Below are 55,279 nucleotides of genomic sequence, written 5' to 3'. Positions count from 1 at the left end.
ATGCTTCCGATCTTTTTATCCATGGCCGGACGGGTAAAGCGCAAGGCAGGGTTGGCAGCAGCGGAGGCGCTTGTGGCGCGTGCGGAGGTGCCGCTCGCCTGCGCGCTGTGCGATCGCCCGATCGGCACGCAGGTCGAATGGCACCACCGCGTGCCCAGAAGCGAGGGCGGGCGCGAAACCGTGCCCGTTCACCCGATCTGCCACCGCACGATCCATGCGAGTGCCACCAACGCCGAACTGGCCGGCCCGCTCGCCGACTTCGATGCCCTGCGTGCGGTTCCGGCGATGGCGAAGTTCGTGACGTGGGTGGCGGACAAGCCGGCGGATTTCCGGGTTCCGGTGCGGCGGGGGCGGTAGGGCTTGTCGCTCCGGGCGAAAGCGGGAATTTCCTGCGGCGAGTGCGGGCTTCGACCAACGGCCGTCGTCCCCGCGAAGGCGGGGACCCGTACACGCCACGCCGGCTACTCCAGCGCGAACGTCAGCGTCTATCGATTCCCACCTTCGCGGGAATGACCGGAGGGGAAGGGTCCTACGAGGGCAGAGACAGCGGTATTTCGCGCTGTCCTACACGTTCGCGCGTCGTCATCATGCTGCCGGGCCATCGCAGCCCCTGCTCTTTTACAGGTCGAACCCGAAGGTCACGCAAACAGCGTGCGAGTGTGAACTTTGTGAACTTTGAGCGGCGGGCATGGGCAAAGCCCATGCCGTCGGCCGGCGCTTTGGGCGCCGCCGGCCGGCCGCGCCTTGAGGCTCGGGGTAGCTTTCGCTACCCCTTGCCCGGCGCGGCTTATTCCGCCGCCACGCCCCCGAACATGTCGCCCATGCCGGTCGCTTCCTCGTTCGCCGGGGCGGTAACCTTGGCCTTCTGGCGCTTGTCGAAGCCGTCCCAGACTTCGTTCCAGTTGCCGCGCGTCGCCGCCTTCGAATATTCGGTCGCCCGCTGTTCGAAGAAGTTGGCGTGCTCGACGCCGTTCAGCAGCGGCGCCAGCCACGGCAGGGGATGTTCGTCGATCAGGTAGATCGGCTTCATGCCCAGCTGCCCCAGCCGCCAGTCGGCGATGTAGCGGATATATTTCTTGATCTCCTTGGCGGTCATCCCGTGGACCGGCCCCATTTCGAAGGCGAGATCGATGAAATTGTCCTCCAGCCTAACCGTCGTCTGGCACATGTCGGCAATGTCGTCGCGCACGGCGCGCGTCATGCAGTCGCGTTCCTTGCAGAAGGCGTGGAACAGCTTGATGATGCCTTCGCAGTGCAGGCTCTCGTCCCGGACCGACCACGACACGATCTGCCCCATGCCCTTCATCTTGTTGAAGCGCGGGAAGTTCATCAGCATCGCGAACGATGCGAATAGCTGCAATCCTTCGGTAAAGCCGCCGAACATTGCCAGCGTCTTGGCAATGTCTTCATCGGTGTCGACGCCGAAATTTTGCAGATAGTCGTGCTTGTCCTTCATCTCGCTATATTCGAGGAAGGCGCCATATTCGCTCTCGGGCATTCCGATCGTGTCGAGCAGGTGGCTGTAGGCCGCGATATGCACCGTCTCCATGTTGGAGAAGGCGGCGAGCATCATCTTCACCTCGGTCGGCTTGAAGATGCGGCCATATTTCTCGTGATAGCAGTCCTGCACCTCGACGTCCGCCTGGGTGAAGAAGCGGAAAATTTGCGTCAGCAGATTGCGTTCGTGCGGGGTCAGCTTCTGCGCCCAGTCGCGGCAATCCTCGCCCAGCGGCACCTCTTCGGGCATCCAGTGGATCTGCTGCTGGCGCTTCCAGAAATCGAACGCCCAGGGGTATTCGAACGGCTTGTACTGCTTGCGGGCTTCGGTGAGCGACATGGGGTTACTCCGGGGAAACTGACATAGGGAAACTGAAAACTCGAACGTCATCCCGGCGCAGGCCGGGATCCATGGATGGGGAAACGGTCGCGTCTCGATCGAGAACGCCCGTGTCCATGGATTCCGGCCTTCGCCGGAATGACGATGTGGGTGAGGGGGTCACGCCGACCCCCACGACCATTGCGCCACGCCGAAGATCGTCAGGATGATCCCCAGCGCCAGTGCCATCATCCCCGTCATGCCATGCGCATAGCGGCTCTGCGGCGTGGCACGCGACCTGAGGCGCAGCAGCAGCCACAGCCCGACGCCGCCCGCCACCATCGCGACGCACAACATGATGAGGACGTTCGCGGTCATGCGACCAACGCGGGGGCCGTGCGTTTCACCGCCGCCCCCACAGGAGAACTACCATGGCCGATCTCAGCAACATCAACGAACATGCCGAAGTCATCGGCGCCGATGGCGTGCATGTCGGCACCGTCGACCGCGTCGAGGGCGACCGCATCAAGCTGACCAAGAAGGACAGCGGCGCGGAAGTCGAAGGTGCCGAAAGCAGCCATGCCGGTCATCACCATTATATCGACGGCGGTCTCGTCGCCGAGGTCGAGGGCGACACCGTCCGCCTGAGCGCCAATGCCGATGTCGCGGTGACGTTCGAAACCGAAGAAGATGGCGCCGCCATCTGATCGATCGCGAACATCGCGACGGGGAAGGGGGCTGCGTGCCCCCTTTTTCTTGGCCGCAGTTTGCACGACCACGCCGTCAGACGACGACGCTACGCGCCCCCGCTGCCCGCCGTGGTCTGTCCCTGCCTTGCTTGAGCAAGGCAGGGCGACCCGCTTACTGACAAGCCAAGCACTCATCATAATCCGTCGTCTCGCCCAGATCGAACTTGGCCAGCTCGGACGTATTGTCCGCCTCGACGCCACCGGCGAATCCGGCGCGCTGCACCGACTTCGACCGCAGGTAATAGAGCGATTTGATGCCCAGCTCCCACGCGCGATAGTGGAGCATCAGCAGGTCCCACTTCTCGACATCGGCCGGGATGAACAGGTTCAGCGACTGCGCCTGATCGATGAATGGCGCACGGTCGCCGGCCAGTTCGAGCAGCCAGCGCTGGTCGATCTCGAAGCTGGTCTTGAACGTATCCTTTTCCTCGACCGACAGGAAATCGAGATGCTGAACCGACCCGCCACGCTCGAGGATCGTGTTCCACACCGCGTCGCTGTTCTTCGACTTCGCGATCAGCAGCTTTTCGAGATACGGGTTCTTGACCGACCACGATCCGCTCAGCGTCTTGTGGGTATAGATGTTGGCCGGGATCGGTTCGATGCACGCGCTGGTCCCGCCGCAGATGATGCTGATCGACGCGGTCGGCGCGATCGCCATCTTGCAGCTGAACCGCTCCATCACGCCCATGTCGGCGGCGTCGGGGCAGGGGCCACGTTCGTTGGCGAGGTGCATCGACGCCTCGTTCACCTGCGCGTTGACGTGGCGGAAGATCTTGAGGTTCCACGCCTTCGCCATCGCCCCTTCGAACGGCAGCGACCGCGCCTGCAGGAACGAGTGGAAGCCCATCACGCCCAGGCCGACCGAACGTTCGCGGCTGGCCGAATAACGGGCACGGGCCATTTCGTCGGGCGCACGCTCGATATAGTCGGTCAGCACATTGTCGAGGAAACGCATCACATCCTCGATGAACCGCTTGTCGCCGTTCCATTCGTCCCAGGTTTCGAGGTTCAGCGACGACAGGCAGCACACGGCGGTACGGTCGTTGCCAAGGTGGTCCTTGCCGGTCGGCAGCGTGATCTCGCTGCACAGGTTCGAGGTCGACACCTTCAGGCCCAGGTCGCGGTGATGCTTGGGCATCGTGTTGTTCACGTGATCGCTGAACACGATGTACGGTTCGCCGGTGGCGAGGCGGGTCTCGACCAGCTTCTGGAACAGCGACCGGGCGTCGACCGTGGCGCGGACCGACCCGTCCTTGGGGCTGGTCAGGTTCCATTCAGCGCCGTCGCGCACCGCTTCCATGAACGCGTCGGGGATGAGCACACCGTGGTGGAGGTTCAACGCCTTGCGGTTAAAATCGCCCGAGGGTTTGCGGATTTCGAGGAACTCCTCGATCTCCGGATGGCTGATGTCGAGATAGCAGGCGGCCGATCCGCGGCGCAGCGACCCCTGCGAAATGGCGAGGGTCAGCGAATCCATGACGCGGACGAACGGAATGATGCCGCTGGTCTTGCCGTTCAGCCCGACCGGCTCGCCGATGCCGCGCACGCTGCCCCAATAGGTACCGATGCCGCCGCCGCGCGATGCCAGCCATACATTCTCGTTCCACGTTTCGACGATGCCTTCGAGGCTGTCGGGGACCGAGTTGAGATAGCAACTGATCGGCAGGCCGCGTCCGGTGCCGCCGTTCGACAGCACCGGCGTCGCCGGCATGAACCACAGCTTCGAGATATAGTCGTACAGCCGCTGCGCATGGGCGGCGTCATCGGCATAGGCCGACGCGACGCGCACGAACAGGTCCTGGTACGATTCGCCCGGCAGCAGATAGCGGTCCTTCAGCGTATCCTTGCCGAAATCGGTCAGCAGCGCGTCGCGCGAATGATCGACTTCTACCGCATGGAGCAGGGCGTCGACCGTGTGGCTGGTGCGTTCGGGAGCCGGCGCGGCGGGGGCCGGATCGGCGAATTGCAGTTCGTTCATCTGGGCGTCCTGACTATCCTGAAAGCTCATCGTCCCGCTTTCCTGTGTTCGGCGGGGCGTCACATCCCCACGGACAAAAATCGGCTTGTCGCCGGTCCGAACGAGACCCGGCGACGCATAGGGAGCGTCACCGGCTTCGGTCGAGGTGAATACTATTTGTAGCGGGTGCGCCGCCATCGACACTACTAATTGTAGCAAATTTGCCATCGCGCAAGCGGCTAAATTTTGCGACCGGCGCGGAACGGATCGGCAGGCGAAGCCGGACATTCTGCGACGCGCGGACCTCTGCCGCTTCCCTGAAATGCAAGTGGCTAAATGGGCATCGCTACTATTTTTTCGGCGCGACAGGGGTTGCGTCGAACCACCGATCGGGGCGACGATGCCGCCATCAGCGTTCGCCGTACTACGGAGAAACGAGATGGGTGCTCGCGGGTTGTTGACCGCACCGGTGGGAAAGGGACGTCGCGCCGCGAATCGGCCGGCCGATGTGCGCACGGTCCAGCATTTGTTCAACGCCATCGACGACCGCGCCGCCCGGCCGGAAAACGGGCGGTCGGACGCCGCGCTGGTCGAACGGATCAACCGGTTCCAGCGCGAGGTGCTGCGCTATCCCCATCCCGATGGGCGGGTCGATCCGGAAGGGCGCACATTGCAGATGCTGCTGGCGCGGGCGGGGGAGCGGATGCGCGCTCGTCGTCCCGCACCGCCGGCCGATGCCGACGATTCCTGGACCAGTTGGGCGCAGGGGCAACTGGCGGAACTGCAACGGGCGATGGCGGGTGCGTGGAGTTCGCTGTTCGCCGATCGCAGCCGCGAACGCCGGGTCAGCGCGCCGTCGCCTGCCGGTCGCACCGCCGGAAAAAGTGCCACCCCGGCCGCGCCGGCGCCGGCCGCCAGCGGTGGCGCGGCGCGCAAGCTGACCGATCGCGACTATATCGACGCGGCGGCACGGCTGGGACGCGACATCGATCCGCTGTTGGTTCGGGCGCTCGCCACTGTCGAATCGGGCGGGCGATCCGGCTTCGGCGCGGATGGCCTGCCCAAGATCGCGTTTGAGGGGCATTGGTTCCGCAAGCTGACCAAGAAGCGATATGACGAGACGCATCCGCTGCTGTCCTATCCGTACAAGACGAAGGCCGGATGGCAGTGGCAGAAGAACAACAAGGACCATGCGACGGCATGGCGGACGCTGCGCGAGGCGATGGCGCTGGACGCCGATGCCGCGTTGCAATCGACGTCGTGGGGCATGTGCCAGGTGCTGGGCGCGAATTACTGGAAATGCGGCTACAAGGACGTCTTCGCATTCGTCGAGGCGATGAAGGCGGGCGAGCGCGGGCAATTGGAGGCGTTCGTCGGCTACTGCCTGAAGACACCGGGCATGGTGTCGGCGCTGCGCCGCAAGGATTTCACCGGCATGGCACGCGCCTATAACGGCGACGACTACGGCACCTACGACAAGCAGTTCGCGCGCGAATACAAGGCATTGGGAGGCAAGGTTTGAAGACGTCGTACACCGCCGCCGCGGCATTGCTCCTGATCGCCGGCTGTGCGGAGGCGCGCCCGCCCGCCGCGTCGTCGTTGCGTTCGGGGCTGTATGAAGGGTTGTCGCTGGCCGTCGCGCCCGATGGTCGCGTCGTCGGTCGTTTCCTGATGGAACAGGAAGGCGGAGGCAACCGGCGCTGCGATTTCGTCGTGACCGGCCGGTTGGACGCACGGGGCGCGACGGTCCGCGCGCTGGCCACGCCCTATGGGGCGAAGCAACCTCCGGTCGGGCGGATCGACCCGACCGGTGACGGCGTACGGCTGACGCTGCCGGGCAGCGGAAACCTTTCGGGCTGTGCGCAGGTCGCGGGGCCGTTCCTCGACGATCCCAAGGGGCTGGAGCTGTCGCGCACCGGTGCCGGCGGATGGACCGGCCTGGCGCGGGTCCGGGCGGTGAAGGTGCCGTTGCGCGCGCAACCGGGCGGCGCGGCGGGCAGGGCCTATGTCGTGCAGGGCGATGTGGTGGGTATCGCCGCGCGGTCGGGCGCGAATGTCCGGGTCATCTATCCCTCCGACCGGCAGGTGCGATCCGAAGGCTGGGTACCTGCCGCGGCGCTGGAACCCGTCGCCCGCTGACCGAAAGGGGGGCGGGGGTGTCGGACCCGCCGAAAGCCGGTTACGCCGACGGCACGCGACAGCGATGGGCGACGCGCGTCTGCCACGCCAGCAGCAGCGGCACGACGATCAGTTCGATGCACAGCCCGACCATATGACCGGTCGGCGGTACGCCGACCGTCGCCAGCGACAATAGCCGCGCAAATCCGCCGATGACGACCATCATGCCGAGCAGCCGGAAGCGGCCGCTCTTGCGTTCGATGCCGGGAATACAGCTGGCAAAGCCCAGGCCCAGCCCGAGGAACAGGCCGGAGAGATAGCGGAAATGGCTGTCCATCTCGGTCGTCGGTGTCGGTTGCAGCCATGCGGCGCCGTGCAGGATGCCGGCCAGCGAAGCGCCGAAGGGCACGATGCACACCAGCGCGATCACCGCCTGCAACAGCACGCGTTCGCGCCGCGGCGTCATGCGCGTTCGCGCTCCAGCAGTTCGGCGCGCACCCGGATCGCATGGACCGACAGCCGGACCTCGAACAGGAACCACACCAGTCCGCCGATCAGCAGCACCATCGACAGCACGAAGCTGATCGCGACCGCCTTGCCCAGCCCCAGGTCGAGCAGCTCGGCGATGAACAGCATCGCGACCACGGTACAGTTGGCGACCGCCGACAGCACGACCAGGAATACCGCATTGTTGATGATGCGGATGCGCCGGTCGAGCAGGCGCAGTTCGAACACATGCCGGGAATGTTCGGGGCCGGTGGAGCTGGGATGCAGTTTTTCGAGGTCGCGCGCCCGGTCGACGATCCGCGCCAGGCGGCCGACCATGACGTTCAGGATCGCCCCGATGCCGGCCAGCAGGAAGACCGGCGCGATGGCGGTCTGGATCGTCTTCGCGACGGTCGACAGGACAGGTTCGAATTCCACCGGATCGATATGCCTTGCGCACCGGGCAGGGGCAAGGCCGCGGGCCACCGCCGATGGTCCGCGCCGTGCGGTGATGGCGCTACCAGATCGTAAGAGGTTCGTGGCAATAGGCTGTCATGTTGTCTCCACCCGTCGCCATCGCTCCCATCGTTCGCGTCGTGGACGGCATCCCTGCATCCGTCGATGCGGTTGCTGCGGAGGCGCGGGAGACGCACCGCTTCCTGCGCCGGCAATGGTATGCGGCGGCGATCGACAGCTATGGCGGGAGCGCGCGGACGCTGGTCGTCGAGCGCGACGGACGGGCAGTCATCGCGCTGCCGTTGATCGGCCTGGGGCCGGCATGGCTGCGCATCGGACAGGTCCCGGGCTGCTACTGGCCGTTCCGCAGCGGCCCGGTCGCGGTGGATGCCGGTGCCGCCGACTTCGTCGCGTTGCTGGACGGTGCGAGGCGGGCGACGCGCGGGTTCCGGATCGGTCCGGTCTATGACGGCGACCCGCTGCTCGTCGGGTTGCAGGCCGCGGCCGACGCCAGGGGCTGGCGCGCCCTGCCGCGCTTCATCGCGGACAGCTATCTGCTCGACATGGCGGCGCTCCGGGCGGAGGGCGTCTGGCCGCGCAATTCGACGCTGCGCAAGAACCGGTTTCTCGAAAAGCATCTCGCCGGAATCGGCACGCCGGGCTGGTCGTTCGTCACCGGACACGATTGGACGGCGGAGGCGTTCGATTCACTCGCCGCGATCGAGAATGCCAGTTGGATCGCCGAGCGGACCGATGGCCGCGACGCCAAGTTCACCGCCGCCGGCCATGGCGGCTTCTGGCGCAAGGCAGCGACCGATCCGGTCATCGCCGACATGCTGTGGGCCGCGGTGCTGCGAATGGACGGACAGCCGGCGGCATTCTCGTTCGATCTGAATGCCGGCACGCTGAAATATGCGATCGCCAACAGCTATGACGTCCGGTTCGCGAAGCATTCGCCCGGCAGGGTGCTCTATTATCGCAACCTCGTCCGCGCATTGGACGACGGGATGACGCAGGTCGACTGGGGCGCAGGCGACAGCGGATACAAGCGTGTCATCGGTGCCGATCGGGGGCCGGCGATCCGCGACTGGCTGTTCCTGCCGCCCGGCCTGCCGGCGCTGGCCGGACGCTGGTTCGCCGGACGCTGGGCGGGTAGCGGCCATGCCGTAGCGTCGGACGACGATCCGGCCGCCGCGCAATAGCGGATCGTCTGCCGCCCCTATCCTGAGTAGCATTGCGTATGACCGGCGAATCAGGGACATCCGATGCCATGGCATCCCTGCATCAGCCATGGACGATGTCGTCCCTTCGCCGCCGTCCGCCGTTGCCGATGGCGGCGCTTGGCATCGGCTATGGGCTGCTGATCTATGTTCTCGCCGCGGTCATGCTGTGCGCCGACCGATGGCTGGACGGTGCGGGACTCCTCTGGCTGGCCAACCCGATCGCCATCGCCACGCTGATCCGGCGTCCCCGGTCGCAATGGCCGTGGCTGCTCTGCATCACCGGGATCGCGCTGGTCCTGGCGAACGGGTGGCGCCACGACGATTGGCGGTTGCTGATTGGCTATGGCCTGATCGACCTTATCAGCATCACCGCCGTCGCGTCGCTGATCCGGCTGGTTCATCCCGATCCACGACTGTTGCGCGGCTATGTGACCATCGTCCTGATCGCGCTGGCCGGGGCCGGGCTGATTACGGCATTGTTCATCCAGTTCCGGCTGGCGATGTTCGGCACCGTCACGTCACTCAGCGCGATCCAGTGGTTTGCCGCCAATGCGATGGGAATGATCGTGCTGCTGCCCGCGCTGAAGGCGACGCGGCGGGCATTGTCGGAGGAACTCGACGTCCTGTCGCCCTCGGTGATCGTCGTCGTGGCGCTGACCGCCGCGCTGGCCGGCGTTATCTTCACGATGAACAGCTATCTCGTGCTGTTCCTGCTGCTGCCCTGCGGCGTATTCTCGGCCCTGCTGTACCGTTTCGCCGGGGCGGCGGCATCGACCATCGCCGTGAGCGTCGTCGCGACGGTCTGCACCTTGCAGGGGGTCGGGCCGATCTACGACCTGATGATGTCGCGCGCCGACCGCATTCTGTACCTCCAGCTGTTCATCGGTGCGTTCACGCTGACCGTCTTTCCCGTGGCCGCGCTGGTGTACGAACAGTGGCTGGCATTGAAGGAAATCCGCGACAATGAACGCCATCTGCGGTTGCTGGCGGATCATTCGACCGACCTGATCGTCCGGCTGGGGCCGGACGGCCTGCGCCGCTATGCATCGTCGGGATCGGAACGGCTGCTCGGCTATCCCCCGGAACAGATGGTCGGGCACAGCCCGTTCCAGATGATCCATCCCGACGACCGCGACCGGGTGCAGCGTTGCCTCGCCGCGCTGACCCCGACCGGGGGGAGCCTGGTGGTTCGGTATCGGATGCGCCACCGCGATGGGCGTTACCTGTGGCTGGAAGGCGCGTTCCGGCTGGTCGGCGACGATCCCGCGTCCGCCGAGGTGATCGGATCGGTCCGCGACATCGCCGATCGTCGCGCGGCGGAGCGCGAGGCCGTCGCGTCCTTCGACGAACTGGAGGAGCAGCAGCGATTGCTGGCGATGGCGGAGAGCGCCGCGGGCATCGGCCATTGGCGGCTCAACCTGGCCGACTGGCGGCTGTTCTGGTCGCCCGAAGTCTTTCGTATCCACGGTGTCGAAGGGGACTGCGAACCCGGCATCGCCACCGCCATCCGCTATTACCATCCCGAGGACCGGACGAAGGTGCGCGACCGGATCGGCATGGCGATCGCCAATGGCGAGCCGTTCGAATTCGACGCCCGCATCGTGCGCCCGGATGGACAGATGCGCTGGGTCCGGTCGCGCGGGCAGGCGGAAACGGCGCCGGGGGCGGGGATCGTCGGCCTGTTCGGCGTGTTCCAGGACGTGACCGAACATGTCGCGGCGATGACCGATCTGCGCGCCGCCCGCGAAGAGGCCGAACGCGCGCTCGCGGCCAAGGCGACCTTCACCGCGACGATCAGCCATGAGATCCGCACCCCGCTGACCTCCATCCTCGCGGCGGTGCAGTTGCTGCGCGACACGCCGGACCGCGCCGAACGAATGCGGCATCTCGATTCGCTGGAAACCGCCGGGCGCACGCTGTCGGATATCGTCGACGACGTGCTGACCTTTTCCAAGCTGGAAGGCGGCCATGGCAGCCCGGAGGCGATCGCCTTCGAACCGCGGGAATTGTTGCAGACGGTGGCCGGGCTGTTCGCGGCGGAGGCGCGCAAACACGCGCTGTCCATAAAGCTCGACGCGCCCGCCGGTCGGGTCGTCGGCGATCCGGCGCGGTTGCAGCGGGTGCTGACCAATCTCGTCGGCAATGCCGTGAAGTTCACGCGAACCGGGTCGGTGAGCATCTGGGCATCGCGCGAAGACGGCGATCTGTGGCGGTTCCAGGTCACCGACACCGGCGTCGGCATTCGCGACGACCGGCTGGAGGCGATCTTCGAGCCCTTCGTCCAGGCGGACGCTTCGACCACGCGCAGCTATGGCGGCACCGGCCTCGGCCTCAGCATCAGCCGGATGCTGGTCGAATCGATGCGCGGTACGATCCAGGTCGTCAGCCGCCCCGGTGACGGCTCCCGCTTCTGGTTCGACATTCCGCTCCCTGCCGCCACGGTCGTCGACGATGCGGGGGGGCCGACGCTCGCCATGCCCCGTGCCGCGCAGGCACCGGACGGACGCCCGCCGATGACGGTACTGGTGGCCGAGGACAACGACACCAACCGCTATCTCCTGGCCGAGATCGTCCGGCGGCTGGGGCATCAGGTGGTGGCGGTCGAAAATGGCGCGCGGGCCGTCGAATATGTCACGGCGACGGCCGGCAATCCGGTCGATCTGGTACTGATGGACGTTCAGATGCCGGTGATGGACGGACTGGCCGCGACGCGCGCCATCCGGGCATGGAGCGGCGCGGGGGCCGCGGTTCCGATCCACGCGATCACCGCCGACCTGTCGAACGAGCGCCGCGCCGACATCACCCAGGCGGGGATGAACGGCGTGCTGACCAAGCCGGTCGACATGGCGCAGTTGAGCGCGTTGCTCGACAACGCGGCGACCGCGCCGCCGCGCTCACCGGTAGCGTCTCCGGTTTCTGACGTCATCGATCCGCTGCGGATACGCGCGCTCACCGATGCGCTGGGGCCTGAACAGCGCAACACGCTGCTCGCATTGTTCATCGAGGATGCGCGGCGGGTGCCGGGGCGGCTGCGGACGCTGCTGACCCATGGCCGCAACAACCTCGCCCGCCGCGAAGCCCATGCCTTTCACGGCGCGGCGGCCAGCATGGGGGCCGCCAATCTGATCGCGGCGCTGGCGGAGATCGAGGGGCTGGCCGACGACGCGACGATCGATCCGGGGGTGATCGACCGGCTGGATCGCTGCGCGCAGGACGTGATCGAGGCGGCACGCACCGCGATGCGCGGGGCCGCCTGAAGCGGATCAGCCTTCCGCGTCGAACGCCTGCAGCGCCAGCACCGCCTGCGTCCGGTTGCTGACGCCCAGCTTGCGGAAGATTGCTGACAGATGCGACTTCACCGTCGGCTCGGCGAGGTGCAGGTCGTACGCGATCTGCTTGTTCTGATGCCCGTTCACGATGGCGCGCAGCACGCGAAGCTGCGCGATCGACAAGGTGCCCATCCGCTCGGCCAGATCGACCCGGCGGTCTTCGTGGTTCGCATCGGCGATACCGGCGGGCAGCCAGTCCTGTCCGTCGAGCAGCGCGCGGATCGCGGCGATCATCTGATCGATCGTCGAGGATTTGGGGATGAACCCCTTTGCGCCCAGCGCGTGCGCCTGCGCGACGACGGCGGGTTCCTCCCGCCCGGAAACGATGGCGATGGTCGCGGTCGGACGGATGGCGCGCAGCATCGCCAATCCCGCAAATCCCTGCACGTCCGGCAACATGAGATCGAGCAGGATCAGGTCGTACGCGGTGCGACGGACCAGCGCTTCCGCTTCGGCCAGGGTCGTCACACAGTCCTTGGTGATGGCCGGATCGACCGCCCGCGCCGCCATCCCCAATGCGGTCGCGCACATCGGATGATCGTCGGCGACGAGAATCTGCGGCATTAACAATCCCTTGTTGGGGCGTAGGGTGTCGAGAGAGGTTGCCTATCACAATCTATCGCAAGTGACACTATCCACGACTGGCCGAATTCCGGGCAACTGTGCCGCATTAGTTCGGATCGACCTTCAGCTACTCCCGGTGTCGTTTCTGATCGCCGCCTTCAGCCCCTTCGTCACCCCGGAACAAGTCCGGGGTAACGAAATAGAATGTGAATGCCGATCACCCCTAGTTCGAAACCGGACGGTCCGCGAAATCTTCCCGAAGTACCTGTTCGATCGGACGATCGATTCCACGGGTCAGAGCGGCAGGCACGGTGACCGAAAATCCCCGCGCGACCAGCCCGTCGATCGCCCAGCGGACGCAGTAATCGGCGGCGATGCCGACCACGATCGCCCGATCGACGCCCTGTCGCCGCAGGTCGGCGAAGAAGGTGTCGCGTGGAACCGGAGGCATCACGCCGCGCGGATCGTCCAGCAGCAGTCCGTCTTCGGCCCACATGTCGAACACGCCCTTCTCCAGCGTCCGGCAGGAAATATCCCGTGCGGTCGACAGCGGGTCGAGCAGGTTCCGCCAGCCCGGCGTTCCCTTGACGCAGTGGATCGGAAACAGCGCCGCTTCGGCGCTGTCGGGGTAGGTATCGGCAAAATGCGTGTCGAAGGTGAACACCATCGCCGCGGTATCGGCCGCACTGCGCCGCGATAGCCATTCCGCCAGCGGGGCGACGATCGCCTCTGCGCCGGGCACCGGCAGGGCATAGTCCGGCAGCATGAAATCGGCCTGGGTATCCACGACAACGATCAGGTCACGCATGGCAGTTCTCCGTTCACCCGCTTTACATATATTCGAGTCAGATATATGTAAAGCGAATGGAAGAGGCGGTTTTCCTGCAACAATACGACCCGACCGGGTATGACCGACCATCGGTCGCGGTCGACTGCGCCGCGTTCGGGTTGGCGGAAGGGCGGTTGGTCGTTCTGCTGACCCGCCGGGATCAACCACCCTTCGCGGGTGACTGGGCGTTGCCCGGCGGATTCGTTGCCATCGACGAGTCGCTGGAGGCGGCGGCGGAGCGGGTGCTGCGCGACAAGGCCGGACTGTCCGGCGTCGTGCCCGAACAGGTCCATTGCTTCGGCGCGGTCGATCGCGATCCCCGGATGCGGATCATCGCCATCGCCTATCGCGTGCTGCTCGATCCGTCGCGGATGGCGGAGATACGACTGCGCGATGGCCAATGCCTGGCGACGATCGATCCGGCAGGGACGGTACAGCATGACGGGCAGGCGCTTCGGCTGGCGTTCGATCACGACCGGATTCTTCAGCTGACGCTGGAGCGGCTGCGCGACGCGATCGACGATGCCGCCTTTGCCCTGTTGCCCGAACGCTTCACCCTGCGCGAGTTGCAGGTGGTGCATGAGGCCGTGCTGGGCCGGACGCTGAACAAGCCGGCGTTTCGCCGCCGGATGCTGGAGCGCGGTACCCTGCAAGCGACGGAGCAATATGAGGCGGGGCGGGCATTCCGTCCGGCCGAACTCTATGTCCGGCTTTCGAAAGGCTGACCGATGGTGATGACCGATATTGCGACGCGGGTGTGGAACCATGGCTGGCGGCTGGACCCGGTGGTGCGCAGCCTGCTCGACACCGATTTCTACAAGCTGCTGATGGTGCAGATGATCCGCGACGTGCATCCGGATGTCCGCGCGACCTTTGCCGTCATCAACCGCAGCAGGTCGGTGCGGCTGGCCGAGGTGATCGACGAAGGCGAACTGCGCGCCCAGCTGGACCATGCCCGCACCGTCGCCTTTTCCAGGCAGGAGCTGATCTGGCTGGCGGGCAACAGCTTCTACGGGGTCGAGCGAATGTTCGCGCCCGGCTTCATCGACTGGCTTGGCCGTTTCCGCCTGCCGCCCTACGAACTGTCGATCCGCGACGGGCAGTACGAGCTGCATTTCGACGGGCCGTGGGCGGAGACGTCGCTGTGGGAAATCCCGGCCCTGACCATCCTCAACGAACTGCGGGCGCGGGCGGCGCTGCGCGACCATGGCCGGTTCGCGCTGGACGTAACCTATGCCCGGGCCAAGGCGCGGCTGTGGGACAAGGTCGAGCGGCTGCGCGCGCTGCCCGATCTAGTCCTGTCCGACTTCGGCACGCGGCGGCGGCATGGCTTCCTGTGGCAGCGCTGGTGTGTCGAGGCGTTGCAGGAGGGGCTGGGCGACCGGTTCGTCGGCACTTCCAACGTGCTGCTCGCAATGCAGGCGGGGGTGGAGGCGATTGGCACGAACGCGCACGAACTGCCGATGGTCGAGGCGGCGCTGGCCGGGGACGATGCCGGCATCGCCGCCGCGCCGTACCGTGTGCTGGAGGAATGGCGCCGGCATTATGGCGGCAACCTGCTGATCGCCTTGCCCGATGCGTTCGGCACCACCGCCTTCCTGCGCAACGCGCCCCGGTGGCTGGCCGACTGGACCGGCTTCCGCCCCGACAGTATGCCGCCGATCGAGGGGGGCGAGCAGATCCTGCGCTGGTGGCAGGACCAGGGCGTCGATCCCCGGTCCCGGCTGCTGATCTTCTCCGACGGCATGGACGTGGACAGCATCCTGGCGACCTATCGTCATTTCCATGGGCGGGTACGAATGAGCTTTGGTTGGGGGACGAACCTCACCAACGACTTCCGCGGCTGCGACCCGCTGGGGGGCGAGGGGCTGGAGCCGATCTCGCTGGTGTGCAAGGTCATCAGTGCCAATGGCCGCCCGGCGGTCAAGCTGTCGGACAACCCGGCCAAGGCGACCGGCGATCCCGCCGACATCGCACGCTATCTGCGCATCTTCGGCGAAGGCGGCCGGGTGGCCAGCCCGGTCGCGGTGTAGCGGCTGGGGAACGCCCGTCACCCCGATCCGCGTCAGACCCGGATGTAGCGGAAATACCAGACTTCGTGGCCCTGCCGCCGGGCCTTGCGCTCATAGCGGGTTTCGGGCCAGTCGGCGGGGCGGGTGAGGAAGTCGGCCGCCGTCTGCGCCTGCCACGCGAAGTCGCGGCGCTGGTCCATGACCATCATCGCCCAGCGGCAATAGGTCGGGTCGTCGGTACCGAGGCGGAACTCGCCGCCCGGCCGCAGCTTGCGCGCGATCAGGTCCATCGGGCCGTGGTTCATCATCCGCCGCTTGGCATGGCGGGCCTTGGGCCAGGGATCGGGGTGGAGCAGATAGACCCGCTCCAGCCCGGCATCGGGAAAGCGTTCGATTACCTCCAGCGCGTCGCCCATGTGCAGCCGGACATTGGCGAGGCCGTCGTCGCGGATATGGTTCAGCGCGCCGACCACGCCGTTCAGGAACGGTTCGCAGCCGACAAAACCGTGATGCGGGCGGCTGCCGGCCTGTCCGGCCAGATGCTCGCCCGCGCCGAAGCCGATCTCCACCTCGACCGGGCGATCGTCGCCGAACAGGACCTGCGACGTGAGCGGGCCGGTGTCGGGGACCGAGACCTGCGGCAACAGTTCCTCGACCAGCGCGGCCTGCCCTTGGCGCAGCTTGTGGCCCTGACGACGGCCATAGAGGCGGCGGATGGTAGTAGGATCGTTCATCGCGGCGCTCCTACCCGCCCGAACGGCGTGTCGACAAGGAGCTTCCGTGTCCGCCAGTGGTTGGAAGGCGATGGGCAAGAAAAAGCAGGCCAGACGCGAGGCCAAACGCGGGGCGAAGCAACTGGTCGATGCCGATATCGATATGGGGCAGGGGATCGCGGCCGGGCTGCGGCATCATCCGGTCGTGAAGGTGGCGGGTACGCTGAGCGAGGTCGCCGACCAGCCGCCGATGGTCGCGATCAACCTGGCGACCATCGCTGCCGGCTTGATCGTACGGGACGCACGGCTGACCCGTACCGGGGTGCGGATGCTCGCGGCGCACGGGCTGGCGACGCTGGCCAAGGCCGCGATCAAGCATAATGTCGACCGGGCGCGGCCCAAGCTGTTCGCCAGCCGTCAGGCGCATCGGCCGACGCCCGGCAACCGGGACGAGGGGCCGCAAAACTCCTTTCCCTCCGGCCATACCGCCGGGGCCGTCGCGGTCGCGCGGGCGGTGGCGCGGGAATATCCCGATGCAGCGGTGCCGGTACAGGCGACGGCGGCGGGGATCGCCGCGATCCAGATTCCGCGCGGTACGCATTTCCCAATCGACGTGGTGGTGGGCGCGTTCATCGGCTGGGCGGCGGAGGCGATCGTTGCGCGGGTGCTGCCGGCGGGCGAGTAGGGCACCGGGGCCGATCGACATTCGCCGGTCTATCGTCACCCCGGACTTGTTCCGGGGTCCACTGTGCGGCAACCGGTGCAGTCAAGGATCTGCCGACAGCGTTCGAGGCACGGTGGACCCCGGAACAAGTCCGGGGTGACGAAGGAATTGTACGTCGCTCAGCGATCACGCTCGGATTGGCTGAAGGTCGATCGGCCGAAGGACCGATCCATTTGGTAGGAACGTCGCACCAGCGGAGGCTGGGGCATCAAGCGGCTCCTGTCACGCGCTACCACCGGGAGATCCCAGCCTTCGCGGGGATGACGAGCAGGTTGCCGGTATGAAGGGCAAGGCCGCACGGTCGTTTTATTTGCGAGCGTTCAATTAAATTATTTTTTTCAGATATTTGAGCGGATACTTCTACCCAAAGTTCACTAAGTTCACACTTGCCGCATATTGCGCACCGATCCGGTCCCAACGCCCGGCGGAAGGGCTGCCTCGCGATGTCAAAGAGCATCGGCGAGCATGACAGGGCGGCGGCGTGTAGGAAAGCTACCACCACCGGCTCCGCGCCCTATTTGAAGAATGCCGGGTTGATCGAGACGTTGCGTTTCTTGCCCCATGTCGTCGTCCGCGCGAGGATCGGGCGGTTGAGCGCCGCGATGAGCGTGTCGGGGGCGGGCAGGCCGGTCATCGGCGTATAGGTGGCGATCGATCCGGGTTCGTAGAGCGCGACCGACCATTGCTGCACCTTCCTGCCCTCCGCTTCGCCCAGTTCGCGGGCGATGACGTCGGGTGCGATGGCAAAGCCGCGTCCGCTGTCGCTGATCGCCAGCAGATAGCTGTCGGTCGCACCGTCGCGGCGATAGGCCGCGCCCATATGGGCCGGGGCCGGGTCGCGGCACCAGACCGGCGAGGATGCGGTCGAGACGCCTTTCTTCTCTCCCTCGGCAGCGGCGACCAGTCCGCCCGAAAGCGCGGCGGATTGCAGCGCCTTCGCATCGGTGACCGGGGCGGCGGTCGCCGAGAAGACGAGCGGCGCGGCGCAATCGGCGACCGGGGCCGCGGCGGGAGCGGACGGGATGGTTTTCGGCCATTCGAGCGCGCCCAGCACCGCCGGGATTCGCGCCGCCACGGCCGCGCCGTCCATCTTGCTGGAGCTGTAGCGCACCTTCACCAGCCATTCGCCGACCGGCAGGATGGCCAGCGCGGTGCCGCGATAGGGGGCCTTGTTCAGTGTCCATCCGGCCATCAGCCCGCTGGCGCTCGACTGGCCGGGAGGCGTGAAGGTGGTCGGGACCACCGGCGTGACGTTGCCGAACATCTCCCGCCGTTGCTCGATCGAGGCGCGGGCGCGATCGAACCACACTGGCACACCGCCGCTGAGGCTGCGATAGACATAGACGGTGATCGCATCCGGTCCGTCCTGATAGACGGCGAACACGTCGAGTTCGTCAGTCCCCAGTTGTCGGACATCGGCGCGGCGCATCCCGTCCAGTTCGGCCGGGGCGGTGATGCCGCTCTGCTTGAACCGATAGGGCCTGCCCGGCTTCGCATCGACCGGCGCCCCGATCTGTTGCGCGGCAACCGGCGCCGCCGTCATCATCGCTGCCGCCAGTGCAGCCATCCACATCCGCATCGCATCCCCCCTGCGGCGGACATGAAAACGGGAGGTCCGCCGTGCCCGGCGAACCTCCCGCGATTTCACGATCCTGTCGAGGAAAATCAGGCCTGTCGAGGAAAATCAGGCGGCGAGCGCGGCCTTCAGATCGTCGACCAGATCGGTCTTTTCCCAGGGGAACAGATCGCCCTCGGGCTTGCGGCCGAAATGGCCATAGGCGGCGGTCGGCTGGTAGATCGGCTTGTTGAGCGACAGGTGCGTCCGGATGCCGCGCGGGGTGAGGCCGCCCAGCTTCGCGATGCCGGCGATCGCGGTTTCGATCGCGTCGTCGGCGACCGTGCCGGTGCCGTGCGTGTCGACATACAGCGACAGCGGCTTCGACACGCCGATCGCATAGGCGAGCTGGATCGTGCAGCGCTTGGCGAGGCCGGCGGCGACGATGTTCTTCGCCAGATAGCGGGTGATGTACGCCGCCGAGCGATCGACCTTGGTCGGGTCCTTGCCGCTGAACGCGCCGCCGCCGTGCGGGGCGGCACCGCCATAGGTGTCGACGATGATCTTGCGGCCGGTCAGGCCGGCATCGCCGTCCGGGCCGCCGATTTCGAAGCTGCCGGTCGGGTTGATGTGATATTCGGTCGCGTCCGACAGCAGTTCGGCCGGGAGGATGTCGGCGATGACCGACTTCACGTACGCGTGCAGTTCCGCCTCGTTCGCGCCATTGTCATAGCCGGGCGCGTGCTGGGTCGAGACGACGATCGCGGTCGCGGCGACCGGCTTGCCGTGTTCGAAGCGCAGCGTGACCTGGCTCTTGGCATCGGGTTCGAGGAACGGCGCGGTGCCGGCATGGCGATCCGCCGCCATCTTCGCGAGGATCTTGTGGCTGTAATCGAGCGTCGCCGGCATCAGGTCCGGGGTTTCGTCGCAGGCGAAACCGAACATGATGCCTTGGTCGCCGGCGCCTTCGTCCTTGTTACCCGACGCATCGACGCCCTGCGCGATATGCGCCGACTGTGCGTGCAGGTTGTTTTCGAAGCGGAAGGTTTCCCAGTGGAAGCCCGACTGTTCATAGCCGATCTTCTTCACGGTTTCGCGCACGGTGCGTTCGATCTCCGCCTGTGCGCCATCGGCCCACTGGTCGTTTTCGAACACGCCCTTGCAGCGGATTTCACCGGCGAGGACGACGAGCTGGGTCGTGGTCAGCGTTTCGCAGGCGATGCGCGCCTCGGGGTCCTTCGACAGGAACAGGTCGACGATCGAATCGGAAATCTGGTCCGCGACCTTGTCGGGATGGCCTTCGGAAACCGATTCCGAGGTGAAGAGATAATTGGAACGCATGGACTTCCTCTAGGCTAGAGGGAAAGCGCGCGGCCGTTGCCATGCCGCATATAAAGCTTTCCTTATGTCCTAGCCCCTAGCGCGCGCGACGGCGGATGGCAATCGCAAGGCCGCACAGCAAAACTATCACCAGCAGCGCCATCCAGTTGCCGGTGCGCGCGAACAGGGTCGGGGCATGGGGGGCGGGCAGCGCTACCTCGATCGCGTCGGCGCGGCGCATGGGGATGGTTGCGACCAGCGCCCCCGATGCGTCGATCACCGCCGAAATCCCGGTGGTGGTGGATCGCAACACCGGTAACCCTTCCTCGACGGCGCGCAACCGGGCCTGTGCCAGATGTTGCGGCGGACCCCAATCGCCATACCATGAATCCACGGTCGGATTGACGATGAAGCGCGGGCGATGGGTCCGGTCGACGACCTGCCCGGAAAAGATGATTTCGTAGCATATCTGCATTCCCGCATCGCCGAAAACCGGAACCGGGACCGTGGCCGGTCCGGGGCCGGGGCGGAAATCGACACTGCCCATCACCAGCCGCGACAGGCCGAGCGGCTGGAGGATCGAGCGCAACGGCAGATACTCCCCGCCCGGCACCAGATGCGCCTTGTCGTAGCGGCCGACGATGCGGGCATCGGGGGTGATGGCGAACACCGAATTGCCGGCCGCTTCGATCCGGCGCTGGCTGTCGAAGAACAGGGCGGTTCCGCCGATCAACGCCACGTCGCGCGGCCCCAGCGTGCCCGCGATGCGCGCACGCAGCGCCAACGGCGACTGCGGGTACCATTCGGGGGGATAGCCGTCTTCCAACGGCAGGTTGACCGCACCTTCCGGCCAGATCACCAGCCGGGGAACCGGTCCCGGCCGCCCCGACAGCGCGATCAGCGTATCGAATACCCGTTCGTCATACCCCGGCTGGTTCTGGTCCTCCTTACCCGCATCGGGCTGAACCACGCGCACGCGCGGCGCGTCGGAGGATGGGGCCGGGGTGGCGGGGCGTTCCGTCCATGCGAACCCGGCCATCAGCAGGGCAAGCCCGACCAGCACGGCGTAGCGGATGCGCGACCGGGGCAGCAGCATCGCGGCGCTGGCGACGACGGTCAGCCCCGACAGCACGTAGGTGCCGGTGAAGGCGGCAAGATGGCGGAGCGGAGTCGGGACCCAGATCGCGCCGATCGGGTTCCACGGATAGCCCGTCATTACCACCGCGCGAAGATATTCGGTGGCGATCCAGGCTGCGCCGGCGATCAGGACGAAGCCGAGATCGGGGCGCTCGCCGCGCCGCCCCAGCTTCCACGCGATGCCGCCGGCCAGCATCGGGTAGATGGCGAGGTAGAGCGCGAGGCCCACCACCGCGACATAGCCCAGCGCCGGCGGCATCCGGTCCTGAAAGTGGAAGGCGTGCTGTATCCAGTTGTTGCCGATGGTGAAGTGCGCGACGCCGAACAGCCACGATCGCCATAGCGCGCCCTTCAGCGTCGGTGCCTGGTGGACGACCCACAGCCACAGCGCCAGCGCGGCGAGCGTGACCGGCCACCATTCGAGCGGCGCGAAACCAAGGGCCGAGGTCAGGCCGGCGAGCAGGGCGAGGAGAGCGGGCACGGCGCTGCATATCCTAGCTGTGCGGGGCGGGTGCAAGGGGGCGAAGCCGACGAGTAATGTCCTGCCGTTTGTCCTGAGTAGCCATTGAGCTTGTCGAAATGGCGTGTCGAAGGATTGAGCCACGCGCCGGTGCTTCGATACGGGCCTTCGACAAGCTCAGTCCCTACTCAGCATGAACGGATTGGAATGCGGAAATCGTGCGCTTCCATCCCGGCCCGACCACCCTATCTCTACCCCCATGACCGCCTATGCCTGGCTTGCCATCGCGATCGTCGCCGAAGTGATCGCCACCTCGACGATGCGCGCGACCGCCGGGTTCACGCGGCTCGGGCCGTCGCTGGTGACGGTGGCAGGCTATGCGGTCGCGTTCTATTGCCTGTCGCTGGCGCTGCGGACCATGCCGACCGGCATCGCCTATGCGATCTGGTCCGGGGTGGGGATCGTGCTGGTCGCGGGGATCGCGTGGGCGTGGCAGGGGCAGCGGCTGGACCTGCCCGCGATCCTCGGCATGGGCCTCATCATCGCCGGGGTCGTCGTGATGAACCTGTTTTCGAACAGCGTCGCACACTAGATGCGATGCGAAGAGGAGTTTTCATGACGCAACCGGTCGAAGTCGATATTCCCCACCAACTGGGCCGCGAGGGTGTGCGGCAGCGGATAGATGGTGGCATCGACAAGCTGGCGAACATGATCCCCGGCGGCGTGATGCACGACAAACGCTGGGACGGCGACACGCTGCACTTCACCGTCAGCGGGATGGGCCAGACGATCAAGGCGCGTTGCGAGATGCACGACGCCCACGTCCATGCCGTGCTGGATCTGCCGCCGGTGCTGGCGATGTTCGCGAACAAGATCAAGGAGAAGCTGGGGCGCGACGGGCCGGCGCTGCTGAAGTAGGGCGGCTGCCGCCAGACCGTCACCCCGGCGAAGGCTGGGGTGACGTCTGTTGTGAAGGGGCGGACCCGATCAGCGTGCGGAGAGCGGCTGGCTGACCCGCCAGATGACGTTTCCGACGTCGTCCGCGACCAGCATCGCGCCGGTACGGTCGGCGATGACACCTACCGGGCGGCCGAACGCCTGCTTGCCGTCCGCCGACAGGAAGCCGGCGAGCAGGTCGACGGGCTTCGCGTCCTTCGCCGGGAAGCTGCCATCGGCGGCGAAGGGCACGTAGATCACCTTGTAGCCCGATGGCGGTACGCGGTTCCACGAGCCGTGCAGACCGACCACCGCGCCGTTGGCGAAGCGATCGCCCAGCCGCATGTCGCTGGTGAAGGCTAGGCCGAGCGGCGCGACATGGGCACCCAGCGCATAGTCGGGACGGGCGACATATTGGCGCAGGTCGGGACGCTGCGGCTGGACGCGGTCGTCGATATATCCGCCCCAATAATGCCACGGCCAGCCATAGTTGCCGCCGAATTCGACCTTGGTCATATAGTCGGGCGGCATGTCCGATCCCAGCATGTCGCGTTCGTTAACGACCGCCCACAAATCCTTCGTGCGCGGTTCGAACGCCATGCCGTTCGCGTTGCGCACCCCAGCGGCATAGATGCGGAAGGTCTTCTTGGCCGGATCGACCTGCCAGATGGCGGCGCGGTTCTTTTCGATCTCCAGCCCGTTCTCGGCGATGTTCGAGGCCGAACCGACGCTGACGTAGAGCGACTTGCCATCGGGATCGGCGACGACGTTGCGCGCCCAGTGGTTGCCGCCGCCGGGCAGGTCGACGATCTTTTCCGCATTCGCAGTGATGCGGGTTTGGCCGACGCGGAAGGGATAGCGGACCAGCGCATCGGTGTTGGCGACGTACAGCCAGTCGCCGACCACCGCCATGCCGAACGGCGAGTTCAGCCCGGTCAGCAGCGTCGAGCGGGCCTCCGCCACGCCGTCGCCGTTCGCGTCGCGCAGCAGGGTGATGCGGTTGGCCGATGGGGTGCCGGCGCCGGCCTGGTCCATGAACAGGCGCATGAACCAGCCGGTGATGCCGCCGCCGTCGCGCGGCGGGCTGTTGGTTTCGGCCACCAGCACGTCGCCGTTTTCAAGGCGGTACAGCCAGCGCGGATGGTCGAGGCCCTTGGCGAACGCCTGCACCTGCAAGCCGGCGGGGGCGGTGGGGGTCTGGCCGTCCTTCCAGCCGGTCGGTTCGGCGATGCGGACGGTTGGGATCGTCTGCTTGCGGACCTGGGACAGTTGCGGCGCGCGGCCGGCAACGGCATTTTCACTGAGCTGCGCCCGGTCGGGCCGGGTGAGGTAGAAGACCAGCCCGGCGATCAGGACCAGCAGGACGATTCCGAAACGGACGGCATGTTTGCGCATGGAGCGTGGATACAAGCGCACCACCGGTCCGGAAAGCGAAAAGGGCCGCCAATGCCAAGGGAGCAGCATCGGCGGCCCGTCGGAGGGAGCAGGAGGGCGCGACCGTCGTCAGCGCCGCGTTCCGCGACTCCATCCGATCCGTTTGCGGGGGTGTCCCGCCCTTAATCACTGGTTTCGAAGGTAACCAGCGGCTTCGGCATGTCCTGAACCGTACTCAATAAATACGTCCGGATGGTGTCATTGGGGAAACGCGCAATATTGCGCTGTGTGATCGGGTGGGGCGATCAGTGCATTGCGGCCGTTCACGCCGGTGCCTGGTTCGGGGTGCCGCGTTCTTGGCAGGGCAGTGAAGAAGCGGGACCCCGGGTCAAGCCCGGGGTGACGGACATGGGGCGAACGCCGATCCCCGAAATCCTGCCTATTCCTCGATCGTCGGCAGCGGTGGATGCAGGCGCAGGCGCAGGACGCGACGCGTATCGGCGGCGACGATCTCGATCTTCCACCCCGAGGGATGGTCAAGGCAGGTGCCCTGTTTCGGCACTTCACCGGCCAGGACGAAGGCGAGGCCGCCCAGCGTCTCGACATCTTCCTCGACCTCGCCCAGCCGGGGATCGATCAGTTCGGCGGCGTCCTCCAACTCGGCACGGGCGTCCGCTTCCCATGCGCCGCCGTCCAGCGGCACGAACAGGTCGGTCGGTGCCTCGTCATGCTCGTCCTCGATGTCGCCGACGATTTCCTCGACCAGATCCTCGATCGTGATGAGGCCGTCGGTGCCCGAATATTCGTCGAGCACGATGGCGAGGTGGGTGCGGCTGGCCTGCATCTGCGCGAGCAGGTCGAGCGTACCCATCGATTGCGGGACATAGAGCGGTTGGCGCAGCAGGCTGATCGCAGTCGGGGGATGGTCCTCCCCCTTGGCGAGGATCGCGAACACGTCCTTCACGTGGACCATGCCGACGACGGTATCGAGCTTTTCGCGATACACCGGCAGGCGGCTGTGCCCCGCTTCGGCAAACAGCTTCACGACGTCGGCGAAGGGGGTGTTCTCCTCCAGCGCTACGATGTCGGCGCGCGGCACGCCCATGTCGCCCGCGTCGCGTTCGCCGAAGTGCAGGATGTTGCGCAGCATCTTGCGCTCGATCGGCGACAGGTCGCCAGCCACCGGCGCGTCGTTCTCGTCCTCATGCGCCGCGATGACTTCCTCGATCCGTTCGCGCAGCGTCTCGCTGGCGTCGGTACCGAAGATCAGCGAGCGCAGGCCCCGCCATATGCCCCCTTCGGAGCTGCTACTGTCGCCGGGCGTGGTGCTGGTCGAAACGTCGGCCATGATGGTCGTGTCAGTCCTCTGTAACGGGATAGGGGTCGTGCAGGCCGAGTTCGGCAAGCGTCGAACGCTCGATCGCCTCCATGGCTTCCGCCTCGGCATCATTTTGATGGTCGTGACCTAGCAAATGCAGGCAGCCATGGACAATCAGGTGCGTGGCATGATCGGCGACCGAAATGCCGCGCTCTGCGGCCTCGGCGGCACAGACGCCGTGCGCCAGCACGATGTCGCCCAGCAGCACCTCGCCATCGTCGCTGTTCTGCGTGACGGTCGACAGCAGGTCGGGCTGGATCATCGGAAAGGACAGGACGTTGGTCGGCTTGTCCTTGTGCCGATACTGCCGGTTGAGCGTCTGCACCTCGTCATCGCTGGTCAGCCGTACCGCGACCTCGATCAGCGCCGGATCGGTCAGCCATTCGCCCTGCGGCGTGCGGCCGATGGCGGCGGTGGCGGCGCGGGTGGCGAGCGCCTCCCAATCGATGTCCTGCGGCCATTCGGCCTCTGCCTGTACGGCGATGTCGATCATCTAAGGTCGGTCCTTGCGAAGTCGTCGCCCTTGTAGAGCAATGTGGCGTTGTTGGTACGGGCGCAGGCATAGGCGAAGCAATCGCCCATGTTGAGTTTCGCGTCGTGGCGGCCCTTGCCGTAGCGGCGATGCGCTTCGCTGGCGATACGCGCTTCAGCCTCCCCGATCTGCACCATGTCGAAGCCGTTTTCCTGGGCAAAGGCGTCGGCTATTTCGGCAGACAGGGCGTCGCCATATCGTGTGGCCCGCGCCACGCCGCCGATCGTTTCCCAGCGGGAGATGGGCGACCAGAGCAGGTGGTCGTGCGACAACAGGCGATCATTCTGTTCGATATAGTCGGATTCGCGTGCGAGTATCGCCACCAGGATGGAAGCGTCGACGAACGCGCTCACAGGTCGCCGGACAGTTCATCGAAGAACGCTTTGTCGGCAGGCAGGCCGCTCGATTCGGGCAACGGGTAGCGGCGGTAGAAATCCTCCAGCCGCTCGCGCGGCGTGGTTGCGCGCCGGCTTCGCGCCAGTTCGGCTTCGACCGCGCTGCGCACCGCTTCGGTCTTGCTGACGCCACGAAGGCGCGCAAGCTGGTCGACCAGCGCGCCGGTCCGCTCATCCTTGATATACAGCGACGCCATAGCGACCTCCGAACGGTATATCCCGCAACCTAATGCGGGATATACTCGACTTCAAGCGTCCTTGCCCTCATACGCCTCGACGATGCGCCCGACGATCGGATGGCGGACGACGTCGCCCGCACCGAACCGCGCGAAGGCGATGCCTTCGATCCCCTCCAGCCGGCGGGTGGCGTCGGCAAGGCCCGATGCCTGCACGCCGCCGGGAAGGTCGGTCTGGTTCGGATCGCCGCACACCACCATCCGGCTGTTCTGGCCGAAGCGGGTGAGGAACATCTTCATCTGCGCGGGAGTCGTGTTCTGCGCTTCGTCGAGGATGACGAAGGCATCGGCCAGCGTCCGGCCACGCATGAAGGCGATCGGCGCGATTTCGATCTCGCCCGACAGGATGCGGCGTTCGACCTGTTCGGCGGGCAGGCAGTCGTTCAGCGCGTCGTAGAGCGGGCGGAGATAGGGGTCGACCTTCTCCTTCATGTCGCCGGGCAGGAAGCCGAGCTTTTCGCCCGCCTCAACCGCCGGGCGCGACAGGATCAGCCGCTGGACGCTGCCGGTGATGAGCTGCGCCACCGCCTGCGCCACGGCGATATAGGTCTTGCCGGTGCCTGCCGGCCCCAGTGCGAAGATGATGTCGTTGGACAGCAGCTGGTGCATGTAGCCGGCCTGCGCGATGGTGCGCGGGACGATCGTCTTCTTGCGCGTCCGGATCATGATCGAGGGCGCACCGTGACCGCTTTCGGCGCGGAAGATGCCGTCGAGCGCGGGTTGCGACGACATGGCGATCACCGCATCGATCAGGCCCGGATCGACCTCTTCGCCGCGCAGGATGCGACGGTGGAGTTCGTTCAGCACCTCGCGGGCATGGGCGACCGCTTCCGCCGATCCTTCGATGCCGACCCGGTCGCCGCGCGCGGTGATATAGACGCCCAGCCGTTCCTCCAGCGCCAGCAGGTTGGCGTCGAATTCGCCGAACAGGCGCGAAAGGAGTTGCGGCTTGTCGAAGCTGATTTCGGCGCGGGCGCGCTGACCGGCTTGGGCGGGGACGGGCTTGCGGCTCATGCGATCCTTTCGCGAAACGGCCGGAACGCGAGGTGCGCCCGGCCGGGGAGAAATGTGGGATTAGGATGGTGGTCGCGCATCACGCCTTCAACGCACGAAGGTGACAAGGGGAGCCAGGGGCGGCGCGACTGCATCACGCAGGATATTGGCAGAGCCGGGGGCGGCGGGACAGCGATAAATGAAGGGGGATGCAGGATGGCCGGCATCCCCCGGACTGTCGTCAGCCCAGCGTCGCCATGTCGATCACGAAGCGATATTTCACGTCGCTCTTCTGCATCCGGTCATAGCCGGTTTCGATCTCGCCCATGTCGATCATCTCGATATCGGCGGTCAGCCCATGCTTGTGGCAGAAATCGAGCATTTCCTGCGTTTCCGCGATGCCGCCGATCAGCGAGCCGGCGAGCGACCGGCGGCCGAACACCAGCGTGCCGACCGAAGGCGAGGGGTGCGGCGTTTCCGGCACGCCGACCAACGTCATCGTGCCGTCGCGCTTCAGCAGGCCCAGGAACTGGTCGAGATCGTGCGACGCGGCCACGGTGTTCAGGATGAAGTCGAAGCTGCCCGCATGGCCGGCCATCGCGTCGGCATCCCTCGACACGATCAGGTCCTTGGCACCCAGACGGATCGCGTCGTCGCGCTTGTTGGGCGAGGTCGAGAAGACGTACACATCGGCGCCCATCGCCGCCGCGATCTTGACGCCCATGTGACCCAGGCCACCCAGGCCGACGATACCGACCTTCTGCCCCGGACCGACGCCCCAATGCTTGAGCGGCGAATAGGTGGTGATCCCGGCGCACAGCAGCGGCGCGACGGCGGCGAGGTCGCCTTCGTCGTGGCGGACCTTCAGCACGAAGTCCTGATCGACGACGATATGGTCCGAATAGCCGCCGAAGGTGTGGCCGCCCAGCACTGGGTCCGGCCCGTTATAGGTGCCGACGAAGCCGCCGCCGGTGCAATATTGCTCCTCGCCCTCGTGACAGGACGGGCACTGGCCGCAGCTGTCGACCATGCAGCCGACGCCGACGGTGTCGCCGACCTGGAACCGGGTCACGTCGCTGCCGATGGCGGTCACCGTGCCGACGATCTCATGCCCCGGAACGCAGGGGTAGAGCGTGCCCGGCCATTCGCCGCGCGCGGTGTGCAGGTCGCTGTGGCACACGCCGCAATAGCGGATGTCGATGGCAACGTCGGTGGCAAGCGGATCGCGGCGTTCGAACGAGAAAGGGGCGAGCTGGGCGTCGGCCGACTGGGCGGCATAGCCCTTGGCAGGGGTCGTCATGATGGGAGTTTCCGTGAATGAGAGCATTCCGCGGCCTGCAATGCGAACCCGGCACTTTGGTTGCTGATATAATATATCAAAATGCTGATTTATTTGTTCAAGCGTTCACCCGACGCGACGTTCGCCATGTGCGAGCATCGCCGGGATCACCAGATCCTCTTCATCCGCCAGATGCCGCAGCAGCAATCGGGTCAGCGTGCCGGCATCGGCGGCGTGGGTTTCGGCGGCACGGGCGTCGCGGGTCGGCTGGGTCAGGCTGGCGAGCAGGCCGCGCGCGCTGGCCACCGTGGTTTCCAGCGCCGCGTGGATCGCGTGGTGATCCGCCTCCAGCAGGTCGAAGCCGCGCTGCATCCGTGGGTCGAGTGTGCGGAACTTCGGAAAATAGACCGCGTCCTCGATCCGGTGATGGCCGTCGAGATGGCCGAGGAACTGGTTGAGCGCGGGCACGAAGCGCTGCGGAAAGGCGTGCGCGTCGAGCCGGCCGTCGCGAAGATCGGCGATGATCCGCTCGACCGCTGCCCCCTCGGCCCGCAACGACTGGTGGACATGCAGCCAGAAGGTGCACAGCTCGCCGAAATTGACATGGGCAGCCCAGTCACCCTTGGGATAGGCGGCACGCAGATAGGCGATGTCGTCGGTTATGCCGTCGCGCGACGCCAGCGCGTAGGCGTCGGTCACGCCGCCACCCGCTCCCGTTCGACCCCCGAAAGCGATACCGGACCGGCAGCGACGATCTCCACCTCGACCATGTCGCCGATGCGGGCGGCGGTGTCGAAATGGACCGATTGCAGCCATGGCGACTTGCCGAGCATCTGTCCGGCATGGCGACCGGCGCGTTCGACCAGCACATTGCAGGTGCGGCCGATGGCGGCGTCGTTGAACGCCTTCTGATCGCGCAGCAGCGATGCCTGCAACCGCTGCAGCCGGTCGTCCATCACCTCCAGCGGGATGTCGCCGATCATGTCGGCGGCGGGGGTGCCGGGGCGGGGCGAATATTTGAAGCTGTAGGCCTGCGCATAGCCGACCGCATCGACCAGGCGCAGCGTTTCCTGAAACTCTGCCTCCGTCTCACCCGGAAAGCCGACGATGAAGTCACCCGACAGCGCGATGTCCGGCCGCGCATCACGTACGCGGTCGAGCAGGCGCAGATAGCTGTCGGCGGTGTGGCTGCGATTCATCGCCTTGAGCACGCGGTCGCTGCCCGCCTGTACCGGCAGGTGCAGGAACGGCATCAGTTTCTCGACGTCGCGGTGGGCGTCGATCAGCCCCTGCGTCATGTCGTTGGGGTGGCTGGTGGTGTAGCGGATGCGCTCCAGTGTGGGCAGCCGGTCGAGTTCACGGATCAGCGCGTCGAGGCCGCGGCCATCGGAATCTGCCCAGGCGTTGACGTTCTGCCCCAGCAACGTGATCTCACGCGCGCCGCCATCGACCAGTGCTTTTGCCTCGTCGACGATGCGCGCGAACGAACGGCTGATTTCCGCCCCGCGCGTATAGGGGACGACGCAATAGGTGCAGAATTTGTCGCACCCTTCCTGCACGGTCAGGAACGCGGTCGGGCCGCTGCGGCGGCGGGCGGGCAGGTGGCCGAACTTGGATTCGGGCGGCATGTCGGTGTCGAGTGCGGGCTTGCCCGCCGCCGCGTCCGCCACCAGCTTCGGCAGGTTGTGATAGGCCTGCGGGCCGACGACCACGTCGACCTTCGCCCGGCGGACGATCTCGGCACCCTCGGCCTGCGCGACGCAACCGGCGATGGCGATCATCGGATCGGACCCGTGCTTGCGCAGCCGGCCGATGTCCGAATAGACTTTCTCGGTCGCCTTTTCGCGGATGTGGCAGGTGTTGAGCACGACCAGATCGGCGGCATTCGCATCGTCGGTCGCGGTCATGCCCTCAGCCGTCATCAACTCGGCCATGCGTTCGCCGTCATAGACGTTCATCTGGCAGCCGAACGATTTGACGTGGAAGGTTTTCGGGGTGGTCATCCCTGCGCCCTTACCGGATTTGGCGCGTGGTCGGAAGGGTGGGGCGGTTCGCGTGGCAGAAGATTGGTTCACGCGAAGGCGCGAAGGCACGAAGAGAAGAAGGGAGTGTTTCGCGCAGAGACGCGGAGACGCGGAGAGGTTGTGCCCGCCGCGATAGCGGCTCTCTATCTCAGGCGCAGCAAGCGAGAGGCTTCGCCAGACAGGTTGCGAGTGCCTGCTCCACACCCCCCTCTGCGCCTCCGCGCCTCCGCGTGAACCAATTTTATTCGTGCCTTCGCGCCTTCGCGTGAAAACGAAAACAAGCGGGACCCCGGATCAAGTCCGGGGTGACGATAGGAGGCTACCCCCGTTCCGCCATCACCTCGGCGATCAGGTCCTTGCGGCTCAGTTTGCCGATCATCGTCTTGGGCAGGGTCAGGCGGACGACGACTTCGTCCACCCGCTCATGCTTGCCGAGTTGCGGGTTGAGCCACGCCTTCAGCGCCTCGCCGGTCACGTCGGCATCGTCCGCGAGCGTGACATAGGCATGGGGGCTTTCACCGCGATAGTCGTTGGGGAGGCCGACGACCAGCGCCTCGCGAATGGCGGGATGGTGGTAGAGGATGCGTTCGATCTCGCTGGGAAAGACCTTAAACCCGCCGACCGCGATCATGTCCTTCAGCCGGTCGACGATGCGGACGAAGCCATCCGCGTCGATCGTGCCGACATCGCCGGTGCGCAGCCATTTCGTGCCCTCGGCATCGACGCAGAAGGTCGTGTCGTCGGTGTCCGGCCGATGCCAGTACCCGCCCATGATCTGCGGCCCCGCCACCACGATCTCGCCCGGTTCGCCCTCGGCCGCCGGGCGGGTCGGGTCTTCCTTGTCGACCAGCCGCACGCGGGTCTGCGCGATGGGCTGGCCGATGCTGCCGGCCTGTTGCGGGCCGGCATAGGGGTTGCACGACACCACGCCCGAGCTTTCGGACAGGCCGTATCCTTCGACCAGCGTCGCCCTGGTCGCCGCCTCGAACCGTTCCTTCAATTCCGGCGGCATCGGCGCGCCGCCCGAAATGCAGAAGCGCAGCGAGGAAAAGTCGGTCGCGGCCAGGCGGGGATGGTCGAGCAGTGCGCGGTACATGGTCGGTACGCCCGGCATGGCGGTAGCGCGGGTGCGGGTGATCGCCGCCAGCACCTGTCCGGCGTCGAAGCGCGGCAGCATCACGATCTCTCCACCGGTCACGACGGTGCGGTGGAGGACGCAGGTATTGGCGAAGACATGGAACATCGGCAGCGCGCCGATGATGCGTTCGCAGGCGTCCGGCCCATCGGGGTCGAGCCACGCGACCTGCCGCGCATTGGCCGACAGATTGGCGTGGCTGAGCATCGCGCCCTTGGGACTGCCGGTCGTGCCGCCGGTATATTGGATCAGTGCGAGGTCGCGTTCGGGATCGATCGTCGGGGTGCTGCAGCCGCCGTCATTGGCGATCAGCGCGGAAAAGGCGGTGACGCGGGGATCGTCGGGACGCGGCGTCACCTCCTGCGAGCGGAACCAGCGGTAGAAGAGCGACTTGGCGGGCGGCAGTGCGCCCGCGACCGATCCGACGATCAACCGTTCGAGCGAGCTGGTTTCCAGCACCTTCAGCGCGGTCGGCAACAGCGCGGAGGCGGACAGGGTGAACAGCAGTTTCGTGCCCGAATCCTCGACCTGTGCCGCCAGCTCCTGTGCGGTATAGAGCGGCGAGAAGTTCACTACCGTCGCACCCAGTTTCAGGATGCCGTAATAGGCCGCGACATAATGCGGCACGTTGGGCAGGAACAGGCCGATGCGATCCCCCGGCCCATAGCCCATCGCGGCAAGGCCGCAGGCGACGCGGTCCGCGCCGTTCTTCGTTTCGGCATAGCTGTAATGCCGTCCAAGAAAATCGATCAGCGGGGCGTCGCCGCGACGAGCGGCCGATTCCTCGAACAATGTCACCATCGACATCGGTGGTAACGGCGTCTCCCAGGCGACGGGGTGGGCGTAGCGGTCGAGGACGGGGGCAGCGCGGCTCATTGACATAGGTGTAAGCAGGGGTTGCGGATCGTGCAAGCCGGGTTGCGTTACAAGTAATTGCTGTCAGGCCGCCATCGCGATCGACGGCGCCCGGCCGGCGCGATCGCGCCCGGCGGCCTTTGCCTGGAACAGCGCCTGGTCGGCCATGCGATACAGGCGTTTCCAGTCGTTTTCGTCGGTGAGCGGCCCCCGGCAGATGCCGATGCTGCAGGTGATGCGCAGGTCGAAGGGCAGGCGCACCGCGCGTATGCTGGCCAGCATCAGATCGACGTCGGGCAGCATGGCGTCCTCGCCCAGCAGCGCGAATTCCTCACCCCCCATGCGCGCGACCAGCACGCCGGGCGGCGCATGGTAGCGCAGGGTCCGGGCGAACATGCGCAGTACCTCGTCACCGCCGTCATGGCCGATCGTATCGTTGACCTGCTTGAAATGATCGATGTCGAACAGCATCAGCGTGCGCAGCCCATCGGACGGCATGGCGCGCGCCAGGAACGCCCGCCGATTGAGCAGTCCGGTAAGCGGATCGGTGTCGGCCAGCTCGCGGCTGATCGCTTCCTGCCGGATCGCTTCGTCGCGCTCGTGGCTCAACATCCGCATCCGATAGGCGATGGCGACGCTGGCCAGCAGCGTTTCGAGTGTCATGGCGAGGATGGTCGAATTGTCGACCCAGAAGCTCCACGGCAGCAGGCCGAGATTGTAGAACGAGCGGGCGACCAGCATCGTCAGCGGCGCGGCCCAACTGAGCGCGAACAGCGACAGATACGCGCTGTGCCGCCGCCATGCGCGCACCAGTGCCGTGAGCACGACGATGGGCGACAACAGCATCGTCACCGAAAACGCCCGATCGAGCACGGCGATGAACTGCGGCCCGATCGCCATCAGCACGACGGCCAGGGTGCAGAAGGTGAAGGTGGTGAACCGCATCGCGCGCAGCGGCCAGCCGTCGAGGATGCGCGGTTCGAAGAAGCAGGCGCAAAAGGTCAGCGCCGTCGCCATGCCGCCGCACAGGGTAATGTAGCTGAACAGGATGCGCCGATTGTTGGACATTTCGGGGAGCAGCCAAGCCAGCGCCCCTGACGAACTGAGTGCGTAGAGCAGCAGGCACCCCAGCAGCCCGCAATAGGCGATCTGGAAATCGTGGCGCAGCACCCGCCACAGCGCGAAATTATAGACCAGCAGGCCGAGCGCCAGTCCGGCAAAGGCCGAATAGAGCGCGGCGAGCAGCACGTCCGAACGGACGCTCTGCGCATCGGTCGCCACCCGCGGACCAAGGACGATCCCGCGAAGGTTGCTCGCGCCGTCGATGCGCCACAGCAGGCGGGTGAAGGGTGCGCCGGCGGGCACGAAGCGATGTTCGATCACCGCGCCCAACCGCAACCGCTGGCCGATGCCGAATTCGTCGGCGAACTGCCCAACGATCCGGCCATCGCCGGACCGGGCATAGAGCGCCATCTGCCGCTGCCACAGGCTCACCTGTCGCACGCGGATCGCGGCATTGGCGTCGCTCGGGCGTGGCAGCGGGGTGGACAGGACCCAGAAATCGCCTGGTCCCATCGCCGATTGGGGCGTTGCACAGTCGAAGCGTTCGGGATGCGCGAACATGCCCCGCACCGTGTCGCCCGGCTGGACCCGGCTGACGCAGACCGCGATCGCGTGGCCGACATTGCCCATGGTGCCCGTCTGCGCATGGGCCGACGGCGCGCACAGTCCACCGATCGCCAACAGCAGCGCAATCCACAGCGTGCGACCGAACCGGATCATGGCACCGGCTTCGCACCCGATGCGCGAATAAATGGTTAATCCAGGCTTCGGTTCGTCGCGGTTGCCGAGCCTGCCCATGGGTCAATGGTCGGCGACGATCGCCGTCGTCAGCCCGGCGACGCTTGCCTGCCGCATCACCGCCCGTACCGTCCGTGCGCCGGCGTCGACCGGCATCAGCACCCTGGCGGAGGAGCGGCCATTGCCGATCGACTGCGGAAAGGTCGTCGCGCGGCTGGGGATTTGGGCACCCTGTTGCCGGACGAAGGTCGCCACCGCTTCGCTGGGGCCGGTCACCAGCAGTTCCGGGCCTCCGGTCGCCGGGCCGAAGCCGCAGCCCGCCAGCAGCATCGTCGTCGCGATCGTCGCGTAAAGTCGCATCCTACCCCCAATGTCGCTCGCCGCGTGATCGCGGTCGTTTCCTGGGGATCAAGCTGACATGGGACAGCGCGCGGCGCAATGGCCGCGCGCGGATGGTTCAGCCGAGCGCTTCGTCGAGCAGCCGGGCGAGGCGCAGGCCGCCCTTCTTCACCTGATCCTGCGCGATCGGGACCAGCCGGGCGATGGTGGCGTCGTCCAGCTTGACCCGGGCGTTGGTCCTGGGCGCGCAGGCATCGCCGCCGAACGCCGGGGCATAGGCATAGTCGCGGCTGACTTGCCAGCTGTCGCGGCTCCAGTCCTCGACGCTGCCGGCCTGCACCGGCGCACGCTCGGCGGCGGTGTAGGTGCGCAGGATCGACGGCGGCGTGGTGATCGCCCGTTCGGCCAGCGGCCCGTCCCAGATCGAATGGAGATTGAAGCGTTCGGGACCATAGGCGCCGTAATCCGCCTTCACCCGATTACCGCCCAGATCGCCGCGATCCCCGGCGTGGAGCGGCATGTGCAGGTCGCCGACGAAGTGGATCAGGAAGGCCAGCGCCATCACCTTTTCGCGCATCGGGACCTTCGGGTCCTTCAGCAGCTTCACGTCGCGTTCGACCTGTGCCGACACGCAATTGCCATCCTTGCACGCCGATTTCAGGTCGAACGGCTTGCAGACGTCGATATTCTGGTAATGCCACGCATAGGCATAGCTGAAGCGTTCGCCGAGCGGCTTGACGCAATCGGCCCACACGCTCGCTTCCTCGATGGTGCGCGCGGGGCAGGTCGGCGTTTCGAGCAGTGCCTGATGCCGCAGGATGCGCGCGATCGCGGCGCGGGTTTCGGGCCGCACGTTCAGCCGCGCGATCGTCGCCACGCTTTCATGGCCGAACTCCCAATAGGCATAGGCCGGCGAGGTGGCGAACAGGCAGGCGAGCGCAAGGAACAGGCGACGAATCATGGGCGTCGGGATGACGCGCTTTGCCCGTCGTCGCAAGCGTTCAGCATTACGGCTGACGTGTTTCGTACAGTTCCAGCGGCAGGCCGTCGGGATCGGCGAAGAAGGTGAAGCGCTGCCCGGCATGTTCGTCGATCCGGACCGGCTCGCAGGCGATGCCATGGCGTGCGAGCCGCGCGATCTCCGCTTCGATGTCGTCGACGCCGAAGGCGAGGTGGCGCAGGCCCATCGCCTCCGGGTGGGACGGGCGGGGCGGGGCGGCGGGAAAGGTGAACAGTTCGATCTGCGCGCCGTCGATGGTCAGGTCGCATTTCCACGAGCGGCGTTCGGCGCGCCACACTTCGCGCACGATCGCAAAGCCCAGCGCTTCGACATAAAAGGCTTTCGACCGGTCATAATCGGACGCGATGATCGCGACATGGTGGAGGCCGGTGAGGCCGCTCATCCTTCGTCGCCATAGATCGCGACCTGCCGCGCGCCGCCCTGGACCACGCGGCCGCGGAACATGCCGGGGGTGGTCAGGCTCCACGTCGCATCGCCATCGGGACCGACGACGATCACGCCGCCGGTGCCGCCCATCGCCTTCGTTTCGGCCAGCACGGTGTCGGCGGCGGTCCGGATCGATTCGCCGGCGAAGCGGATGCGCGCGGCGATCTCATGCCCCACGCCCATCCGGATGAAGAACTCGCCCGACCCGGTGGCCGACATGGCGCAGGCGCGGTCGTCGGCATAGGTGCCGGCCCCGATCAGCGGTGAATCGCCGATCCGGCCCCAGCGCTTGCCCGTCACGCCGCCGGTCGAGGTCGCGGCGGCGACATGGCCCGCCGCATCGACCGCGACCGCGCCGACCGTGCCGTATTTCATGTCGACATCGAACCAGCCGTCCGGATCGGCCTTCATCGCATCGAGCTGCGTGCGGCGTTCGGGCGTCATGAACCAGTCGGCATCGGCAGCCTCGACGCCCTGTTCGGCGGCGAAGATGTCGGCGCCCTTGCCCGACAGCAGGACGTGGGGGCTGTGGTCCTTCACGGCGCGGGCGAGGGTGACCGGATGGCGGCTGCCGGTGACGCCGGCCACGGCGCCGGCGGAACGGTCGCGGCCGTCCATGATCGCCGCGTCCAGTTCGATCGTGCCGTCGAAGGTGAACACCGCGCCGCGCCCGGAATTGAAGGTCGGGTCATCCTCCAGCACGCGCACCGCCGCCTCCACCGCGTCGATCGCCGCGCAACCGGCGGCGAGAACCGCTTCGCCGGCGGCCAGCGCGGCGTCGAGGCCGGCGCGGGCGGCGGTATCGGTGTCGGCGCTTACCGTCTCGCGGGTCAGGATACCGGCGCCGCCATGTACCAGCAGCGTCCAGGGGCGGGGGGAATCGGTCGGCATGTCGCTATCCTGCTGGGGGCGGGCGGCCGCCCTAGCAGATCACGGGGGACCTGCCACCCTTGGCCGCCGGCGGGGCGGGCACGCCGAGCAACGTGCCGAGGCCCGGCAGCGCGCGGGCGAGCAGATAGGCGGCGGCACAGGCGATCAGCGTGGCGGAAAGCAGCAGCGCGGCCTCCGTCCAGGGGCCGAGCGCCAGCGGCAGGGTGAACCACGTCACCAGCACGATCACCGGATGATGGACGATATAGGCGGGGAACACCGCCCGCCCGAGCACGCCACGCCAGCGATGGTCGCGATTGGCATGGGTATCGGCAAGGTGGAACAGCGCGACGACCATCGCCCATGCCATCACCGATCGCGCCGCGCGGTTGGCGGCCATGGCGAGGTGCGGCGGCACCACGTCGCCGGGATATTGCAGCTCGACCGTCACGACGATCGCACCCGCGATCAGCGCGAGCACCATGGCGGTGTGGGCGTGGCGATGGAACGACCGCCACAGCGCCGGCCGGTGGGCGAGCAGGAAGCCCAGCGCAAAGAGCGGCAGATATTGCGAATGGCCGGCGACGTCGTGCAGCAGCCCCTGTCCCTCCGGCACCACGAACAGCGCGGCCAGCCGGACGCCCGCCATCAGCGCGATCGGCGCCCAGAGCAGCCGGCTTCCCCGTGACAGCCATGCCGCGATCCGGTCCATCCGCCGCGCCGCGCCCGCCGTCGCGACGAACGCGGCCAGCAGCATCGAATAGGTCCACAGATAGACCACGAACCAGAGATGCTCCCAACTGGGAAACTCGACGCCATGGAACATGCCCACGCGCCAGCCATCGACCAGCCAGAAGCGCAGATAGCCATGGGCATAGCCGCCCTCTGCCACGCGCACCCACATTTCCAGCGGCACGATCGCCAGCATTCCGAAGGCGAGCGGGACGAGGAGCCGGCGCGATCGTTCGGCGGCGAAGGCGGCCGGCGTCGCGGCGCGTGCGACCAATGTCGCGCTGGCATAGCCCGACACCGCGAACAGCAGTCCCAGCCGCCACGGCGTGACCGCCGCCATCGGCGCGATCAGCGCGCGATAGGCATGGCCGGTGGTCACGACCCAGTGCCACGGGCTGAACGCCATCGCGATGTGATAGAGGATCAGCACGCCGAACGCGCCGATGCGGAGCCAGTCCAGCCCGTAATGTCGCGACGACGCTACCCCCAACCCAACCGGCACGACTGTTTCCCCGGCGCGACTTTCGCGCGACGCAATGCGGGGCTATATCCCGACATAAGTAACCCAATTGTTAGCGAGACTGTTCATGTCGATCCGCCCGTGGCGCGATATTCACCGCCGCCAGAGCCGCAAGATCATGGTCGGCAACGTGCCCGTCGGCGGCGATGCCCCGGTCACGGTGCAGACGATGACCAATACCGACACGTCGGATGCGGTCGCGACGATCGACCAGATTCGCCGCTGCGAAGAGGCGGGCGCCGACATCATCCGCGTGTCGTGCCCCGATGTCGAAAGCACCGTCGCGCTGCGCCAGATCACTCGCGCCGCGCGCGTGCCGATCGTGGCCGACATCCATTTCCACTATAAGCGCGCGCTGGAAGCAGCGGACGCGGGGGCGGCGTGCCTGCGGATCAATCCCGGCAATATCGGATCGAACGAGCGGGTGGCCGAAGTCGTCCGCGCGGCCAAGGCCAATGGCTGTGCGATCCGGATCGGGGTGAATGGCGGGAGCCTCGAAAAGCATCTGCTCGAAAAATATGGCGAGCCGTGCCCCGACGCGCTGGTCGAATCGGCGATGGACCATATCAAGCTGTTGCAGGACCATGACTTCCACGAGTTCAAGGTCGCGGTGAAGGCGTCCGACCTGTTCCTGGCGGTCGCGGCGTATCAGCAGCTGGCGGAGATGGTCGACTGTCCGCTGCATCTGGGCATTACCGAGGCGGGTGGCTTCGTCGGCGGCACGGTGAAGTCGTCGATCGGCATCGGATCGCTGCTGTGGTTCGGGATCGGCGACACCATCCGCGTCTCGTTGTCGGCCGAGCCGGAAGAGGAAGTGCGCGTCGGCTTCGAAATCCTGAAGGCGCTGGGCATCCGCAATCGCGGCGTGCGCGTCGTGTCCTGTCCGTCCTGCGCGCGGCAGGGCTTCGACGTGATCCGCACGGTCCAGGCGCTGGAGGAACGGTTGCAGCACATCCGCACGCCGATGTCGCTGTCGGTGCTGGGCTGCGTCGTCAACGGCCCCGGCGAAGCGCGCGAGACCGATATCGGCATCACCGGCGGCGGCAATGGCAAGCACATGGTCTATCTGTCGGGCGTCACCGACCACCATGTGCAGGACGCCGACATGATCGAGCATATCGTGAAGCTGGTCGAGGCAAAGGCAGCGGAGATCGACGCGGCAAGCGCGGCAGTGCCGCAGGCGGCCGAGTAGGGGGCGGTTCAATCTCTCCGGACCGTTCGTGCTGAGTAGGGGCTGAGCGAAGTCGAAGACCCGTATCGAAGCACCGGCCCCAAACGGTCCTTCGATACGCCCCTTCGACAAGCTCAGTGGCTACTCAGGACGAACGGAATGGCATGAGTGAGCCTACGCCCCGCCCAGCACGTTCACGCTGAACGCCACCACGCCCAGGTTGAATACGAACGCGATCAGGCAATGGCCGGTCACGGTGCGGCGCATGGTGCGCGACGTGATCGAGACGTCGGAGGTCTGGAACGTCATGCCCAGCGTGAAGGCGAAATAGACGAAATCCCAGTAATCGGGTTCGTCGGTGCCGGGCATGTCGATCCCGCCGCTGTCCCTGCCGCCCGCGTCGGCGGTGTAGAACAGATGCGCGTAATGCAGCGCATAGATGGTGTTGGCAAAGGTCCAGGCGAGCAGCAGCGTCGCGACGACCAGCAGGACGATCCCGCCGCTGGGCGCGCCGCGCTGTCCCAGTTCGACCGCGATCGCCGCCAGCACCACGATCGCGATTCCCGCCGACAGCAACAGCAGCAGCGTGCGGTTCGCGTCGTTGCGCAGCGCCGCGGCACGCATCGCATCGGCCGATGCGCCGAGCAGCGGAAGGCAGGACAGGAGGAAGACGACCGCCCCGGCATCGAACGCCAGCGGCACGCCGCTGCGCCAGCCGAGCGTGGGGATGCTCCACGAACCGGCCGTCATGGCGACCAGTGCAAAGGCGATGAAGCGCGGCGGCGCGACGCGTTGGCCGAGGTTGAGCGACATGCGGGTGCTGTATCGCACTGCCACGTCGTCCGGAAGCGGCCCGGCCCGGCCCAGTGACGGGTCGGGCGCGAAAACCGGTTCAGCTCTTGATCGTGACCATTCCGACCGGCTTGTCCTTGGTCGATGCGTTGGCCGCGATGGTCTTTACCTTGACCGCCTTGGGCTTGCGGAGTTCCTTGTTCGACTTCTGCTGGCTCTTGGCCATGACGTTGTCCTTTGCGGGCGACGCGCCCGATGGCGAGCCTACACCATCCATGCCCCGGCCCTTGCATCGAATCGGCACCCACGCGACAGCGTGTCCGCCCGCCGTTCGAAAAGGTCCGTCCATGTCCGCCGCCCCGTCCTCGCTGCGTGCCTTCCTCGTCGCCGGGGCGGGGATCATGGTCTACACGGTCATGGACGCGCTTATGAAGCAACTGTCGATCGACAGCGGCGCATATAACGCGGTGTTGTGGCGGTCGGTGGTGGGCGCGGCGTTGTGCGGCGTCTGGTTCGTGGCGCGCGGGCGGCGCTGGCCGGCCTGGGGCGTGCTCAAGCTGCATATCGGGCGCGGCGTCGCGGCGGGATCTTCGGTCGTGCTGTTCTTCTGGGGGCTGGCGCGGGTGCCGATGGCGCAGGGGGTGGCGCTGACCTTCCTCGCGCCGCTGATCGCGCTGTATCTGGCGGCGTTGTTCCTGGGTGAGACGATCCGCCGGGCGGCGATCCTGGGGTCGCTGGTCGCCTCGCTCGGCGTGCTGGTGATCGCCGCCGGCGAGGTGCAGGCGGACGCGTCCACGCAGGCCGTCCTCGGCAGCCTCGCCTGCGTCGCGGCGTCGGTCCTGTATGCCGCCAGCCTGATCTTCCTCCGGCGACAGGCGCAGGTCGCCGATCCGCTGGAGGTCGCGCTATTCTCCAGCCTCGTCATCGGCGTGATGCTGCTGCCCGCGGCACCGTGGCTGGGGGCGATGCCGGCACCGTCGCAATATGGCGCACTGCTGGGTGCGGTGTTGCTCAACGTCGCGTCGGTCATGGCGCTCGCCTGGGCCTATGCGCGTGCCGAGGCGCAGGTGCTGGCCCCGGTCGAATATAGCGCGTTCGTGTGGGCGGCGATCACCGGATGGATCGTGTTCGGCGAAACGGTGTCGCCCTATACGGTGGTGGGCGCACTGCTGATCGTCGCGGGGTGCATCGTCGCGGTGCGGCGGCGGGTGCCGGCGGTGCAGAGCGAGGCGGGTGCATGAGCGTCGATACCGGATTGATCGACTGGGTCGAGGAGGCGATGGCGCCGGTCGGGCAGGTCCGCTTTCGCCGGATGATGGGCGGGGCGACGCTGTACCTCGACGGGACCGTCTTCGCGATCGTGCTGGACGATGCGCTGTGGTTCAAATCGGATGCGGTGGCCGATGCGAGATGGGATGCCGCCGGATGCCGGCGCTTCACCTATGATCGCAAGGACGGGACGACCGCGACGATGAACTATCGCCGTGCGCCCGACGAGGTGCTGGACGATGCCGACGCGCTGCGCGAATGGGCGATGCTGGCGGTCGAGGCCGGACGGCGCGCACCGGCGAAGGCCGCCAAAAAGAAACGGGCGGGGAAATCCCCGCCCGCCTGACAGGATCAGCGGCCCGGCACGTCGTAGTCGTGCGGTTCCTCGCCCTTCGCCTTCGCGTCGTTATAGCGTTCGATCGCCTCGGTGGTGATGCGCTTGGCTTCGTCGGCGCCGCCCCACGTCCCAATCCGGACCCACTTCTTCTTTTCGAGGTCCTTATAGTGGGTGAAGAAATGTTCGATCTGTTCGAACACGATCTCCGGCAGATCGGCGCGTTCGCCGACGTTGCTGTAATAGGGGAAGGTCGAATCGACCGGCACGCACACCAGCTTTTCGTCGCCGCCGGCTTCGTCTTCCAGGTTCAGCACCGCGATCGGCCGCGCGCGGACGACGCAGCCGGGGATGAAGGGCGAACGCGACACGACCAGCGCGTCGAGCGGATCGCCATCGGGCGACAGCGTGTGCGGCACAAAGCCGTAATTCGCCGGATAGCGCATCGGCGTGTGCAGAATGCGGTCCACGAACAGCGCGCCCGACGCCTTGTCGAATTCATACTTTACCGGTTCGCCACCGGTCGGAACTTCGATGATGACGTTCAGGCTGTTGGGCGGATCGTCGCCGACCGGCACCATGTCGATGCGCATTGTTATTACTCCCTCGTCTCGCGCAGATGCGCGCAGTGTGGCCCTTTACCCGGTATTCACGCGGGTTGAAGCCGCTTTTCCTTGGAATCGTTGCGGACGCGACCATCCGGTCCCGATGCGGGACCGGATGGGGCGGCCCGTTTACTTCGCGGTCAGCAGCCGGTCGAGGCCGTTTTCGCCGTCGCCGACCTTTTCCAGCCGCGGATAGCGGTGGCCCTGATTATAGGGGATGGCGATCTCGCGCACGCTGTCGTCCATGCGGACGGTCAGGCGGATGGGGTCCTTGGTCCCCTTCGCCGCACCGACCGCATCGCGCAGGCGGTCGGGGGTATAGGCAGTGCCGTTGACCGCGACGATGGTGGTGCCGGTTTCGAACCCGGCCTTGAACGCCGGGCTGCCCCAGATCACCGTGCCGACCTTGCCGTCCTTGTTCGCGGTCAGGCCCAGCGAATAGGGGACCGACACGCCGCCGCCAGTCTTTTCACGACCCTTCAGATAGGGGGTCGGGGTGTCGGTATAGACGATGCGGTAGCCATTGGCGGCAAAACCGTCGATCGGCGCGCGGTCGGTGCGCGCATTCAGCCGCTTGTCGAGGAAACCGGCCCAGTCATAGGGCTGGATGCCGTTCAGCGTCTTGACCACATCGGCCAGCGTGTAGGGCAGCACGCCCCAGTCGCCGTCGCGCACGCCGAAGAAGGCGCGGGCGAAGTCGTCCATCGACTTGGTGCCGCCCGACTGCTTGCGCAGCATCGAGTCGACCTCCATCCACACCAGCAGGCCTTCGTTGTAATAATCCTCCGACCGTTGCCAGCTGACCCAGCCCTTGGGACGGCGTGCGGTGATGACCGGATCGTTGGTGGTGTCGATCAGCGGACGCCACTGGCGACCCTCGCGCGCGTCCAATGCGGCGGCGATGTCGGCATAGGCGTCGAGCGTATCCTGCTTCGACACCAGGCCCGAGCGCGCCTGCAGCACATAGCCCCAGAACTGCGTCTGCCCTTCATAGACCCACAGCATCGAGTTGCGCATCGGCGTGCGGAAATCGGGCGTGAACAGATCCGCGCCGCGACGATATTTGCCGTCCCAGCTATGGGTGAATTCGTGCGGCAGCAGGTTGCGTTCGCCTGGGCCTGCATTCCAGTCGGTGAAATAGCCCGGATCGACGCCGTTCTCGGAACTGCGGTGATGTTCGAGACCGATGCCGCCCATCTTGTCGGTGATCGACAGTAGGAATTCATACTTGTCGTAATGCTGCGCGCCGAACAGCTTCACCGCTTGTTCGACCAGCCGGGTGTGTGCCGCGATCTGTTCGGGCGTGGCGGCCAGTTCGGACGGCTTGTCGGCGACGACGTTCAGCCCGACGCGATCGGTCAGCGGGAAGCGCTTGAAATATTTGCCGGCGAAGACGGGCGAGTCGACCAGCGTCTCATAGCTGGTGCGATCGTAGCGATAGACGCCGTTCTGCACCTTGGATGGCAGGCCCGATGCGGCGGTCCAGCCGGCGGGATAGCGCACCGTCGCCTCGACCGGAATGCGGCGGGTGTAATAGCCGGCGGGATACAGGCTGACCGATTCGAACTGCAGGTTCAGCATTTCCGGGGTGATGACGATGCGGCCCTGATCGCCCTGCGTCGCGGTCAGGAACTGGAACTGGACGTCCAGATTCTTCGCGCCGGCGGGCACGTCGATGTGGAAGGCGAACATGTCGAGCACGTCGCGGGTCCAGGGCAACTCGCGGCCGTTTGCCCGCACGACCAGCCCGGCCAGCTTTTCGATCTCACCGCGGGGGCCATGCTTGCCCGGCAGCCATTTCGGCATCAGCAGCACCATATGGCCGGCGCGCGCGACCGGAATGGTTTCCTTCACACGGAAGATGCCCTGCACGGTATCGGTCGCATCGACGTCAAGCTTGATCGTGCCGGGATAGTCCACGTCGCGTGCCACCGGAACCGTGTCCACGATCGGGGTCGGTTGGGGCAGGGTGTTGCCCGGCGGGTTGATCTGCTGCGCGGCGGCGGGAAGGGCGGTGGTGGTCAGCAACAATGCGGCAAGAACGATACGCAAGGGCAGGGACTTCCATCTTAAAAAGGATATGCTTCACCGGATGCTTACCATCGCGGGTGTAGCGGATTGCCCATGTATCAGCCCAACTCCCTGTCCTTGCAAGCCGAACCCGACCGGCGTCCGCCATCTGCGGTATCGTCGGGCGTGGGACTTGCCGGGCTGGCCGGGTTGCTCGCCTGGGTCGCGGTCGCGTGGCATTATGGGATGGACGGCCCGTATGCGGCGCTGGTCAACGTTGCCGCCTGCGCGCTGCCGATGGTGCTGTGGTCGCTGCTGGTCGACAAGGTGCATCGCAACCCGTCGACCGGCATCGACTGGGACAATGTCCGGCCATGGCGCGAGACGGTCGAGATCAGCCTGACGAAGCTCGCCGGGCTGTGGATCACCTGGGCCGGCATTGCGGCGATCTATGCGATCGGGCGGTTCTATTGGGAGGGCGGGTTCGCCTTTTCGATGTGGGTATTCGGTTGGGCTTCGGTGCCGCTGTTCGTGCTGTCGATCCCGTACATGCTGTGGATCGACCGGCGGCTGGTCGAGCCGAAGGACGGGTGCTGGGCGCTGGGCGCGTGGGCGATGCACCTCGATGAGCCGATCGACAAGGACGCGATCCGGAACCACCTGCGCGGATGGGCGGTGAAGGCGTTCTTCCTCGCCTTCATGCTCGCCATCGTGCCGCCGGGGTTCGGGGAGTTCATCCGGACGCAGCGCTCGGCGGTGCTGACCGGGCCGGTGCCGCTGGCGAACTGGCTCATCACCTTCATGTTCGTGATCGACGTGGCGTTCGCGACCGCCGGCTACATCCTCGCGATGCGGCCGCTCGACAGCCATATCCGCAGCGCCACGCCCTATGCGGCCGGGTGGTCGGCGGCGCTGATCTGCTATCCGCCGTTCATCCTGATGGCCAATGGTGGGCCGCTGGATTATCATCCCGGCACGGCGGACTGGACCTATTGGCTGGCCGATTATCCGGTGCTGTTGTGGATCGTCGGCGTGGTGCTGGTCGGGCTGACCGCGATCTATGCGTGGGCGACGATGGCGTTCGGGTTGCGGTTTTCGAACCTGACGCATCGCGGGATCCTGACCCATGGGCCGTATGCGTTCAGCCGGCATCCGGCCTATCTGTCCAAGAACCTGTTCTGGTGGATTTCGACCATTCCGCTGCTGACGACGGCCGATAGCTGGACGTCGGCGGCGCGCAGTACCGCCATTCTGGCGTGCGTCAGCGGGGTCTATTACTGGCGCGCCCGGACCGAGGAATGGCATCTCGGGCAGGACCCGGCGTACCGGGCGTATAGTGAGTGGATGGCGCGGCGGGGGGTGGTGACGCGCTTCTTTGCCGCTATGATCGCGACGAAGCGGGAGGGCGGGTGATGTTTTCGATGGTTCCGACAATCGTACTGGCGGCGATGGTGCCTGCCCCGGCGAGCTATACGGTGCAGGCGACGGTTTCGCGGGACGGCAAGGTCATCGCCACACCACGGATGTCGGTAACGCCGGGGACGCCCGCGATGATCGCGACCGATTCCTATCAGTTGATGGTGCGGGTTGATCCCGTCCTGGCCGACAAGGTTCGGGTTGAAAGTTCGTTCGTCCCGTCAGGCGACGCAGGGGTGGAGCCGGTTGCGCGGGTGTCGCTCCTCACCACGACCGGCATGGCGCATTATTCGTTCGACGGCCCGTCGGAGAAATTTGCGGTGTCACTGGTCGTTCGGGCAAACTGACGGTCGCGACGCGTTCCCCGAAACCCGGATGGGTTTCGGGGCGGGGCGTCAGAAACTATACTCGCCGTACACGTTCGACAGGTCGCCGCCCCATTCGCCGGCGAACTTGTCGAGCAGTATCTGCGCCGGGACCTTGCCCGACCGCACGACCTCGCGCAGCGGTTCGAGGAAGCCGCTCTCATCCTCACCCGACAGACTGAGGCGACGGCGGGCGCTGAGGCCCCGGCCGGCGATATCGAGTACTTCGCCCGCGACATCGCGCAAGGTGCCGCCACCGGGCAGCGGCGCGTCGAGGCCGAGGGCGGGCACCGTGTCGCGCAGCCGCTGGCGGTCCTCGATCGACCAGCCCTTCACCAGATCCCATGCCGCATCCAATGCGCCCTGATCGTACAGCAGCCCGACCCACAAGGCCGGCAGCGCGCAGATGCGGCCCCACGGTCCGCCATCGGCGCCGCGCATTTCGAGGAAGGTCTTCAGCCGCACTTCGGGGAAGGCGGTCGAGAGATGGTCGGCCCAATCCTCCATCGTCGGCTTCTCGCCCGGCAGGACCGACAGCTCGCCCTTCAGGAAATCGCGGAACGACAGGCCGGCGGCGTCGATATAGCGGCCGTCGCGATAGACGAAGTACATCGGTACATCGAGCGCATAGTCGGCATAGCGTTCGTAGCCGAACCCGTCCTCGAACACGAACGGCAACATGCCGGTGCGCGCCGGATCGGTGTCGGACCAGATGTGCGAGCGATAGGAAAGCTGGCCGTTGGGCAGCCCTTCGGTAAAGGGTGAATTGGCGAACAGCGCGGTCGCCAGCGGCTGCAGCGCCAGGCCGACGCGGAACTTCTGCACCATGTCGGCTTCGCTCGAATAATCGAGGTTCACCTGGATGGTGCAGGTGCGCAGCATCATGTCGAGACCCATGCTGCCGACGCGCGGCATATGGTTCAGCATGATGCCATAGCGCCCCTTGGGCATGATCGGCAGTTCGTCGCGGCGCTTGTCGGGCCACATGCCGAGGCCGAGGAAGCCGAGGCCCAGTTCGTCGCCGACCGCCTTCACCTGATCCAGATGGCGGCCGGTTTCGGCGCAGGTCTGGTGCAGGTTGTCGAGCGGGGCGCCCGACAGTTCGAACTGCCCGGCGGGTTCGAGGCTGACCGATCCGTCCTTGCCGGTCAGCGCGATGACCTTGCCGCCTTCCTCGACCGGGCGCCAGCCGAAGCGTTCGAGGCCGGACAGCAGGTCGCGGATGCCGCCCGGTTCGTCATAGGACGGCGCGGCATGGTCGGCGGTGCGATAGACGAACTTCTCATGCTCGGTGCCGATGCGCCACCGCTCGACGGGCTTTTCGCCCCCGGCGAAATAGGCGATCAGTTGCGAGCGGTCCTCGATGGCCGCTGCGTTGCTGTCCGAAACGGTCTTCGTGCTCATGATCGCGCCCATACGCGCAGGCGACGGGCCGCGCTAGGGGGCTGTGATTGATGCCGGCAAAGCGCGGCTACCAGTCGCCCGCCGCCGCCATCCATAGCGCCGTTGCCGCCGCCGCCGCCGTCTCGGCGCGCAGGATGCGCGGGCCGAGCGCCATGCCGACCGCCTGTGGGTGCGCGCGGACCTGGTGGCGTTCCTCCGGATCGAAGCCGCCCTCCGGCCCGATCAGGATCGCCGCCGGCCCCGGCCGCGCGCGCATCGCGTCGAAGGCGGGCACGCCGCCGGTTTCGTCGGCGAAGAACAGCGCCCGGTCCGCCGGCCAGTCGCGCAGCAGGGCGGGCAGCTTCACCGGTTCGACCAGCGCGGGCAGGGCGGTGCGGCCGCATTGCTCGGCGGCCTCGACCGCATGGGCGCGCAGGCGGTCGAGGTTGAGCCGGTCGACCACCGTCCGCCGGGTAAGCACGGGCACGATCCGGTCGACGCCCAGCTCGCACGCCTTTTCGATCACCCAGTCGATCCGGCCCTTCTTGGTCGGGGCGATGCACAGCCACAGGTCGGGCACCGTCTCGCGCGGGCGAAGCGGGCTGGTGACGGCGAGTATCAGGTCGCGCTTGCGCACCTCGGTCGCGTGGGCCAGCCATTCGCCGGTGAGGTCATCGAACAGGCGGACGCCATCGCCGTCCTTCACCCGCATCACCGACAGCAGATAATGTGCCTGCGCCCCGTCGAGGCGGATGCGCGCGCCGTCGGCGAGCGGTTGCTCGACGAACAGGCGGGGCGACGAATCGGGCGGCCAGGCGGGGGTAGCGGGCATGGGGGGGGGCTATAGCAGGCCGGGCAGTGTTGGGCAGGGCACGCTTACACCACCGTCATCCCGGCGAAGGCCGGGATCCATGGAAACGGGGACGTTGCACCTCTATCGAACCCGTCCGTGTCCATGGATTCCGGCCTTCGCCGGAATGACGACGGCGACGATCACGACGCCAGCTTCATCAGCACCAGCCCGCCGAGCAGCATCGCCGCCGCGACCAGCCGTAGCGGAGTGACCGCCTCGCCCAACAGCGCGATGCCGACGACGAACGCCCCCAGCGCGCCGATGCCGGTCCACACCATGTAGCTGGTGCCGAGCGGCAACTGCTTCATCGCCAGCGACAACAGGCCGAAGCTGGCGAACATCGCGACGAAGGTCGCGAGCGTCGGCCAAGGTTTGGAGAAGCCGTCCGACAGCTTCATATAATAGGCCCAGACGATCTCCAGCAGCCCGGCGATCGTCAGCAGCACCCACGGCATCAGTCGGGCGTCCCGTCGCGTTCGACCCGGTAGGCGGCGTCGAGATAGCGTTCCGCCGCCGCGCGCAGTTCGGGCGTCTTCTCGAACGCTTCGGCGGGTGGCGGTGCGAAGCCGAACGCATCCATCAGCGTCCACAGCGCGAAGCGGCGCGAGGGATCGCGCTCCACGCCGAAGTCCACGCCCATCCGTTCGCGCGCGGCGTCGAGGGTGGCGGCGTCGGCGGCGTCGGGATCGGTCGTGCCGAAATAATGGGCGATCAGCTGGTCGAGGTCCATGGCCTCGCCATAGCGGGCTTCGCGCAAGATGACGAAAGTTTAACGCAACCGGCGCGGGGCGTCCGCCGTATATCCATCCTCGATAATTCAAAATGGAGACTGGCCATGCGGTTCGTTGCTCTGTTCGCCGTTCCCCTCGCGATGGTCGCGGCACAGCCCGCGCTTGCGAAGGGCTGCATTCGTGGTGCGGTCGCGGGTGGCGTCGCCGGGCATATGGTCGGCAAGGGCCATGGCAAGATGGGTGCGGTCGCCGGCTGTATCGCGATGCACCATCATTACGCCAAGCAGGCCAAGGCGCAGGCGGCCGCAGCGAAGCATTGATCGCGTGCGGCTTGCACGGGGCTGACGAACGCCCTGTGCAAGCCGGCCGGACCGTGGCAGCAGGGGCAGCATGTCGTCCCCTGCACCCGCCACCCAAGTCGCCGATACCGAGCATCGCGGGCTCATCGCGATCCTGCCCGCCGCCGCGCGTCCGTTCGCGTTGCTGGCGCGGTTCGATCGCCCGATCGGGTGGTGGCTGCTCTATTGGCCCGGTGCCTGGGCGATGGCGCTGTCGGGCCGGGCGGTCGAGCGGTGGGACATGCTGCTGTGGTTCTTGGCGGGCAGCATCGCGATGCGCGGGGCGGGCTGCGTCTATAACGACATCGTCGACCGCGATCTCGACCGGCAGGTGGCGCGCACCGCCAATCGCCCGCTGGCGAGCGGGGCGGTGTCGGTCAGGGCGGCTTGGGGCTGGCTGGTGTTCCTCAGCCTGATCGGCTTCGTCGTCCTGTTGCAACTGAACTTCACCGCCGCGCTGGTCGCGCTGGCCAGCCTCGTGCTGGTCGCCGCCTATCCGTTCATGAAGCGGATCACCTGGTGGCCGCAGGCGTGGCTGGGCATGGTGTTCTCCTGGGCCGCGCCGGTCGCATGGGCGCAGATGGCGGTGGCGGACTGGACGCCGCTCGCGTTCCTGTACGCCGGCGCGATCGCGTGGGTGATCGGGTACGACACCATCTATGCGTGCCAGGACATCGAGGATGACGCGATGGTCGGGGTGCGGTCGTCGGCGCGGGCGATGGGCGCGCGGGTGCGGCCGGGGGTGATGCTGCTGTACGTCGTCGCCATCGCCTGCTGGGCCGGCGCGGTGTGGCGGGTGTTCCCGACGCCGCTGGCGCTCCTCGCGCTGCTGCCCGCCGCGCTGCATCTGCTGTGGCAGGTCGCGACGCTCCGGCCCGGGGACGGCGCGAACACGCTGCGGCGGTTCCGGTCGAACCGCGATGCCGGGCTGCTGCTGTTCCTTGGCCTGTTGACCGTGGGGCAGGCGGCATGAGCGTTGCCGTGGCTCCCGAGGCTTCCCATCTGGCCCCCATGATCGATCCGCAGACCGCCACCGACCGCGCCCAATCCGCCATCGCCCGCGCCCGTGCCTGTGGCGCCGATGCCGCCGATGCGATCCTCGTCGCCGATACCGCGCTGTCGGTGTCGGTGCGGCTGGGACAGCTGGAGGATGTCGGCCGGTCGGAAGGCGCGGAGCTGGGCCTGCGCGTGTTCGTCGGGCAGCGATCGGCCAGCGTCTCGACGTCCGACCTGTCCGAAGCGGGCCTCGCCGCGCTGGCCGAGCGGGTGGTGGCGATGGCGAGCGCCGCGCCGGAGGATCGCTGGGCGGGGTTGGCGCCGGCCGAACGGCTGCTGCATGGCGCGCCGCCGCTGCTCGACCTGGACGATGGGGGCGAGGTGCCGCCGCAGACGCTGCGTGAGGCGGCGATGGCGGTCGAGGATGCCGCGCGGTCGGTCGCGGGGGTCAGCAATTCGGAGGGCGGATCGGCCGGCTACAGCCGCGCCATCGTCGCGCTGGCCACCAGCCACGGCTTCGCGCAGGGCTATGCGGTCACCAGCCACGGCATTTCGGCCAGCGTGCTGGCGGGTGAGGGCGCGGCGATGCAGCGTGACCATGCCCATCATTCCGCGCGCCACCGCACGATGCTGGAGGCGCCGGAGATCGTCGGACGGCGCGCGGGCGAACGCGCGGTCGCGCGGCTGAACCCGGTCAAGATCGATGGCGGCGCCCTGCCGGTCGTGTTCGATCCCCGGGTCGGCGGCAGCCTGATCGGCCATGTGCTGGGGGCGATTTCCGGACCGTCGATCGCGCGTGGCACCAGCTTCCTCCGCGACTATCTGGGCCATGCCATCCTGCCTGAAGGGCTGTCGATCATCGACGATCCGCACCGCCCGCATGGGCTGCGCGCGCGGCCGTTCGATGGCGAGGGGCTGCCGGTGTCGCCGATGGCGCTGGTCGAGCGCGGCGTGCTGCAAACGTGGCTGCTCGACAGCGCGTCGGCGCGGCAGCTGGGGCTGGAGCCGACCGGCCATGCCTCGCGGGGCCTTAGCGGTTCGCCCGGCGTGACTACCGGCAACGTCCATCTGGCCGGCGGCAGCGGCAGTATCGCGTCGCTGATCGGCGACATCGAACGCGGCGTGCTGCTCACCGAACTGATCGGGCAGGGCGTGAACGGCGTCACCGGCGATTACAGCCGGGGGGCGTCGGGCTTCCTGATCGAGCAGGGCGAGATCACGCGGCCGGTGTCGGGCATCACCATCGCCGGCAACCTGCGCCCGATGCTGTTGTCGATGCGCGCGGCGGGCGATCTGGAGCATCGGCAGGGGGTCAATGTGCCGACCATCCGGGTCGATGGCATGACGGTGGCGGGTGGCTGACGCCGCGCTGCTCGAACAGGTAACCGCCATCGCCGGCGAGGCGGCGGCGCTGGCGCTGGCGAGCTGGCGCGGGGATTTCCAGACATGGGAGAAGGCGCCGGGCAATCCGGTGTGCGAGATCGACCTTTCGGTCGACCGGCTGCTGCGCGATCGGCTGAGCGCGTTGCTGCCCGAGGCGGGGTGGTTGTCGGAGGAGACCGCCGACGATGCGATCCGGCTGGCGCGGCGGCAGGTGTGGATCGTCGACCCGATCGACGGCACGCGCGACTATATTCGCGGGCGTGACGGCTGGGCGGTGTCGGTCGCGCTGATCGAAGATGGGCAGCCGGTGCTGGGGGTGCTCGACGCGCCGGTGCGGCGGCAGCGCTGGACGGCGGCGGCGGGGCAGGGCGCGCGGATGAACGGCGCGCGGCTGGCGGTCAGCCCGCGCGTCGATTTCGCCGGGAGCCGGACGCCGGTGGACGCGCTGCCCAAGGCGGATCGCGACCTGCTGATGGTCGCCAAGCCGAATTCGATCGCGCTGCGCATGGCGATGGTGGCGGCGGGCGAGGCCGATTTCCTTGCGACGCTGCGCTGGGGCAATGAATGGGACGTCGCGGCCAGTATCCTGATCGCGCGCGAGGCGGGGGCGACGGTGACCGACGCGATCGGGCGCAAGCTGCGCTTCAACCAGCCGCGCCCGCAGTTCTTCGGCGTGATGGCGGCGGCTCCCGGCATCCACGGCGCGGCGGTGGAGCGGCTGCGCGACCGGGCGATCGCGGCGCTGGGGAAGCGGTAGATGTTTCGGCGGCTGCTGGGCATGGTCCACCGGGGGATTCCACCGATCCCCAAGCCGGATTTGTCGGCACTGTCCGAGATTGGCGATGGCCCCGATCGAGCTTGGCAGCGTTTAAACCTCTGGTGGCAAGCGACCGGCAGCGATGTAACGATCGGCATCAACTCCTCCGTCGCGGTTGCGGCGCTCGCAGAACGATACGATGCGACCCTGCCAGCCGACTTCCAAGCTTATCTGTTGCACGGCTGCCCTGTAGCCGAAGAGACGATGGATCACGAACTGGGTACCTGGTGGCCTTTGGAGCGGATCCGTAACCTGCTGGACGAAGACGGGTGTGGTTCGGACCCCGAATTGCCCGGTGAAGGCGCGCGTTACCTGTTGTTCGCGGACCATCTGATGTGGTGCTGGGCCTGGGCGATCAGCTGTGAACCCGGTGCGACCTACGGCCATGTAGTTCGTGTCAGCGATACGATCGGGACTGTGGCGGTGAGCTTCACCGATTTCGTTGAACGCTACACGACCGATTGGCAGTCGATCGGCTGACCCGCCGGATCACCCGCCATTCATCGGCGTTGTGCCAGCACGATGACGATGACGACGACCCTGCCGGATAGAAGCCGCATCGGCGCGATGGCCGTGACGATCGCGCTGCATGTGCTCCTCGGCTGGGTGTTGATCGTCGGGTTGGGGGTGGATGTCGCGCGGACGGCGCAGAGCGCGCTGGCGACGTTCGACATATTGCCGCCGCCGCCCGATGCGCCGCCCCCGCCGCCGGTGCCGCAGGTCGTGCGCCAAGGCCGGCCCGAGGGCCGCGCCGCGCCGCCCAATATCCGGTCGAAGGCAACTGAGATCGTCGCGACGCCGCCAGTCGTGCCGCTGCCTGTCCCGCCGCCGGTCGTCACCGCGCCAGTCGCGGGGCCGGGCAACGATGCGTCGTCGGGCGCGACCGACAGGGTCGGGCCGGGCACCGGCGCGGGCGGGATCGGCGATGGTCTGGGCAGCGGCGGCGAGGGGGACGGCGATGGGAGCGGCGGGGGCGACACGCCGCCCCGGCAGATCGGCGGATCGTTGCAGGGTGCGCGATTGCCGCCCGAGCTGGAGGAGAACGGCTTCGAGGGAACGGTCGAGGTCGATTATGTCGTCGAGCCGGACGGCCGCGCGACCGACTGTCGCATCCGGCGGTCGAGCGGCAATCGCGCGATCGACATCGCGACCTGCGTCCAGATCGAACGCGCCTTCCGCTTCCGTCCGTCACGGGACGGGCGGGGGCGGGCGGTGCCCTCGGTCGTCGTGTCGCGGTACGACTGGGACGTGGAGCGGGGTCGGTATCGGGACTAGGACCGATCGACATTTACCGGTTTATCGTCGCCCCGGACCTGTTCCGGGGTCCATGGTGCAGCGATCGATGCGCATTGAGGCTCGATCGGCGGCGCTTGCGGTTGGGTGGCCCCCGGAACAAGTCCGGGGTGACGAAGCGATTGTACGTCGCTCAGCGATCACCCGCCGACCGGCTGAATGTCGATCAATGCCGGGGCGTTCCCCTGCCGGAATCGCAGCTAGGATCAGGACCTATTAAATGGTTGCGTGATTGGCGGCGGATTGATTCACTGTCGGCGGAGGTGCCGGGATGAATGACCTGCTGTTGCTGTCCAAGGCGCAGATGCGCCGGATCGAGCCGNATCGACATTCAGCGCTGAATGTCGATCAATGCCGGGGCGTTCCCCTGCCGGAATCGCAGCTAGGATCAGGACCTATTAAATGGTTGCGTGATTGGCGGCGGATTGATTCACTGTCGGCGGAGGTGCCGGGATGAATGACCTGCTGTTGCTGTCCAAGGCGCAGATGCGCCGGATCGAGCCGTGTTTTCCGTTATCGCATGGCGTGCCGCGGGTGGATGACCGGCGGGTGCTGAGCGGCATCCTGTTCGTGATCCGCAACGGTCTGCGATGGCGCGATGCGCCTGCGGCTTACGGGCCGCACAAGACGATCTACAATCGCTTCATCCGCTGGAGCAGGCTGGGCGTGTTCAACCGGATCTTCGCCGAACTGGCGGCAGGTAGCGATACGTCGGACCAGTTGATGATCGATGCGACGCATATCAAGGCGCATCGTACCGCCGCCAGCCTGCTCAAAAAGGGGCTCTATCCCGATGTATCGGCCGCAGTCGTGGCGGCCTGACCACCAAGCTTCATGCCGTATGCGACGGTAGCGGCCGCCCAATCCGTCTGGTTCTGACCAAAGGACAGACCAGCGACTACAAGGGCGCGGCGATGCTCGTCGATACGCTGCCGCCCGCCAAGGCGATGCTGGCCGACAGAGGATATGACGCCGCCTGGTTCCGCAAGGCACTCGCCGACCGGGGCATCACCCCCTGCATCCCCTCGAAAATCAACCGCAAGGTCGCCATCTCGCACGACCCGTCACTCCATCGCCAGCGCCACCGCATCGAAAACATGTTTGGCCGCCTCAAGGACTGGCGGCGTATTCACACCCGATACGATCGATGCGCACACACCTTCCTGTCCGCCATCGCATTCGCCGCCACCTTCATCTTCTGGCTCAATCAATGAGTCCTGAGCCTAG

58 protein-coding genes are annotated in these 55,279 nt (G+C 66.8%); 23 read left to right on the top strand and 35 right to left on the bottom strand.

Features of this window, described 5'->3' with window-relative positions; all coding sequences use genetic code 11:
- The first annotated feature begins 21 nt into the window (after window positions 1-21).
- The gene (locus ASE83_RS10785; protein ID WP_055789494.1) at window positions 22-357 is read left to right on the top strand and encodes an HNH endonuclease; all 336 of its coding nucleotides are present in this window, start codon (window positions 22-24) and stop codon (window positions 355-357) included.
- 430 nt (window positions 358-787) lie between these two features.
- On the opposite strand, the gene ASE83_RS10780 is transcribed toward ASE83_RS10785, so the two are convergent.
- A complete protein-coding gene (locus tag ASE83_RS10780) occupies window positions 788-1,837 on the bottom strand; it encodes a ribonucleotide-diphosphate reductase subunit beta (RefSeq protein WP_055789491.1) in 1,050 nt (349 codons plus the stop codon).
- A 159-nt stretch (window positions 1,838-1,996) separates the two neighbouring features.
- Window positions 1,997-2,194, bottom strand: coding sequence for a hypothetical protein (locus tag ASE83_RS10775; protein ID WP_055789488.1), 198 nt, complete (start codon window positions 2,192-2,194; stop codon window positions 1,997-1,999).
- A 53-nt stretch (window positions 2,195-2,247) separates the two neighbouring features.
- Between ASE83_RS10775 and ASE83_RS10770 the strand changes: the two genes are divergently transcribed.
- Window positions 2,248-2,523 (top strand): DUF2171 domain-containing protein, encoded by a 276-nt coding sequence (locus tag ASE83_RS10770; protein ID WP_055789485.1) that lies wholly within the window; start codon window positions 2,248-2,250, stop codon window positions 2,521-2,523.
- A gap of 154 nt (window positions 2,524-2,677) precedes the next feature.
- Here ASE83_RS10770 and ASE83_RS10765 read toward each other — a convergent pair whose 3' ends face one another.
- Entirely contained in the window at window positions 2,678-4,576 is a 1,899-nt protein-coding gene (locus ASE83_RS10765) for a ribonucleoside-diphosphate reductase subunit alpha (RefSeq protein WP_055789482.1), read from the bottom strand.
- A 418-nt stretch (window positions 4,577-4,994) separates the two neighbouring features.
- On the opposite strand from ASE83_RS10765, the gene ASE83_RS10760 reads away from it, so the two are divergent.
- Both ASE83_RS10760 and ASE83_RS10755 read left to right on the top strand, forming a co-directional pair.
- The gene (locus tag ASE83_RS10760; protein WP_162236611.1) at window positions 4,995-6,047 is read left to right on the top strand and encodes an N-acetylmuramidase domain-containing protein; all 1,053 of its coding nucleotides are present in this window, start codon (window positions 4,995-4,997) and stop codon (window positions 6,045-6,047) included.
- Window positions 6,044-6,664, top strand: coding sequence for a hypothetical protein (locus ASE83_RS10755; RefSeq protein WP_055789475.1), 621 nt, complete (start codon window positions 6,044-6,046; stop codon window positions 6,662-6,664). Before ASE83_RS10760 ends, ASE83_RS10755 begins: the two co-directional genes overlap by 4 nt.
- A gap of 40 nt (window positions 6,665-6,704) precedes the next feature.
- Here the strand turns inward: ASE83_RS10755 and ASE83_RS10750 are convergent, their stop codons facing one another.
- Together ASE83_RS10750 and ASE83_RS10745 are read right to left on the bottom strand one after the other, a co-directional pair.
- Complete coding sequence (locus ASE83_RS10750) at window positions 6,705-7,109, bottom strand: DUF4345 domain-containing protein (RefSeq protein ID WP_055789472.1); 405 nt, start codon at window positions 7,107-7,109, stop codon at window positions 6,705-6,707.
- Window positions 7,106-7,567, bottom strand: a complete 462-nt coding sequence (locus ASE83_RS10745; RefSeq protein ID WP_055789469.1) for a DUF2721 domain-containing protein — start codon at window positions 7,565-7,567, stop codon at window positions 7,106-7,108. The genes ASE83_RS10750 and ASE83_RS10745 overlap by 4 nt, the downstream gene beginning before the upstream one ends.
- A gap of 158 nt (window positions 7,568-7,725) precedes the next feature.
- Here ASE83_RS10745 and ASE83_RS10740 point away from each other — a divergent pair, with 158 nt between their 5' ends.
- Window positions 7,726-8,787 (top strand): GNAT family N-acetyltransferase, encoded by a 1,062-nt coding sequence (locus tag ASE83_RS10740; RefSeq protein ID WP_235515984.1) that lies wholly within the window; start codon window positions 7,726-7,728, stop codon window positions 8,785-8,787.
- A 68-nt stretch (window positions 8,788-8,855) separates the two neighbouring features.
- Complete coding sequence (locus ASE83_RS10735) at window positions 8,856-12,065, top strand: PAS domain-containing protein (protein WP_162236610.1); 3,210 nt, start codon at window positions 8,856-8,858, stop codon at window positions 12,063-12,065.
- Window positions 12,066-12,071: 6 nt separating this feature from the next.
- Here ASE83_RS10735 and ASE83_RS10730 read toward each other — a convergent pair whose 3' ends face one another.
- The gene (locus ASE83_RS10730; protein WP_055789461.1) at window positions 12,072-12,701 is read right to left on the bottom strand and encodes a response regulator transcription factor; all 630 of its coding nucleotides are present in this window, start codon (window positions 12,699-12,701) and stop codon (window positions 12,072-12,074) included.
- Between the two features lie 223 nt (window positions 12,702-12,924).
- Entirely contained in the window at window positions 12,925-13,509 is a 585-nt protein-coding gene (locus ASE83_RS10725) for an isochorismatase family protein (protein ID WP_055789458.1), read from the bottom strand.
- A gap of 56 nt (window positions 13,510-13,565) precedes the next feature.
- Here ASE83_RS10725 and ASE83_RS10720 point away from each other — a divergent pair, with 56 nt between their 5' ends.
- Window positions 13,566-14,255 (top strand): NUDIX hydrolase, encoded by a 690-nt coding sequence (locus tag ASE83_RS10720; RefSeq protein WP_055789456.1) that lies wholly within the window; start codon window positions 13,566-13,568, stop codon window positions 14,253-14,255.
- 3 nt (window positions 14,256-14,258) lie between these two features.
- Window positions 14,259-15,563: a nicotinate phosphoribosyltransferase gene (pncB, locus tag ASE83_RS10715; protein ID WP_055789454.1), complete on the top strand. Its 1,305-nt coding sequence runs from the start codon at window positions 14,259-14,261 to the stop codon at window positions 15,561-15,563.
- 32 nt (window positions 15,564-15,595) lie between these two features.
- Here pncB and trmB read toward each other — a convergent pair whose 3' ends face one another.
- Window positions 15,596-16,276, bottom strand: a complete 681-nt coding sequence (gene trmB, locus ASE83_RS10710; protein WP_055789451.1) for a tRNA (guanosine(46)-N7)-methyltransferase TrmB — start codon at window positions 16,274-16,276, stop codon at window positions 15,596-15,598.
- Window positions 16,277-16,322: 46 nt separating this feature from the next.
- Here trmB and ASE83_RS10705 point away from each other — a divergent pair, with 46 nt between their 5' ends.
- Window positions 16,323-16,940 (top strand): phosphatase PAP2 family protein, encoded by a 618-nt coding sequence (locus ASE83_RS10705; RefSeq protein ID WP_162236609.1) that lies wholly within the window; start codon window positions 16,323-16,325, stop codon window positions 16,938-16,940.
- A gap of 553 nt (window positions 16,941-17,493) precedes the next feature.
- On the opposite strand, the gene ASE83_RS10700 is transcribed toward ASE83_RS10705, so the two are convergent.
- The 3 genes from ASE83_RS10700 to lnt form a co-directional block, all read right to left on the bottom strand.
- On the bottom strand, window positions 17,494-18,558 hold the full coding sequence (locus ASE83_RS10700) for a hypothetical protein (RefSeq protein WP_055789445.1): 1,065 nt from the start codon (window positions 18,556-18,558) through the stop codon (window positions 17,494-17,496).
- A gap of 105 nt (window positions 18,559-18,663) precedes the next feature.
- Window positions 18,664-19,875: a methionine adenosyltransferase gene (gene metK, locus ASE83_RS10695; protein WP_055789442.1), complete on the bottom strand. Its 1,212-nt coding sequence runs from the start codon at window positions 19,873-19,875 to the stop codon at window positions 18,664-18,666.
- A 76-nt stretch (window positions 19,876-19,951) separates the two neighbouring features.
- Window positions 19,952-21,472: an apolipoprotein N-acyltransferase gene (gene lnt, locus ASE83_RS10690; protein WP_235513220.1), complete on the bottom strand. Its 1,521-nt coding sequence runs from the start codon at window positions 21,470-21,472 to the stop codon at window positions 19,952-19,954.
- 238 nt (window positions 21,473-21,710) lie between these two features.
- On the opposite strand from lnt, the gene ASE83_RS10685 reads away from it, so the two are divergent.
- Together ASE83_RS10685 and ASE83_RS10680 are read left to right on the top strand one after the other, a co-directional pair.
- Window positions 21,711-22,043, top strand: a complete 333-nt coding sequence (locus tag ASE83_RS10685) for a DMT family transporter (RefSeq protein ID WP_055789440.1) — start codon at window positions 21,711-21,713, stop codon at window positions 22,041-22,043.
- A 23-nt stretch (window positions 22,044-22,066) separates the two neighbouring features.
- Window positions 22,067-22,369: a polyhydroxyalkanoic acid system family protein gene (locus tag ASE83_RS10680; protein WP_055789437.1), complete on the top strand. Its 303-nt coding sequence runs from the start codon at window positions 22,067-22,069 to the stop codon at window positions 22,367-22,369.
- Window positions 22,370-22,438: 69 nt separating this feature from the next.
- On the opposite strand, the gene ASE83_RS10675 is transcribed toward ASE83_RS10680, so the two are convergent.
- From ASE83_RS10675 to ASE83_RS10600, 16 genes are all read right to left on the bottom strand, one after another.
- Window positions 22,439-23,782, bottom strand: a complete 1,344-nt coding sequence (locus ASE83_RS10675) for a PQQ-dependent sugar dehydrogenase (RefSeq protein ID WP_055789433.1) — start codon at window positions 23,780-23,782, stop codon at window positions 22,439-22,441.
- Window positions 23,783-24,200: 418 nt separating this feature from the next.
- A complete protein-coding gene (locus ASE83_RS10670; RefSeq protein WP_055789431.1) occupies window positions 24,201-25,109 on the bottom strand; it encodes a hemolysin family protein in 909 nt (302 codons plus the stop codon).
- 10 nt (window positions 25,110-25,119) lie between these two features.
- Window positions 25,120-25,632, bottom strand: a complete 513-nt coding sequence (ybeY, locus tag ASE83_RS10665) for an rRNA maturation RNase YbeY (protein WP_055789427.1) — start codon at window positions 25,630-25,632, stop codon at window positions 25,120-25,122.
- Window positions 25,629-26,024, bottom strand: a complete 396-nt coding sequence (locus ASE83_RS10660; protein ID WP_055789424.1) for a type II toxin-antitoxin system VapC family toxin — start codon at window positions 26,022-26,024, stop codon at window positions 25,629-25,631. Before ASE83_RS10660 ends, ybeY begins: the two co-directional genes overlap by 4 nt.
- Window positions 26,021-26,263, bottom strand: coding sequence for a type II toxin-antitoxin system VapB family antitoxin (locus ASE83_RS10655; RefSeq protein WP_055789421.1), 243 nt, complete (start codon window positions 26,261-26,263; stop codon window positions 26,021-26,023). The genes ASE83_RS10660 and ASE83_RS10655 overlap by 4 nt, the downstream gene beginning before the upstream one ends.
- A gap of 51 nt (window positions 26,264-26,314) precedes the next feature.
- Window positions 26,315-27,316 (bottom strand): PhoH family protein, encoded by a 1,002-nt coding sequence (locus ASE83_RS10650; RefSeq protein WP_055789418.1) that lies wholly within the window; start codon window positions 27,314-27,316, stop codon window positions 26,315-26,317.
- A gap of 220 nt (window positions 27,317-27,536) precedes the next feature.
- The gene (locus ASE83_RS10645) at window positions 27,537-28,595 is read right to left on the bottom strand and encodes an NAD(P)-dependent alcohol dehydrogenase (RefSeq protein WP_055789416.1); all 1,059 of its coding nucleotides are present in this window, start codon (window positions 28,593-28,595) and stop codon (window positions 27,537-27,539) included.
- Window positions 28,596-28,700: 105 nt separating this feature from the next.
- Window positions 28,701-29,273, bottom strand: a complete 573-nt coding sequence (locus ASE83_RS10640; protein ID WP_055789412.1) for a hemerythrin domain-containing protein — start codon at window positions 29,271-29,273, stop codon at window positions 28,701-28,703.
- Window positions 29,270-30,577 carry a tRNA (N6-isopentenyl adenosine(37)-C2)-methylthiotransferase MiaB gene (gene miaB / locus ASE83_RS10635; protein WP_082443289.1) on the bottom strand — a complete coding sequence of 436 codons (1,308 nt, stop codon included), beginning with the start codon at window positions 30,575-30,577 and terminating at the stop codon, window positions 29,270-29,272. Before miaB ends, ASE83_RS10640 begins: the two co-directional genes overlap by 4 nt.
- Window positions 30,578-30,917: 340 nt before the next feature.
- A complete protein-coding gene (locus tag ASE83_RS10630) occupies window positions 30,918-32,609 on the bottom strand; it encodes a long-chain-fatty-acid--CoA ligase (protein WP_055789409.1) in 1,692 nt (563 codons plus the stop codon).
- Between the two features lie 63 nt (window positions 32,610-32,672).
- Complete coding sequence (locus tag ASE83_RS10625) at window positions 32,673-34,370, bottom strand: GGDEF domain-containing protein (protein ID WP_162236608.1); 1,698 nt, start codon at window positions 34,368-34,370, stop codon at window positions 32,673-32,675.
- 81 nt (window positions 34,371-34,451) lie between these two features.
- A complete protein-coding gene (locus ASE83_RS10620; RefSeq protein ID WP_055789404.1) occupies window positions 34,452-34,748 on the bottom strand; it encodes a hypothetical protein in 297 nt (98 codons plus the stop codon).
- A gap of 97 nt (window positions 34,749-34,845) precedes the next feature.
- On the bottom strand, window positions 34,846-35,688 hold the full coding sequence (locus ASE83_RS10615; protein WP_055789401.1) for a S1/P1 nuclease: 843 nt from the start codon (window positions 35,686-35,688) through the stop codon (window positions 34,846-34,848).
- A gap of 46 nt (window positions 35,689-35,734) precedes the next feature.
- Window positions 35,735-36,130, bottom strand: coding sequence for an SMU1112c/YaeR family gloxylase I-like metalloprotein (gloA2, locus tag ASE83_RS10610; protein WP_055789398.1), 396 nt, complete (start codon window positions 36,128-36,130; stop codon window positions 35,735-35,737).
- Window positions 36,127-37,065, bottom strand: coding sequence for an isoaspartyl peptidase/L-asparaginase family protein (locus tag ASE83_RS10605; RefSeq protein ID WP_055789395.1), 939 nt, complete (start codon window positions 37,063-37,065; stop codon window positions 36,127-36,129). Before ASE83_RS10605 ends, gloA2 begins: the two co-directional genes overlap by 4 nt.
- Before the next feature lie 31 nt (window positions 37,066-37,096).
- Window positions 37,097-38,278: an acyltransferase family protein gene (locus ASE83_RS10600; protein WP_055789392.1), complete on the bottom strand. Its 1,182-nt coding sequence runs from the start codon at window positions 38,276-38,278 to the stop codon at window positions 37,097-37,099.
- An 85-nt stretch (window positions 38,279-38,363) separates the two neighbouring features.
- On the opposite strand from ASE83_RS10600, the gene ispG reads away from it, so the two are divergent.
- Entirely contained in the window at window positions 38,364-39,488 is a 1,125-nt protein-coding gene (gene ispG, locus ASE83_RS10595) for a flavodoxin-dependent (E)-4-hydroxy-3-methylbut-2-enyl-diphosphate synthase (protein WP_055789390.1), read from the top strand.
- 153 nt (window positions 39,489-39,641) lie between these two features.
- On the opposite strand, the gene ASE83_RS10590 is transcribed toward ispG, so the two are convergent.
- Both ASE83_RS10590 and ASE83_RS18515 read right to left on the bottom strand, forming a co-directional pair.
- On the bottom strand, window positions 39,642-40,280 hold the full coding sequence (locus ASE83_RS10590; protein ID WP_055789387.1) for a DUF1345 domain-containing protein: 639 nt from the start codon (window positions 40,278-40,280) through the stop codon (window positions 39,642-39,644).
- Between the two features lie 79 nt (window positions 40,281-40,359).
- Complete coding sequence (locus tag ASE83_RS18515) at window positions 40,360-40,536, bottom strand: hypothetical protein (protein WP_156353033.1); 177 nt, start codon at window positions 40,534-40,536, stop codon at window positions 40,360-40,362.
- A gap of 70 nt (window positions 40,537-40,606) precedes the next feature.
- On the opposite strand from ASE83_RS18515, the gene ASE83_RS10585 reads away from it, so the two are divergent.
- Window positions 40,607-41,500, top strand: a complete 894-nt coding sequence (locus ASE83_RS10585; RefSeq protein WP_055789384.1) for a DMT family transporter — start codon at window positions 40,607-40,609, stop codon at window positions 41,498-41,500.
- The gene (locus ASE83_RS10580; RefSeq protein WP_055789382.1) at window positions 41,497-41,874 is read left to right on the top strand and encodes a TfoX/Sxy family protein; all 378 of its coding nucleotides are present in this window, start codon (window positions 41,497-41,499) and stop codon (window positions 41,872-41,874) included. The genes ASE83_RS10585 and ASE83_RS10580 overlap by 4 nt, the downstream gene beginning before the upstream one ends.
- Window positions 41,875-41,879: 5 nt before the next feature.
- Here the strand turns inward: ASE83_RS10580 and ppa are convergent, their stop codons facing one another.
- The gene (gene ppa, locus ASE83_RS10575) at window positions 41,880-42,455 is read right to left on the bottom strand and encodes an inorganic diphosphatase (RefSeq protein ID WP_055789377.1); all 576 of its coding nucleotides are present in this window, start codon (window positions 42,453-42,455) and stop codon (window positions 41,880-41,882) included.
- 141 nt (window positions 42,456-42,596) lie between these two features.
- Window positions 42,597-44,519 carry a M61 family metallopeptidase gene (locus tag ASE83_RS10570; RefSeq protein WP_443024313.1) on the bottom strand — a complete coding sequence of 641 codons (1,923 nt, stop codon included), beginning with the start codon at window positions 44,517-44,519 and terminating at the stop codon, window positions 42,597-42,599.
- 72 nt (window positions 44,520-44,591) lie between these two features.
- Here ASE83_RS10570 and ASE83_RS10565 point away from each other — a divergent pair, with 72 nt between their 5' ends.
- Both ASE83_RS10565 and ASE83_RS10560 read left to right on the top strand, forming a co-directional pair.
- A complete protein-coding gene (locus ASE83_RS10565; protein WP_156353031.1) occupies window positions 44,592-45,890 on the top strand; it encodes a methyltransferase family protein in 1,299 nt (432 codons plus the stop codon).
- Window positions 45,890-46,240, top strand: a complete 351-nt coding sequence (locus ASE83_RS10560) for a hypothetical protein (protein WP_055789373.1) — start codon at window positions 45,890-45,892, stop codon at window positions 46,238-46,240. Before ASE83_RS10565 ends, ASE83_RS10560 begins: the two co-directional genes overlap by 1 nt.
- Before the next feature lie 48 nt (window positions 46,241-46,288).
- On the opposite strand, the gene ASE83_RS10555 is transcribed toward ASE83_RS10560, so the two are convergent.
- The 4 genes from ASE83_RS10555 to ASE83_RS10540 form a co-directional block, all read right to left on the bottom strand.
- Window positions 46,289-47,662 carry a glutamate--cysteine ligase gene (locus ASE83_RS10555; RefSeq protein ID WP_055790199.1) on the bottom strand — a complete coding sequence of 458 codons (1,374 nt, stop codon included), beginning with the start codon at window positions 47,660-47,662 and terminating at the stop codon, window positions 46,289-46,291.
- A gap of 67 nt (window positions 47,663-47,729) precedes the next feature.
- Entirely contained in the window at window positions 47,730-48,473 is a 744-nt protein-coding gene (locus ASE83_RS10550; RefSeq protein ID WP_055789371.1) for a 16S rRNA (uracil(1498)-N(3))-methyltransferase, read from the bottom strand.
- A gap of 161 nt (window positions 48,474-48,634) precedes the next feature.
- Window positions 48,635-48,949, bottom strand: a complete 315-nt coding sequence (locus ASE83_RS10545; protein WP_055789369.1) for a DMT family transporter — start codon at window positions 48,947-48,949, stop codon at window positions 48,635-48,637.
- A complete protein-coding gene (locus ASE83_RS10540) occupies window positions 48,949-49,251 on the bottom strand; it encodes a hypothetical protein (protein WP_235513218.1) in 303 nt (100 codons plus the stop codon). The genes ASE83_RS10545 and ASE83_RS10540 overlap by 1 nt, the downstream gene beginning before the upstream one ends.
- A gap of 78 nt (window positions 49,252-49,329) precedes the next feature.
- Between ASE83_RS10540 and ASE83_RS10535 the strand changes: the two genes are divergently transcribed.
- The 7 genes from ASE83_RS10535 (at window position 49,330) to ASE83_RS18185 (ending at window position 55,266) form a co-directional block, all read left to right on the top strand.
- Window positions 49,330-49,545 carry a hypothetical protein gene (locus ASE83_RS10535; protein ID WP_055789366.1) on the top strand — a complete coding sequence of 72 codons (216 nt, stop codon included), beginning with the start codon at window positions 49,330-49,332 and terminating at the stop codon, window positions 49,543-49,545.
- 70 nt (window positions 49,546-49,615) lie between these two features.
- Complete coding sequence (ubiA, locus tag ASE83_RS10530) at window positions 49,616-50,536, top strand: 4-hydroxybenzoate octaprenyltransferase (RefSeq protein WP_055789363.1); 921 nt, start codon at window positions 49,616-49,618, stop codon at window positions 50,534-50,536.
- A gap of 38 nt (window positions 50,537-50,574) precedes the next feature.
- Entirely contained in the window at window positions 50,575-51,921 is a 1,347-nt protein-coding gene (locus ASE83_RS10525; RefSeq protein WP_055789359.1) for a TldD/PmbA family protein, read from the top strand.
- Window positions 51,914-52,699 (top strand): 3'(2'),5'-bisphosphate nucleotidase CysQ, encoded by a 786-nt coding sequence (locus ASE83_RS10520; protein ID WP_055789356.1) that lies wholly within the window; start codon window positions 51,914-51,916, stop codon window positions 52,697-52,699. Before ASE83_RS10525 ends, ASE83_RS10520 begins: the two co-directional genes overlap by 8 nt.
- Window positions 52,700-53,239, top strand: a complete 540-nt coding sequence (locus ASE83_RS10515) for an SMI1/KNR4 family protein (protein WP_055789353.1) — start codon at window positions 52,700-52,702, stop codon at window positions 53,237-53,239.
- Window positions 53,240-53,287: 48 nt separating this feature from the next.
- Window positions 53,288-54,034 (top strand): TonB family protein, encoded by a 747-nt coding sequence (locus tag ASE83_RS10510; protein WP_082443314.1) that lies wholly within the window; start codon window positions 53,288-53,290, stop codon window positions 54,032-54,034.
- 471 nt (window positions 54,035-54,505) lie between these two features.
- A protein-coding gene (locus tag ASE83_RS18185; RefSeq protein WP_156353025.1) for an IS5 family transposase occupies window positions 54,506-55,266 on the top strand; the annotation gives its coding sequence in 2 pieces (ribosomal slippage) (window positions 54,506-54,845 and window positions 54,845-55,266; 762 coding nt in all).
- Window positions 55,267-55,279: the final 13 nt, after the last annotated feature.

This window comes from Sphingomonas sp. Leaf32, assembly GCF_001421765.1.
GTDB lineage: Bacteria > Pseudomonadota > Alphaproteobacteria > Sphingomonadales > Sphingomonadaceae > Sphingomonas.
The sequence above is the reverse complement of the archived record's forward strand: the minus strand, read 5'-3'. Positions and strand labels throughout refer to the sequence as shown.

What these genes read in the sequence shown, in the direction of transcription:
- miaB (WP_082443289.1), bottom strand. Translation starts at nt 30,577, where the DNA reads ATGACCACCCCGAAAACCTTCCACGTCAAATCGTTCGGCTGCCAGATG.
- trmB (WP_055789451.1), bottom strand. Translation starts at nt 16,276, where the DNA reads ATGAACGATCCTACTACCATCCGCCGCCTCTATGGCCGTCGTCAGGGC.
- ASE83_RS10750 (WP_055789472.1), bottom strand. Translation starts at nt 7,109, where the DNA reads ATGACGCCGCGGCGCGAACGCGTGCTGTTGCAGGCGGTGATCGCGCTG.
- ASE83_RS10605 (WP_055789395.1), bottom strand. Translation starts at nt 37,065, where the DNA reads ATGCCGACCGATTCCCCCCGCCCCTGGACGCTGCTGGTACATGGCGGC.
- ASE83_RS10725 (WP_055789458.1), bottom strand. Translation starts at nt 13,509, where the DNA reads ATGCGTGACCTGATCGTTGTCGTGGATACCCAGGCCGATTTCATGCTG.
- ASE83_RS10545 (WP_055789369.1), bottom strand. Translation starts at nt 48,949, where the DNA reads ATGCCGTGGGTGCTGCTGACGATCGCCGGGCTGCTGGAGATCGTCTGG.
- ASE83_RS10580 (WP_055789382.1), top strand. Translation starts at nt 41,497, where the DNA reads ATGAGCGTCGATACCGGATTGATCGACTGGGTCGAGGAGGCGATGGCG.
- pncB (WP_055789454.1), top strand. Translation starts at nt 14,259, where the DNA reads ATGGTGATGACCGATATTGCGACGCGGGTGTGGAACCATGGCTGGCGG.
- ASE83_RS10675 (WP_055789433.1), bottom strand. Translation starts at nt 23,782, where the DNA reads ATGCGCAAACATGCCGTCCGTTTCGGAATCGTCCTGCTGGTCCTGATC.
- ASE83_RS10670 (WP_055789431.1), bottom strand. Translation starts at nt 25,109, where the DNA reads ATGGCCGACGTTTCGACCAGCACCACGCCCGGCGACAGTAGCAGCTCC.
- ASE83_RS10535 (WP_055789366.1), top strand. Translation starts at nt 49,330, where the DNA reads ATGCGGTTCGTTGCTCTGTTCGCCGTTCCCCTCGCGATGGTCGCGGCA.
- ASE83_RS10565 (WP_156353031.1), top strand. Translation starts at nt 44,592, where the DNA reads ATGTATCAGCCCAACTCCCTGTCCTTGCAAGCCGAACCCGACCGGCGT.
- ASE83_RS10785 (WP_055789494.1), top strand. Translation starts at nt 22, where the DNA reads ATGGCCGGACGGGTAAAGCGCAAGGCAGGGTTGGCAGCAGCGGAGGCG.
- ASE83_RS10515 (WP_055789353.1), top strand. Translation starts at nt 52,700, where the DNA reads ATGTTTCGGCGGCTGCTGGGCATGGTCCACCGGGGGATTCCACCGATC.
- ASE83_RS10510 (WP_082443314.1), top strand. Translation starts at nt 53,288, where the DNA reads ATGACGACGACCCTGCCGGATAGAAGCCGCATCGGCGCGATGGCCGTG.
- ASE83_RS10770 (WP_055789485.1), top strand. Translation starts at nt 2,248, where the DNA reads ATGGCCGATCTCAGCAACATCAACGAACATGCCGAAGTCATCGGCGCC.
- ASE83_RS10730 (WP_055789461.1), bottom strand. Translation starts at nt 12,701, where the DNA reads ATGCCGCAGATTCTCGTCGCCGACGATCATCCGATGTGCGCGACCGCA.
- ASE83_RS10550 (WP_055789371.1), bottom strand. Translation starts at nt 48,473, where the DNA reads ATGCCCGCTACCCCCGCCTGGCCGCCCGATTCGTCGCCCCGCCTGTTC.
- ASE83_RS10720 (WP_055789456.1), top strand. Translation starts at nt 13,566, where the DNA reads ATGGAAGAGGCGGTTTTCCTGCAACAATACGACCCGACCGGGTATGAC.
- ASE83_RS10525 (WP_055789359.1), top strand. Translation starts at nt 50,575, where the DNA reads ATGATCGATCCGCAGACCGCCACCGACCGCGCCCAATCCGCCATCGCC.
- ASE83_RS10700 (WP_055789445.1), bottom strand. Translation starts at nt 18,558, where the DNA reads ATGCGGATGTGGATGGCTGCACTGGCGGCAGCGATGATGACGGCGGCG.
- ubiA (WP_055789363.1), top strand. Translation starts at nt 49,616, where the DNA reads ATGTCGTCCCCTGCACCCGCCACCCAAGTCGCCGATACCGAGCATCGC.
- gloA2 (WP_055789398.1), bottom strand. Translation starts at nt 36,130, where the DNA reads ATGAGCGGCCTCACCGGCCTCCACCATGTCGCGATCATCGCGTCCGAT.
- ASE83_RS10765 (WP_055789482.1), bottom strand. Translation starts at nt 4,576, where the DNA reads ATGAGCTTTCAGGATAGTCAGGACGCCCAGATGAACGAACTGCAATTC.
- ASE83_RS10560 (WP_055789373.1), top strand. Translation starts at nt 45,890, where the DNA reads ATGTTTTCGATGGTTCCGACAATCGTACTGGCGGCGATGGTGCCTGCC.
- ASE83_RS10655 (WP_055789421.1), bottom strand. Translation starts at nt 26,263, where the DNA reads ATGGCGTCGCTGTATATCAAGGATGAGCGGACCGGCGCGCTGGTCGAC.
- ASE83_RS10650 (WP_055789418.1), bottom strand. Translation starts at nt 27,316, where the DNA reads ATGAGCCGCAAGCCCGTCCCCGCCCAAGCCGGTCAGCGCGCCCGCGCC.
- ASE83_RS18515 (WP_156353033.1), bottom strand. Translation starts at nt 40,536, where the DNA reads ATGGATGGTGTAGGCTCGCCATCGGGCGCGTCGCCCGCAAAGGACAAC.
- ASE83_RS10555 (WP_055790199.1), bottom strand. Translation starts at nt 47,662, where the DNA reads ATGAGCACGAAGACCGTTTCGGACAGCAACGCAGCGGCCATCGAGGAC.
- ASE83_RS10620 (WP_055789404.1), bottom strand. Translation starts at nt 34,748, where the DNA reads ATGCGACTTTACGCGACGATCGCGACGACGATGCTGCTGGCGGGCTGC.
- ASE83_RS10645 (WP_055789416.1), bottom strand. Translation starts at nt 28,595, where the DNA reads ATGACGACCCCTGCCAAGGGCTATGCCGCCCAGTCGGCCGACGCCCAG.
- ybeY (WP_055789427.1), bottom strand. Translation starts at nt 25,632, where the DNA reads ATGATCGACATCGCCGTACAGGCAGAGGCCGAATGGCCGCAGGACATC.
- ASE83_RS10590 (WP_055789387.1), bottom strand. Translation starts at nt 40,280, where the DNA reads ATGTCGCTCAACCTCGGCCAACGCGTCGCGCCGCCGCGCTTCATCGCC.
- ASE83_RS10780 (WP_055789491.1), bottom strand. Translation starts at nt 1,837, where the DNA reads ATGTCGCTCACCGAAGCCCGCAAGCAGTACAAGCCGTTCGAATACCCC.
- ASE83_RS10630 (WP_055789409.1), bottom strand. Translation starts at nt 32,609, where the DNA reads ATGAGCCGCGCTGCCCCCGTCCTCGACCGCTACGCCCACCCCGTCGCC.
- metK (WP_055789442.1), bottom strand. Translation starts at nt 19,875, where the DNA reads ATGCGTTCCAATTATCTCTTCACCTCGGAATCGGTTTCCGAAGGCCAT.
- ASE83_RS10685 (WP_055789440.1), top strand. Translation starts at nt 21,711, where the DNA reads ATGACCGCCTATGCCTGGCTTGCCATCGCGATCGTCGCCGAAGTGATC.
- ppa (WP_055789377.1), bottom strand. Translation starts at nt 42,455, where the DNA reads ATGCGCATCGACATGGTGCCGGTCGGCGACGATCCGCCCAACAGCCTG.
- ASE83_RS10625 (WP_162236608.1), bottom strand. Translation starts at nt 34,370, where the DNA reads ATGATCCGGTTCGGTCGCACGCTGTGGATTGCGCTGCTGTTGGCGATC.
- ASE83_RS10680 (WP_055789437.1), top strand. Translation starts at nt 22,067, where the DNA reads ATGACGCAACCGGTCGAAGTCGATATTCCCCACCAACTGGGCCGCGAG.
- ispG (WP_055789390.1), top strand. Translation starts at nt 38,364, where the DNA reads ATGTCGATCCGCCCGTGGCGCGATATTCACCGCCGCCAGAGCCGCAAG.
- ASE83_RS10775 (WP_055789488.1), bottom strand. Translation starts at nt 2,194, where the DNA reads ATGACCGCGAACGTCCTCATCATGTTGTGCGTCGCGATGGTGGCGGGC.
- ASE83_RS10735 (WP_162236610.1), top strand. Translation starts at nt 8,856, where the DNA reads ATGGCATCCCTGCATCAGCCATGGACGATGTCGTCCCTTCGCCGCCGT.
- ASE83_RS10585 (WP_055789384.1), top strand. Translation starts at nt 40,607, where the DNA reads ATGTCCGCCGCCCCGTCCTCGCTGCGTGCCTTCCTCGTCGCCGGGGCG.
- ASE83_RS10615 (WP_055789401.1), bottom strand. Translation starts at nt 35,688, where the DNA reads ATGATTCGTCGCCTGTTCCTTGCGCTCGCCTGCCTGTTCGCCACCTCG.